We start from the raw sequence: 47134 nt of genomic DNA, 5'->3' as shown, positions 1-47134 counted from the left end.
CGCGTTCCTCGGTGCGCTTGGCCTGGGTGATGCGAAGCCGGGACAACTCCGCCGACTTCACGTACGGCAGCCCCGCCGCGTGCGCCTCCTTCCGGTCGCGCAAGCAGTCGTTCCACACCACGCGGGCACACCCGAACGCCTGCGCCAGCGCACGGCGCTGGGAGGCATCAGGGTAGGCCCGGTAGTTGTAGCGGAGCTGCACGGCCCAAGACCCTACGACGACTGGTCTTGTGGATCAGGGAAACCGCGAAGAGATCACACGCAAGGTGCGCGAGAACTTCGAGGCGAGCTGAAGGAGTTCAACGGCGAGCGTGATCACGTCCACCTCCTGGTGCACTACCCACCCAAGGTCGCCGTCTCCAAGCTGGTCAACAGCCTCAAGGGCGTCTCCGCCCGGCGGATACGGCAGGAGTTCACCGGCAGAATCAACCGCGCCATCATGCACGGGCACCTGTGGTCGCCCTCGTATTGAACGCCGGGGCTTTCTGCAAGGAACCCGGTAACATCACGGGCTCCGGCAGCACCGAGGATGCTGCATGATCGAGTGATGTTGATCGAACTGGTGAAGGTCGCAGCGCTCCCCGGAACTCCCTGGCTGGCCGATGTCCAGACCTCATTCGGTCACGCTACGGTCCGCTGGTGCGGAGACCGGGCCGCGGAGCCCGGCGAGTACCACGTCGAGTGGACGATCGACGTTGACATCACCTGGAGGCAGAACGCCAAGCCGACTACTGAGGTCGGTCCTGGACTCCGAACCGGCGGGCACTGCGTAGTCCTGCGGGGACATCTGAGCCTGACTGAGGACGGTGCCGCCCTGCTGGATCTTGACGGCACGAATATCCTGCTGGACCTCGCTGATCCGCTGCCCGATGATGCTGCCGATACGTGGGTCGAACTCTCTGTAGACCGCGAGAAGGTCAGTCTCTACCCCTATGTACTCTGATCAACGCAAAACCAGGTCGCCACCACGAGAAGCAACGAGAACAACAAGAACGGGATGCGTCGGGCAGGTGGCAGCAGCAACTCTCGTGAGCCAACAAGTGCCGGCCCCAGATGAATGGGCCCTTGCTTGCGCACCCCTGCCCATCCTGCCGCCCGTCGGGGCGCCAGGATGGGCAGATGGCGATGAGTGACACGGAACTGCTGGCCCTCCTGCGCGAACTCGACGACCCCGAACGGCTGGAACAGCCGCTGTACTACGACCCTGCCGCGACCGGCGTCGCGTTCAGCGGGCTGGTCCGCCAACTCGAAACGGACTTCGGGGCCCCGTGCGAGTCCGAGCGGGACACCCAGGACTCCAGCGAGTACGGGCGCATCCGCGTGCCTGCGGACGCGACGATCTGCGGGACACGGATCGTGGTCTGCGTGAGCAAGTTCGGCTGCCTAGCCGAGGTCTGCGCCGACAATCCGGGAGCCTTCCTCGGCACGAACGAAGCCTGTGACGGAGGCGCGCTGGATCCCGCCGACCTCAGCACAGTGGAGCATGCCCTGACCGAACTCGGCTACGTGAGCGTCCCCGAAGAACTGCTGGAGAGTGACTACGAGGGCCCCAGCGAACTGGAGCACTTCACAGCGCGGCCCACGTGGTGGGCGCGGTTCTTCGGCTTCTGGTGATCCACCCACCCAGAGACACCCACCGCCGGATCCTGCGCGCCGACCGGGGCCCAGGACTAGACCTCGGCAAGATCCGAAAGAGACGGCATGGACCGCGGGCCGGGTTGGGGACTCATTGAACGATGCGGAGGCCTGGCAGCGGAGACGTCTCTTCACCTTCCGCTATGAGGATCTCTCGCGCCAACTGTCAGGCGCGTCCCCACCCGGCATCGGTGGCCATTGCTTCCCTTGTCCACCGCTCCACGTCGGTGTCGTGGGACATCTCGCTGAATACTTCATCGATCATCTGCAGTAAGGGCAACACATCACGACTGAGCTGACTTTCATCGACCAGTTGCCGAACAAGGTGGAAGGCGTCATCGAAGCCCAAGGCGATCTCGTCCGGCGGCACGTCGTATCTGTCCAGCCAGGCCACCTGAACCCAAGCAGGCGCCGCGACCATGACGACCGCCTCGATCAGCACACGACGACGCGTTGACAGACCAGGACTCTCCACAAGGCCATCGTGGCACGACTCCGCTCGAGCCGGCGAACAGCCCATCATCTCGCTGAGCACGTTCATCCATACTTCGCGAAGCACATTCTCGAGTACGCCGACACGGGGTACTTTCGCCGATCCCTAGCCTGACTGCCCGCTATAGCCGCCGCTCATGTGGCGCGCGGCGGGTTCTGGAGGCGCCTCTCGATCTTTTGGCCGGCCGCGACGCTGCAACCCTGGCTGGCTGCGTGAACTTCCCGGCTCCGAGAACATCTGCCGTGACTGGGGCGGTTCTTACGCCGACGGCACCCGTAAACTGGGCATCGCGGTCTGCGTGCTGGCCGCCCTCCAGCCGTCCGTAGGCTGAAGTCCTCCTCCGCAGAAGCTCGGCAACGGTATCGGTATTGGCCTTGTGCCCGGCTCGGGTCAGCTCCCGGACCAGAACACGGGTCGGCTTCACCGTTCACCGCAGCGACGACATCGGACGCCCTCTCAGTCGGCTCGGCCAACGCCAGCAGCGCGGGCCGCGGCCCGCTTGCGGCCCTCCGCCCGGCCGTCGTACCCGCCCCAACGGATCCTGTCCGGTCCAGCTCGAACACGCCCTTGCGGACCGTGTTTTCCCTCGCCGCAGCCGTCTACGCACTTGTCCGGGCGATCATTCCGCATTGCCATCGCGCGAGTTGTCCTGGGTGCCCACAACTCCCGCCTCCCGAAGCCGAATCCTGATGGACTCCCGTACCTCCCCCCGAAGCCGCTCCCTCTCCGCTGCCTTCTCGGCCTCCCGGTCCCGCACGATCAACGGCCCCAGCTCACGCTGCAACCGCTGGACCATGGCGTCCACCCGGCGCCCGCTCTCCTCTCCCGGCTCCCGAATCCACTCGGCGAACACCCCTACGGCTTCGGCGAGAAGCGCTCGGTCACCGGGAGTGACACCCCGCAGGATGTGCGAGATATCAACGGTCGGCGCTTCCTCACCAGGCAGATCCGCCCACTCGTGAACAGCGGCGACCGCTTCCTCCCGTACCCGCTGGGCATCACTGCCCAGCGCCGAGGCCGCGATTGCGAGCGCCTGCAACGACGCCAGGAACCGGGAAGTCCCCGCATCCTCATCACCTACGTGATCGGGGGCCATATCAGGCACCTGTCCCTTCGGGCGGTTCTTCGCTGTCCAGGCGGGTCTTGACCTCATCGATGATCGTCCAGCACTCCAACCCGTACGGCCATAGCCTGGGCAGGTGGGCGGGGGCCTCGGACGGGTCGAGGAAGACGAAGGCGACATTGTCGATCGGCTGCTCCGGGCCAAGCACTTGGTCTCGGCGTGCCGCACACGCGTCGCGCATTTCCCGCGCCGAGACAGTCCGACCGATCACGACCATTTCGAGCACTCGCCGCGCCGAATTGTAGAACCCTCGGATATCGTCCTGGTAGACATAGTCCGGCTGAAGATACCCACCCTCGTCCGTGATACCCATACGCTGATGAGCGACTTTCGCCTGAGCGTACGCGAGTTCTTCCTCGAGTTCGAGGTCGTGGAACTGCACGAATGAGGTGTCGTTCGCTCCACGGTACAGGCGCCAGGGGCCGTGATCCAACCAGCGGCGGGAAGCCAGGCGGGCATGCCCGTCCCCTCGGAATGCGCAGGCCCAGCCATGCTTGAAGTGGGATCCACCGAAACCCGGAATATGCCTGTACTTGCTGTACCAGGAGGCATACCGCGTCTTGAATGATGCAACCTCGAAAGGCAGACCGCTCAACATCTCGATCAACTCCGAGAGATCGCCTGAAAAATGGAAGGAAGCTTGAGCTGATTTCGCTGCGGGATCCATGATGAGATAGTTCTCGTAGCTCTCATCAAAGTATGCGGAAACGACCTTTCCGGCATCCGAGTACTGCTCGATCCAATGTTCCGACGGCTTCGCGGGAAGGTAGTCCACCTCGACCTCCTCCGGCACCGCCTCAGGCCCCCAGAGACAGCGTTCTCGCACGGACTTTGCCAGACCGACGGCATCTTTCCCCTCGAGTGTCATCGCGATCATCCCTTGCATGGACTCGCCCTTCTTCTCGCGTGTTTCCATCGGTCGACCGACTGCCTGTGGGCCACTCTAGCCACTCAAGAATTTCAAAAGTTCCTGAGCATCTTCGTTCAACTTCCCGTTCTTTCCCTTGAACTGAAGCATGGACGGCGTGATCGGCTTGTCATCCGGCCACTTCACCCCCTTTTCGTTGTAGACGCCGACCTCAAGCTTTCCCTCTTTGTACGTTAGCAATCCTCGTAACCAGGAAGCGTTTTCGACCAACCCCTTCGGATTGAGGAAGACCACCTGTAATCGTTCGGGTCTCCCCAGGTTGGGAACATCCGTATCGATAAGCCGGAGATAGTCCTCCAACTGCCCCCTGATCTCGGAGTCATACGCCTCAACGTTCTTGATCTCGTACAGCGTGCCGTCCTTGAAGTGGTCGATCCTTCGGGACGACGAGAGAGGTGGGTCGACAACATCTTTCGGTATTCGCACCTCGCTCAGGACTCCGTCTTGCCCTTCGAAGCCCTCCTTCTTCGCGAACCATCGTTCGCCGAGGTTTCCCTTGTCCTTGACGCCTAGTAATTGACTGATCTTCAAGAATGTCTTGTGATTGTTGATTTTAGCGAGCATCGCCTCCTTGTAGGGCTCCTTCAAGCCATGCCGCACGTCGTCGTGGGTCATGCCGGACGGATCGTCCGGCATGTTGCGGTACATCTCACTGCGATCTGTGACGATACCCAGCTCCTCAAGGGCCTTGACGTACCCATCGAATCCTGGACTCTCCTCGACCAGTTTCTGGAAGGCGGCATCCTGGGTGGTGTCGGGGTCAAACCTCTTGGGCGGCGAGGTCTGTCCCTTGGGTATCTCGGCACCCGTCTCCGCGTTCCACTGATGGAGCACCTCCGTCGTCTCCTTGCCGTCCTGCCCGGTGACCTTCCCGCGGAACTCGAGCCGGGGCGGCTCCTCTTTGGACATGAAACGGTAGAATTGCCCATCACCCGGGTCAGGGAAGCCGCCCGGCCATTTAGCGCTATCGAATTCGGGAAGATTGCGCCAGTTCTTCCTGATATTGGATACTTCTGGGTTCTCGGCAGCGACGTACCCCCGCCCCGGGTCCAGGTTCCACTGCTTGAGGGTCTCAGCGTGGGTCTCGAATTGCTGGATGAGGGAATCGAGTTCGGATTCAAGTTCGGCACGTGCCGCCGGATCGGCCTCCGCATAGGTACGGGCGCGGTCGGCGATGATGTCGGGAAGTTTGCGGAGTTCAAGGCGGGCTTCCCAGGCACGGGAGCCGACCGGGGGCGAGCCATGGACGCCGACCCATTCGCCCACCTGCCGCAGGATTTGGCGTACGCGCCCGGACAGCCCGCCGTAGCGCATCATCGTGCGGGCGGTGGGGGCGTGGAGCTGGATGTCGGCGGGCGTGGCGGAGGGGCCGACGGCCATGCGGACGTTGCTGATCAGACCGTTGTCGTCGATGTCGTAGTGGACGCGTACGGTACGGCCGGGCAGGTCGGGCTCGATCCTGACGTCGACACGATCGCCCAACGGGCCCAGCGCGCCGCGGAGTTCGGCCTCGACCGCGTCCTGGTCGCGCGGGCGTACCGGGCCGTCCGCGCTGCCCTGACCGCCGGTGGGGTCGATATGGGAGCCGTCCCAGGACGTCGCGCCGTCGGGGCCACGGCCTGGTTGCGGCCTGCCGTCAGGGGTTCCGCCGGTGGCGCCGTCGGGGGACGGACCGGACGCGTCCGGGGTCTTGGGGGCGGACGGAGCTTCGGGGGACGGGACTTCGACCTTGGGAGCGCCGGGGACATCCGGGGCGTCCGGAGCCTTGGGGGCTTCGACCTCCCCCGAAGGCGACGGGACCTTGATGCCGATCTTGCCCAGGAGGTTCTCCGTGCCCGTCTGGACCCGGCCGGTCAACGCGTGGACGCGTGGGTGGGCCATCACCCCGGTGACCGCCACCGTCGTGGCCGCGGTCAGCAACGCCTGCTGCCAGCTGTAGCCCTGGCCGCTGATGGCGGCGTCCACAGCCTCCGTGCCGACCCCGACCGTCACCTCGACGGCCATCTCGACCGCGACCCGGGCACCCGTACTCAGTGCGGTCTTGGCGACGACGGCTGACGCGCCGCCACCGACCGCTCCACCGATGGCTCCGAAGAGGGCCGCCTTGCCGACCCCTTCCAGCACCGGTGCGCCGTTCATCACGTTGCTCACCACCGCGCCGACGGCGCCCGCCGCCGCGCCCACGATGGCGCCACCGACGATCGTTCCGATCGTGGCCGCGGCGGCGGCCCCGACACCGATGGCCGTGGCGCCTGCGGTCACGGCGCCTATGACCAAAGGGCCGAGTGCGATCGTCAGCGCGATGACGACGACGATGACGACGATGAAGGTGAGGACGGTGTGCCAGCGAGGCTTGACCTTGGCGCGCGCCTTGTCCGCTTCTTCGGTGATCTTGGGATGGATGTCCTTCTCGCCCGTCCCGGTGGCCGCCTTCTCCAAGGCCTCGGCGACGGCCTTGACCTGCCCGTCCGCCCCCTCCTTGAACTTGCCCGCTAGCTCCGTGTACGCCTTGTCCAGCCCTTCGAGGACCTGCTTGTTCGCATCCGCGTAGCCCTTCTGCATCGCCTTGGCGGTCTCGGCGAAGGACTGCTGGACCTGCCGCAGCCCGCTCACCGTCCGCGCAGCGGTACGGCTCAGTGCCTCGCCGGCGGACGTCGCGGTCCGCCCGGCCGACTCCGCGGCGGACCCGGCGGTCCTCGCCATCCCCTGCGCCGCGCCCTCCGCCGCCGCGGCCAGCGATTTCCCGGCCCCGGCCGCCTGCGCACGCAACTGCTCGGCCACGCCCTCCAGCCGCTCGTCGAACTGCGCGCCGGTGTCCCGTAACACCTCCTCCAACTGCTCGGGATCGGGCACCGCGTCCCGGCCGAGGATCCGCACGAACTCCCGCAGGCCGCGGTCCAGTCCGCCGCGCGCCGTCGCCACGCCCTTGCCGATCGCGGCGGTGGCCCCGGCCGCGTTCCGCTCGACGGCCTGCCGCTGCCGCGCCGCCTGGGCTCTCACCGCCGCGATCTGCGAACTCTGGAGCCGGGCCAGGCTCGCCTCGGCCGAACTCAGCGCCTGCCCGATACCCGCCAGCGCGCCCGCCTTGGCGCCGTCCGCGCCCTGCAACGCCTGCTTGTGCCCGTCGGCCAGGCCCTTCTGGCTCTGCTCGAGCACCGTCTCCAGGCTTTTGCGGACGTCGTCGGCGACCTTGCCGATCGCCTTCTCGGAGTCCGGCTTGCCCTTCTTCATGTCGTCGATGGGCTCGTCCGCCGCCTTGGGCAGTTCGTCCTTGTAGGCATCGCCGACCGCGGTGGCGGCATCCGCCTGAGCCTTGCACCGGTTGTCGGTGAGCGGGCCGTCCCAGAAGTTGTCGTCGCGGTGGATCATCTTGGAGCGGTACTGCGCGGCGCGCTTCTGGCCCTCGCCGACCGCCAGTTCCCCCGCGTGGCTCGCGGCGTCCCGTATCCGCTGTTCCGTGGTGCCGTACAGCTCGCCGAGCTTGGTGATCTGGTTGTCCTGCTTGCCGGTGACGGCCTCTCCCGCCGTACGGAATCCGCCGTCCATGGCCGTACGCACCCCCGAGGCGGCCGAACCCATCGCCGCGACCGCCGCCGAATGACCCGCCGTCACCTGCCCTTGGGCCGTCCGCGCCAGTGCCTGGACACGTGACCGGGCACCCTGCACCGCGGCCTGCACCTTCGCCACGCTCGAGGTCTCGGCGGATCCGATCTTCGCCAGCGCCGCCGCCTTGGCCGCCTGTACCTGCTGCGTCAACTGAGGCGCGAGGGCGGCCAACTGCGTCGATTTCGCCCGGCGGCTCTCGGTGAAGGCCGCCACCTTCTCCTTGGCGACGCCCCGGTCCTGGGCCAGCTCCTGTCTGTAGTCCTGAACCTCCGCCTCGTGCTGCTGCGGCGACTGCCCCCACAGCGGCGGCAGCAGCGACTCCAGGTCCAGGTCGACGAAGTCGATCTCCGACCCGTTGCCATCACCGTGACCGGCGCCGGCTGCGTCGGCTTGGGCGGCCCGGCCGGGGCCGTGGGGAGACGGGCCGCCACGTCGGTCATGGCCGTGGCCCCCCTGCTCTCCTCCTCCCTCTCCTCCTTTCCTTTGCTGGGCCTCGCGGTGCTTCTTCAGGAGCGATACGGCCGGACGTTCTCTCGTACGGGTCGCCTGTAACTCGCCCTTGCGTGCGTCCACAGTGGCGGCGGCAGCGGCGGCACCGCCCTCCGGAAGCCTCTCGGGCAGTGCGGACGCGCTCGCGGGTGGGCCGTCCCGCTGCGGTCGCCCCGGTTTCTCGCCATCCGCCGCTCTCCTGACGGAAGGGGGCTTCGCGGAACGGGAGTTGACGGCAGATTGGTTGGCCGAGGGTGGGTCGGCGGCACGAGGTACACCCGGACGAGGTAGGGCGAACTGCGGCGCGGCAGCCCCTGTCGACGCCGGTCCCGCGTACCCCGCCTGACCTGTCTGTCCCGCCTGTTCCACCTGACCGGCCGGTCCGGCCATGCCCGCCGGACCGGCAGAACCGGTCGGGCCCGCCGATGCACCCGGCGGCCCTTGCCGTGACGGTGATGAGGGCGGCCGATGCGCGGCGAGCAGCCGCGACACCGCGGCGTTTCCCGCGCCGCGCTGCAATCGCTGGACAGACCGGGCGTTGAGCATGCCGCCGCCGCGTCCCGCAGGCTGCTGAGTCCGCTGCCCTTCGCGCGGCTCCGATTGCGCCTTCGGGGCTTTCGACTCGTCTTTATCGGGCGCGCTTTCGTGAGCGTGCACGGCAGGTCGGTCCTGTCAGCGAAGGTGCGGAAGCGTCCAAGCCGAGCCTCTACGAACCGACGCGGGAGGATCAGGACCATTGAGGCAACATCAAGGGCGTTGCTCTCTGCCCTTCCGTGCACGCTGAGACGAGGCCGGGTACGCCGTCGTCCTGGAGCGCATCTCGCACGACCACGCCGCTGCCCGGCCCCGGCCAAGTCCCGTTCTGCTGCTGCCCCTCAACGCGCCGTTCCGTCACCGACAGAGCCGAGATCGGTCCCGTCCGGCAACAGGACACCAGGCCACGGCCTCCCGGCCATGCGAAGATCTGAAGCGCCGTCACATAGGTGGCGGGCGCTCTGACTTGGGCGTGACGGTAGCGTTGCCCCTTTGGGGGTGTTCGGAAGAGCACCGTGAGGCATCGTCGTGCCCTCAGTCATGGGGCATCGAGGGGTATTTGGATGAAGCTCTGCTTCCTCGTCGAGGAGCTGTACCGGCATGACAGCATGCCGCTTGACGTGGTCCGGCGGCTGCGGTCGTGGGGACACCAGGTGGATGTGGTGTGCCCCGGTGGCTCACTGCTGCGGATCTCGGAAGAGGTGCGGGCGGGGACCCATGACGCCTGGGTGCTCAAGACCGTGTCCGGCGGCCCCGGGCTCACCCTGCTGGAGGCCGCAGCGGCTGTGGGCCTGACCACGGTGAACGATGCGCGGTCGATCCGCGCGGTGCGTGACAAGGTCCTCACGTCGGTCATCGCGCGACAGCACGGGCTGCCGGTCCCGGTGACCTACTCGGCCCCCGGGGCCACCCTGTTCGCAGATGTTCCCGAGGACCTCTTCCCCCTGGTGGTCAAGCCCGCCGACGGAAGCTCGGGGCGCGGGGTGCGGCTCGTGTCGGACGCCGGGCGGCTGGCGGAGACCGAGCAGGCGGGCGAGGGCCAACTCATCGCGCAGCCCTACATATCCAACTCCGGCACCGACCTGAAGGTCTACTGCCTCGCGGGCGAATTCCACGCCACCCTGCGCCGCTCTCCGCTCCACCCCGACGGGCCGCTCAACGAGGGAACCGTCCCCCTGCCCGCCGAAGTCGCCGCAGTGGCGGCGAAGGTGGGCGCGGTCTTCGGCCTCGATCTGTACGGCATCGACGTGGTGCTCGGCCCCGACGGCCCCGTGATCATCGACATCAACGACTTCCCGAGCTTCCGCCAAGTACCTGACGCCGTAGGCCGGTTGGCCGGAGCCGTCCTTGACCTGGCCAGGTCGGGCGGTGCCGCCAGGACGGGCGTGCTCACCCCTGCTCCGCGCATTCCCGCGCAGCCGCAGATCCCCCACCGACTGCCCCACCCACACCCCGGCCCCGAGGCGGGCGTGCTGGCAGCCGTACCGGGAGCCGCGCAGCCATGAGAGTGTGCCTGCTGACCGACAAGCCGGATCATCCGCTGCTCGCCGCAACCTCCGCCGCACTCGTCGAGGCGGAGCACCGGGTGACGTTCCTGAACCCGGACACCGGAACCGGATCCCCGCCGGAACTGGTGACCCCGGACGATCTCGCCGACGTCTACCTCCTCAAGTCCCATACCCCCAGGGCACTTCTGCTGGCCCGGTTCCTCGAGGCACACGGCGCGCGGGTGGTGAACTCCGCCGCCGCGACGGAGCTGTGCCAGGACAGGAGCCGGACCGCCGCCGTGGCGGAAGGCGCAGGCCTGCCGATGCCCAGGACGAGGACCCTGGACGCACTGTCCGACGCCCTCCACACGGCGGAGCGGCCGGAGAACGGCTATCCGATCATGGTCAAGAGCCGCCACAACCGGCGCGCGGACCTGGTCGCCCGCGTGGACGGTCCGGCCGAACTCCGGGACCTTGCCGTCAAGTGGTCCGACGAGCCCGTCGTCCTCCAGGAGTTCGTCGCGAACAGCGGCTGGGACCACAAGCTGTGGGTGATCGCGGGTGAGGTGTTCACGGATGTGCGCCCCGCGCCCGTGGGCGCCCCACCGGACGGTGCGCAGTCGGCACCACTGGTTCATGATCTGCCACGGTCCTGGACCCGACTGGCCCTCCACACGGGAGAGGTCTTCGGTCTGGACGTCTACGGTGTCGACGTACTGGACCGCGAGGGGGCGCCCGTAGTCGTCGACATCAACGCCTTCCCGGGCATCCGCGGACCGAAGGGCGCACCGGCGGCGCTGGCAGCCCTGGCACTGCGGCGCTCGCTCGACCGGTGATCACCCCATCGGCAGCGTACGAGGCTGGGGCGGGCATTGCGTACCGCCCCAGCCGTGGCTTCCCAGCCCGCCCCAACTCCCGTTCCTCGTACTGGTGGTGGGGGGCTGTCTGGGCTGACTGTTGATCAACTACCTTGTGTCGTAGTTGAATCACTGACTTTGAGGGAGCCCCATGTCCACCGCGCAGCAGGTGCCCGACATCCTCTCGCCCGAGTTCGCCGCCGACCCCTACCCGGCGTACCGTCTGATGCGTGATTCTGCGCCCCTCATCTGGCACGAGGCCACACAGAGTTACATCATCTCGCGCTACGACGACATCGAGCGCGTCTTCAAGGACAAGAGCGGCGAGTTCACCACCGACAACTACGACTGGCAGATCGAGCCCGTACACGGCAAGACGATCCTCCAACTCAGCGGCCGTGAGCACGCCGTGCGTCGGGCCCTCGTCGCGCCCGCCTTCCGTGGCGCGGACCTCAACGAGAAGTTCCTCCCCGTCATCGAGCGCAACTCGCGCGAACTGATCGACGCCTTCCGGGACTCCGGCTCCGCCGACCTGGTCGACGACTTCGCCACCCGTCTCCCGATCAACGTGATCGCCGACATGCTTGGCCTCGACAAGGGGGACCACGCGCGCTTCCACCGGTGGTACACGTCCGTCATCGCCTTCCTCGGCAATCTCTCGGGTGACCCCGAGGTGGCCGCGGCGGGCGAGCGGACCCGTGTCGAGTTCGCCGAGTACATGCTGCCGATCATCCAGGAACGCCGCGAGAACCTGGGCGATGACCTGCTGTCCACGCTGTGCGCCGCCGAGGTCGACGGTGTCCGGATGAGCGACGAGGACATCAAGGCGTTCTGCAGCCTGCTGCTCGCCGCCGGTGGCGAGACCACCGACAAGGCGATCGCCAGTATCTTCGCGAATCTGCTGGTCCATCCCGACCAGCTCGCCGCCGTCCGCGCCGACCGGGACCTGATCCCGCGGGCCTTCGCCGAGACCCTGCGGTACACCCCGCCCGTCCACATGATCATGCGGCAGTCCGCGACCGAGGTGAAGCTCAGCGGCGGCACCATACCCGCCGGTGTCACCGTCACCTGCCTGATAGGTGCCGCGAACCGCGACGAGAGCCGCTACCGAGACCCCGACCGCTTCGACATCTTCCGCGACGATCTGACCACCACGACCGCCTTCTCCGCCGCGGCCGACCACCTGGCCTTCGCGCTCGGGCGGCACTTCTGCGTCGGCGCGCTGCTCGCCAAGGCGGAGGTCGAGGTCGGCGTCAACCATCTGCTGGACGCTATGCCCGACCTGCGGCTGGCCGACGGCTTCGACCCGGTCGAGGAAGGCGTCTTCACCCGCGGACCGCAGCGCCTGCCGGTGCGGTTCACGCCCGTGACGGCCGCCTGAACCACCTGACCGTCCTACCGGCGCGCCACCGCCGAGGTGTTGGGCCCCACCCAGGGGCCCATACGCCCGCGCCGCCTCACCCCTGGGTGGGCCGCCCTGCCACGCAACCGGGCGCCCACCCCACCGGGTCATCAGGCACCCGCCCTACTGCACCGTCGGCGTGAACCGCACCGGCAGTGCCGTCAGCCCCCGCATCCAGATCGAGGGACGCCAGGCCAGCGTCTCCGGTTCCGCCGACAGCACCAGGTCGGGCAGCCGCTCCAGCAGCGTCTCGACCGCCGTCCGCGCCATCACGTCCGCCAGCAGCGGTGCCGGATAGGGGCAGCGGTGCTCGCCGTTGCTGAACGACAGGTGCGCGGCGTTCTCCGCGCCCACATGCCCCTCCGGCCAGATCTGCGGATCGGTGTTGGCCGCGGCCAGCCCCAGCACCAGGCAGTCGCCCGCCCGGATCTGCCGCCCGCCCAGTTGGGTGTCCCGAACGGCCCAGCGCCCGATGAAATTCTGCGTAGGTGTGTCCAGCCACAGCGCCTCGTTGAGCGCCTCGCCGACACTGAGCCGACCGCCCGACACGTTCACCGCGAACCGTTCGTCCGTCAGCAGCAACCGCAGGGTGTTGCAGATCCAGTTCGCGGTCGGCTGCTGCGCCGCGGCGATCACCGAGATCAGGTCCTGGACGATCTCCTCGTCCGTCAGCCCCGCCGGATCCAGCAGCATGCGCGAGGTGACGTCCGGCCCGGGGCGTTCCCGCTTGTCCTTCACGAGCTGCCGCAGCCGCTCGCCCACGCGCCCGTACGCCGCCACCGGGTCGTCGCCCTCCGCCGCGTCCAGCGAGATCCGCAGGTCCTCGACGAGTTGCTGGGTGTCCTCACCCGAGGTCGGCATCCCGCACATCTGCACCACGGCCCGCATCGGCAGCGCGTGCACGTATCCGGTCATCAGCTCCGCCTGCCCGCTGCCCGCGAAGCCCGCGATCAGCCGGTCGGCGATGACCTGGCAGTTGCGCGCCAGCTCGAACTGGTCGACGCCCTCCAGTGCCTGAGTGATGACTCCGGCCCGCCGCCGGTGCTCGTCGCCCTCGGTGAACAGCACCGACGGCTGGTAGCCGACGTACGGCAGCAGCGGCCAGTCCGCCGGGATGTTCTCCCACTGGTTCCAGCGCCGGGAGTCCCGCGCGAACAGCTCGTCGTGGCCGGTCACATACGTGACCTCGGAATAGCCGAGTACCAGCCAGGCCGGGATGTCCCCGTCGAGCAACACGGGTGCGACCGCGCCGTGTTGGCGGCGCAGCGCGCGGTAGAGCTGCGACGGCGACTGCTGGTACTCGAGTCCTGCCAGGCGTACCGCGTCGGGGTGGGCGGGGCAGCCCGGCGGGGCCGGTCGCACCGCAGAGGGGTCGGTCATGGTGTCGCCTCCTGGGCCATCGCCAGTTCGTACAGGTGGTCCACGAGGGTGACCAGCACGTCCTTGCCGGACTGCCGGACCCGCGCGTCGCAGTCGAGCATCGGTACGTGCTCGGGCAGCGCGAGCGCCTGACGGATCTCCTCCAGGGAGTACCGGTGGGTGTCGTCGTCGAACCGGTTGACGGCCACCACGAACGGTGTCCCGTGGTGCTCAAGCCGGTCTATCGCGTACCAGGAGTCGTTCATCCGGCGCGTGTCCACGAGCACCACGGCACCCAGCGTTCCGGAGAACAGCCTGTCCCACAGGAACCAGAAGCGTTCCTGGCCCGGCGCGCCGAACAGGTACAGCACCATGCGTTCGTTGAGGGTGATCCGCCCGAAGTCGAACGCCACCGTCGTGGTCGTCTTCGTGGCGACGGCGCTGGTCTCGTCGACGCCGACGCCGGCCTGCGTCATCACTTCCTCGGTGTTCAGCGGCCGGATCTCGCTCACCGAGCGGACCAGGGTCGTCTTGCCGACACCGAAGCCGCCCACGACGACGATCTTCAGGCCGGTCTCCGCCGCGTCGTCCAGTGGCGTGCGGTGGGAGGGCAGCTCAGAGGTTACGGAGCCCATGGAGCACCTCCTTGAGAAGGGCGGAATCGGGGAGCGAGGCGACGGACTGCGCCGCGCGCGGGTGGCGGGCGGTGATGCGGCCCATGTCGAGCAGGTCGCCGAGCAGGATCCGTACCACCGTGATGGGCAGCTTCAGCTCCGCGGCGATCTCGACGACCGCCGTGGGGTGTTCGCACAGCTCCAGGATCCGGGCGTGCTCCGACTGCATTCCCGCCGTGGGCCGGCACTCACTGACGATCAGGGTGACCAGGTCGAAGGAGCCCTCGGCGTGGCTCCGGCCGGCCGTGACCGTATAGAGCCGGTCGGGGTCACCTGTGTCCACGGGCCTGCGCGTCACGACGCGGCACTCCCCGGAACGGGCTCTCGGGGCTCGGCGCGCAGGTGCTCGCCGATCTGCTCCACCAGCTCCGTCATCTGATGGCCCACCACGCCGGGGTCGGCGTCCTCCTCGGCGAGGACGGCCAGATGCGCTCCCTCACCGGCCTCCACGATGAACAGCAGGCCGCCGTGGAACTCGGTCATGGACTGCCGGACGCCGCCGCTGCCGTCGCCGAACTCCATGGACGCGCCTTGGGCGAGGGCCTGGATGCCGGAGCAGATCGCCGCGAGTTGGTCGGCCTGGTCAAACGTCAGATGTTCGGTCCAGCACAGCTTCAGGCCGTCCCGGGACAGGGCCAGGGCGTGCCGGGTGCCGGGGGTGCGCTCCAGGAGGTTCTGGAGAAGCCAGGTGAGGCTGTTGTCGGTGGTCTGCATGAGGGGTGATGGGACGGTGGTGCGCGGTTGACCGGTCACCGGCCCGTTCCTCCAATCTCAGGAACTCGAGCGGGTAGTGGACGCAGGCGCCCCGGGCGCCGTACGGGAATGAGGGCCGACGGTTACGGGGCGACCGGTGGCTCGGACTCGGGCCGGGCGTCCGGTTCGGCGGTGTCCCCCGCCTCGGTCGCCTTGGACCCGGCGTCCGGCTTGGCGGTGCCGCCCGCCGACCGGCGACCGCGATGGAAGGCGCCGAACCGGGCGCCCGCGTCGCGTGCCGGGCGCTGCTCCGACGCGCCGCTCTCCGAACGGCCTTCGTCCGCCGTCGTGGCCGCCGACCGGCGCTGCTCGCGCTCCCGCTCCGCCTCGGCCATGGTGCGACCGGGAGCGCGGACGGGCAGGCCGTTCAGTGTGGAGTCGGCGGCACGCCGGGGCTGTCGCTGTTCGGGCAGCTCCGGCCGGGCGGCGGGCCGCTCCGGCATGCTGGGGCGCGTAGTGGGCTCGGGCGCCGGGGCCGGAGCGGGAGTGGGGGCGGGGTGGTCGGCCGCTCCGCGCGACACCGAATCGCGCTGCTGGGCGAGCAGTTGCGGGGGCAGCAGGACGACGACGCCGGTGCCGCCGCGCGACGAGGGGCGGTAGTTGACGCTGATGCCGTACTTCGCCGCGAGCCGTCCGACCACCGCGAGGCCGAGCCGGGTGCCCTGGAGCGAGGCGAGGTCGGTCATGCGACCGGACACCGCCTCCTCGGCGTGACGCATGGCCGCGTCGGCCATCTTCAGGCCGCTGTCCTCGATGGTGACGACCATCCCGGCGCTGCGGTCCTCGACGTAGACGTGCACCTCGTCGATGGGCGGGGAGAAGTTCGCGGCGTTGTCCATCAGTTCGGCGAGCAGATGCATGACGCCCTCGGCGGCGAAGCCGGAGATCGCGGCGGTGGTGGAGCAGTGCAGGCGCACCCGCTGGTAGGCGGCGATGCGGCCGACGGCGCCACGCAGGATGCTCTCCATCACGATCGGCTTGTTCCAGGCTCGGCTGGACCGGCCGCCCATGAGCAACGCGAGCCGGTCGGTCATCAGGCCGAGCTGGGAGGTGCTGTGGTCCAGCCTCAGCAGGTCGCCGAAGACCTCCTCGCCGTGCCGTTCCTGCATGTCCCGCAGGTCGGCGAGCATGCTGACGGACTTGGCCTGGACGCGGCTGAGCGCCTTGGCGGAGGCGGCCTGTCCCGCGGCGGCGCGCCGCTCGCTGCGCGCGAGTTCGCGGATGAACGACTCGGCCGGGACGCGGACCATCGGCAGTCGCGGCAGGTCGAGTTCGGCGAGCACCGTGTCGGCGGACTGGCCCTCGCGCAGCCGGGCGACCGCGGCGAGCAGGGTCTCCTGCGTCAACTGGTCCAGTGCGGCGGCCACTTCGTTCACCTCGCTCTGGGCCTGCCGACGCTCGCCGTCCAGGGCGATCGCGTGTTGTACGTCCTCCTCGACGGCGGCGGCAAAGGTGTGCACGATCCGGCCCAGCAGCGGGTCGGACGGCAGGGGCACACTGCCCAGCACGTCGACCGCGCTCGTGCCGTCCCGTAGCTGCTTGGCCACGGTGGGCAGCGTCACGTTGGCCAGGCCCGTGATCTGCGCCAGCATCTGCGCCGACTGCGCCTTGAGTTGGCCGGTCTCGGAGGTCTGCTCGGCGGCCGTGCGCCGGGCCCGCTGGACGAGCTGGTGACTGACGACGACGGTGGCGGCCACGCACACCCAGGCGACCGCCGCCACGGCCAGCGCCCAGGTCCGGGCACCGGACGGCGCCAGGGCGACGGCCCCACCACCGGCCGCGGCGCTTACCACCAGCACGGCCAGGGGGGCGGTCGGCGAGGTGCGCGGCGCCTTCGCCGGCCGGTGCTGACTGGGCGGTGCAGGCACTGACATTCCGCGAGTCCCTCGGTCCATGAGATCAGAAGAAACGGGCCGGCCGGCACACGGCGGCCTCGGGTCGGAGCAGGGGTCGCCACGAGGACGACGATCTTCCGACCGGGTACCCGTTCATGCTAGCCACACTGCCGCACGCAAAGATCTGACTGACTGCATAGTCCGCCGACGACTTGAGTTCGTCGCGAACCAACCGGCTGAATGTTCGCCTGTGATAGGAGGAGTGACACCGCATCAGTAAGGTGACGTACGGGGACAGCTCACCGGATATTGACGGCGTGTGACACCTGACGAACGTCACCCCCACGTCAACTCCGTACACCGGTAACTATTTTCAGCCAAACATACGCAGGTCGAAGCGAAGCCTGCTCAACTTCCGGGGCATACAGGTGAGTTGCAGCGGCGGGCGCGACGTCGGCTGCGAGGTCTGGAGTGCTGGGCCGGTCGTGGGGAGTGGTTCTGCGCGCGGGAGTGGGCGCGGCTGCTCGGTGAGCAGGGTCGGCAGGCCGAGGCGCTGGCGGTGCTGGACCCGTAACGGCTGCCGTTGATGGCCGCCTGCGGTCGCGTTGACGAAGCGGTCGAGCGGGCCCGTGCCCACCCTGAGGGCTCCACCTCGTACGCGGCGCCGCACATCGCCGAGCTGCTCGCCGCCGCCGGACGGACCGAGGAGGCCGTCGCCGTCCTCGAACCGCACTCCCCGGCCAACCGCCACGACCTCGCCGACCATCTGATCAGTCTCGGCCGCGTCGAAGCCGCCCTGGCCGTCCTCCGGCGACCCGGTCTCCGTCCGCCCGCCGCCTGGCCCGACGAACCCCCGTTCTGAGGTTCTGCCCGGCACAGCCCTTGGGCGCGTGCCGGGCAGCCCGCCGCGCTTCCGGGAGCCGACCGGTTGCCGCTGCTCACACGTGTCGAGCGTCTCGCGGCCACACCGGTCGGCTGCGGTGCTCGTCGCTGTCGGCGCGCGTCAGACGGTCGGCTTCTGTACGGAGGCCGGGTCGGCGGCGAGCAGCGCGGTGATCTCTTCGGCGAGGCGCGGGCCGAGCCGGCCCCAGCCGTCCTTGTAGCCGTAGACGCCGGCCAGGGTGCGTGCTTCGTAGTCGCCGTTCATGATTTCGATGTCGTCGGCGGTGATGAGTGCCGGGTGGGCGACACCGACGGCCGCCGAGACCTTCAGCAGCTCCTTGCGCAGGGTGCGCAGGTAGACAGCGGCCCGGGTGGCCTTCGAGGCCGGGTCGAGGCCGCGGGCCAGCCACGCGTTCTGGGTGGCGATGCCCGTGGGGCACGTGTCGGTGTGGCACTTCTGCGACTGGATGCAGCCGATCGACAGCATCGCCTCACGGGCCACGTTGATCATGTCGGCGCCCAGCGCGAAGGCGACCGCGGCGTTCTCGGGCAGGCCCAGCTTGCCGGAGGCGATGAAGGTCAGGTCGTCGGTCAGCCCCAGCTCGGCGAAGGTGCCGTAGACCCGGGAGAAGCCCATCCGGAAGGGCAGCGACACCGAGTCGCTGAAGATCAGCGGTGCCGCCCCGGTGCCGCCCTCACCGCCGTCGACGGTCACGAAGTCGACACCGCGGTCACCGCGTGCCATCAGCGTGGCCAGCTCCTGCCAGAAGCTCATCTCCCCCACCGCGCTCTTGATCCCGACCGGCAGACCGGTCTCGGTGGCGAGCAGTTCGACGAAGTCGAGCATCGAGTCGACGTCGCTGAACGCGGTGTGCCGTGACGGGGAGGCGCAGTCCTCACCGACCGGGATGCCGCGGATCTCGGCGATCTCCGGGGTCACCTTCGCGCCCGGCAGCATCCCGCCCAGGCCGGGCTTGGCGCCCTGCGAGAGCTTGATCTCTATTGCCTTGACCGGGGCGCCGGCGACCACGTCCTTGAGCTTGTCGAGGTTGAAGGTGCCGTCCTCGTTGCGGCAGCCGAAGTACGACGTACCGATCTGGAGAATGAGGTCACCACCGTTGCGGTGGTACGGCGAGAGGCCGCCCTCGCCCGTGTTGTGCATCGTGCCGGCCAGCGCCGCGCCCTTGTTGAGCGCCGTGATCGCCGCGCCGGAGAGCGATCCGAAGCTCATCGCCGAGATGTTCACCACACTCGCCGGACGGAAGGCCTTGGCGCGCCCGCGCGGCCCGCCCAGCACCTTCGCCGAGGGCAGTGGGGCCTGCGGGTCGTGCACGTCAGGCAGGGCGCCGGTGGCGAACGTGCGCTGCTTCAGGTAGGCGTGCCCCTGCATGTGCTCGACGTCGTTGTCGGTGCCGAAGCCGAAGTAGTTGTTCTCCCCCTTCGCCGACGCGTAGATCCAGGTTCGCTGGTCACGGCTGAACGGACGTTCCTCGTCGTTGGAGGTCACGATGTACTGCCGCAGCTCCGGGCCGACCATCTCCAGCAGGTACCGAGCGTGCCCGATCACCGGGAAGTTCCGGAGCAATGCGTGCTTCTTCTGGACAAGGTCACGGGCGGCCACCAGCGCCAATGCTGTTGCGGTGGCCGTGGCGATGCTCCGGGCGCGCATGAACGGTCCTCTCCTCGATGCTCGACTCCATCGCCAGGCGGTGGACGTCGTCGTGTCGTGTCGGGCGTTGGATGTTGGACGGCGGACATGACCGCGGGTGTCATCGTCCGTCGGAGAACGCGCAATGATATTAGAGGCCCGCGGGGAGGGGTGGCGGGGCAGGGCGGTCGGCCCCGCGGCGGACCGGGCATGGGTGGACGCGCACGACATCGACGCGTTCCTGACCACCATGCCGGGAATCCTGGTTGCCCGGGGTGCGATGCGGAGTGATGATCCCTCTCATGTTGGATGCTGCGTCTACGGGTTCCGGGCTGCGGCCGTATCCCAAGGTCTCCGCGAGAGGGGGGCTTGGTGTGTCCGGGGTCCGGGAGTGGGTCGCGGTGGAGAAGGTGCACGGTGCGCACTTCGCGGTGGTGTGTGACGGCACGGAGGTGCGTCCGGCGAAGCGGCGTGAGCTGTTGGACGACGACGCGCTGGACGGCTTCTTCGGCGTGAGCAGGATCTGGCCGGTGCTGTCGGTGGCGGCGGCCCGTTTCGCCTCCGCGCTGCGCGGTGCGTGGGGTGACGCCGCGGTGGTGACGATCTACGGTGAGTTGGCCGGTGGGCGTTACCCGCACCCGGATGTTCCCGCTGTTGCCGGGGCCGAGCCGGTGCAGACGGGCGTCTGGTACGTGCCGGGCCTGCACTGGCTTCCGTTCGACGCGTCGGTCGAGAAGGCCGAGGGACGCCGCTGGATCTCCGACCGTGCTCTGCGCGAAGCCGCGGCGACCGCAGGGCTCATCTGCCCTCCCGCGCTCGGGTACGGCGCGCTGAACAAGCTCCAGGAGCTGCCTTGCGCTTTCCCCACCAGGGTTCCGGCACTCTTCGGGCTGCCCGAACTGGTGGACAATCTCGCCGAAGGCTACGTCCTCAAACCGGCCGGTGAGTGGCTGGAGGCGGATTCCGCGGACACAGGCACGCGCCCGGTGGCCAAGGTGAAGCAGAGGGCTTTCGCGGAGGACGAGCGGTTCGACGGCGCACGTCCCTACTTACCACCGCCGCAGGGAGCCGCCGGAGTTCCCTCCTGGCTCCTGGCCCATGCCTCGGCACTCCTCACGCCCGCTCGCGCCGCCGCCGTAGTCAGCAAGCTGGGCCCCCGCGCTCCGGTGGATGCCGTGGCCGAGGAGATCACCCGGGATGTTTCGGAAGACCTCGCCGAAGCGCTGGGAGGCCTGGAGGATGCGCTCTTGCGCTCTCTCGAGCAGGCGCTTCTCCAGGGAGCACGGTCCCTGGCGCAGTTCGACGCCGAGGACCGCCTTCCCTCCAGGAGAGGCAAGGAAGGTACGCGGTGACGACAGCGGGCAGTCGCCTCGGGGAATGACGCAGCGAGCACACCGTGTCCGGTCTGCCGCCGCAGCGCCTCCACCACCGGGAGCCCCGGGTTCTCGGGGCTCCCGTGCGCGCGGCTGTACGTGGCTGTGCGTGGCGTCAGCGTGCGAACTTCTCGATGGCCGCCGGGGTGACGGGGGTGAAGAAGTTGACGAGGTTGCCGTCAGGGTCGCGGAACAGCAGCGACCGGTTGCCCCAGGGCATCGTGGTGGGCCCGTTGACGAAGTCGGTGACGAAGCCGGTCAGGTTCTGGTGGACGCGGTCCACGTCGTCGACGAGGAACTCGGTGATCACGCTGTGGTTGTCCGCCGGGCGGGCAGAGCCCGGGGCGAACAGCGGGACGGTGCGGGTGCCCGCGATCGCGAGGGTGGCGCCCGCGGTCTTGAGTTCGGCGAAGTCCTCGGTGGCCCACGTCGCCCGCGCCCCCGTGGCTCGCTCGTAGAAGTCGACGAGGCGCGCCACGTCGCTGGTGATGATGCGGATCGAGACGAAGTCCATGGGAATCTCCTTGGCCGTGCTGAAGGCGTGCACGTCGCAGACTAGGAGGAATAGTGGACAGAATCGGTCCTGTATTCGCGTTAGGCTGCGGACATGCCTCGACCCACCGGCCGCGTGCTGACACTCCTGGAACTGCTGCAGTCGGGCGGCACCCGGACCGTGGCGGAACTCGCCGACCGGCTCGGCGTCGAAGGGCGCACCGTGCGGCGGTATGTGGACCATCTGATCGACCTGGACGTGCCCGTCGAGTCGGTGCGTGGCCGCTACGGCGGGTACCGGCTGGCTCCCGGGTACCGCTTGCCTCCGCTCATGCTCAGCGACGACGAGGCGCTGGCCGTGCTCCTCGGCCTGGTCGCCGGCCGCCGAGCGGGGCTGACGACGACGGAGCGCACGGCGAGCGAGACGGCATCGGCGAAGATCCGGCGGGTGTTGCCCCAGCACCTCGCCCGTCGGCTCGACGCACTCCTGGAAGCTCTCGCCTTCACGGATCAGCCCGGCGAGTTCGACGCCCCGGACGCCGGGGTCCTGCTCCCGATCGCCGACGCGGTGCGCCACCGCCGACCGGTCTCGATCCGCTACACCGACCGTGCCGGACGGCGCAGCGACCGCACCCTGCACGCGTACGGGATCGTCGCCCATGCGGGCCGGTGGTACGTCACGGGCGAGGACGCCCAGGTCGGTGAGGACCGGACCTTCCGGCTCGATCGCATCGCGGACGCGCGGACCCTGCCCGGCTCGTTCGAAGCGCCCGAGGGTCCCGCTCCGGCACAGCGCGTGTTGTCAGGATTCGCCACGGCCGAGTACCGGCATGAGGTGACGCTACGGATCCACGGGACAGTCGAGCAGATCCGCGCCCACCTCCCGGCCAGCGTCGCGAGCCTGGAGGAGCACGGGTCCGCGGCCGAGGAGGACCGGGCGACCGAGCGATGGCTGCGCGTCGAGCTGCGGGCCGAGCGGCTCGACTGGTTGCCTCCGGTACTCGCCGCACTCGACCGGCCGTTCGTCATCGAGCGCCCCGATGAACTCCGCGACCTCGTCATCGCCCTCGCCGATCGCCTCACGTCCTGTGCCCGCCGAGCCTGACAGCGAGGAGCCCATGTCAGCAACGGACGCACGGTGTTGTAGCGCAGGGCCTCCTCCACTGTCGCCCGCAGCACAGCGGCGGCGCAAGCGTGGCAGCGCGAACTCCTCGTCCACAGCGAAGACATGGGCGCGTCGGTTGTCGGAGGCGGGGGCTGAGATCGGCGGCGTACGACCATCAGCAGCAGGAGACCTCATGCCGTCAGGGCACACACCGCAGGACATCGCACTCGCCCGGTCGACCGGGCCGCGACCGCTGGCGCCGATCCCCTTCGAAGTCGAGGCGGTCTTCCCGGAGTTGACGGGTACGGCCCGCGAGGTCACACTCCTCTACCCCCGGGCCGGGCAGCCGGGCCCGGGTGACAGCTCCATCGGCGGACCACTGCTGTGGCCGACTGACGAGCCCTGGCCGATGTGCGCCGAACCGGACCACTACAAGCCGCTCAGCGCGCCCGTCGGGCCCGAGCCGGTCGCGATGGTCCCCGTCGTCCAGCTCTACGCGCGGGATGTGCCCGGCCTCGAATTTCCCGCCGGTACCGACCTGTTGCAGATCCTGTGGTGCCCGCTCGTTCATATGGACGATCAGTACGCGGCCAACCCCCGGCTCCACTGGCGCAGTTCGGACCTGGCGGCCGCCGACGCCGCTGCCGAACAACCGCCCCGCCCGCACACCGCGGAGGAGGACTTCCTGCCCCGCCCGTGCACCGTGTCCCCCACACCGGCCGTGGAATACCCCAACGGGGACCTGCCGGAGGGACTCGGCGAACTGCTCGACGAACGGTTCGAGGCTCTGAAGGAAGAACGGGGCTACGACTACTTCGAGGTGGCCACCACGCGGCAGAGCAAGGTCGGTGGCTACCCGGGGTGGACCCAGCCGCCCGACTGGCCCGACTGCGCGGGCTGCGGCACCCGCATGGAACACCTGCTCAGCGTCACCGCCACAGAACCAGGCATGGGCCGCTGGCTCCCTCTGGACGACCGGGACCCACGCCAGGACGAGGCCGCAGTCCCGTCCTGGCAGGCCGAGGCGGACCCCGCCGTCCTCGACTTCCTTGGCAAGTCGGCGTGTTGAAAGCGCCACCGTCGCCTGCTGGCTGCGATGACTGGTGTGGTCTGGCGACCCGCCTGGCAGGGGGTGGGCGTGGTGCCCAGTACGCAGAAGGTCGGCAACGTCAGCGTGATCCGCGACCAGCTGCGGCGCCGCATCCGGCGAAGCATGGGGACGTCCCCGCACCTGGTGGCCGTGGTGATCGACTCGCAGTCCGTCAAGGTCGCCGCCACCGTCCCGCGCTCCACGTCCGGGTATGACGCGGGGAAGAAGATCCCGGGCAGGAAGCGACATATTGTCGTGGACACCAAGGGCCTGCTGCTGTTCGTGATGGTCACCCCGGCCGACGTGCACGACAGTGTCGCGGCCCGCGAAGTCCTCTTCCGCCTGCGGCTGATGCACCCCGAAATCACCATCGTCTGGGCCGACCTGGCCTACGCTGGCACGCTCGTCGACTGGGCCAAGTCCTTTCTCCATCTGACGATCAAGACGGTGAGCAGGCCCAAGGACGCGAAGGGATTCGTAGTCCTGCCGAGGCGTTGGGTAGTGGAGGGGTCGCTGGCGTGGTTGTTGCACACACGTCGGAACGTTCGGGACTACGAGACACGGCCCGAGCACTCCGAAGCGATGCTCACCCTTGCCGCGATCATGCTTATGACTCGTCGCCGCACCCGGCAGGCAGTCCATCCCAACGCCTCGCTTCCCCGCCCGCAGGCTGCCCTGCAGGCCGCATGACGGACAGGACAACTCACCAGCCCGCAGATGGCGTTCCACCCGCATCGGATTGGAGTCGTCGTTCAGCACGAGGCTGCCGCAGTCGCAGCGCCGGGACATGTAGAGGTCGAGGGCCCCCATCCAGCAACTCGCCCTCGAAAACGACGCCTTGCGCCAAGGCGCCACCCTCGTTGCCCTGCCCATCTGCAGTCGAATCCCCACGCCACCACAGCCCTGACCTGGGCCCACTCGCTCCGATCACCGCGCGAGGGCGGCCAACACCACATTGAAGTGACGGTGTGGCCCGGACTCCTCCGATCGAGTCGATGTTCGCCGAGACACGGTGAGTGGTGCCCCCGGGTGAGGAACTGCCAGGGGAATAGATCACGCGGCAGACTGCGGATGGGCTTCGCGTCATCCGCTTCGCACGTTTCGGGCTCGTCATGGTCCGGTGCCGCCAGGGCGCGGACCTGGCCGGCGTTCCTTCTCGACTCTGTTGTTCTTGGAGCAGATCAGGTGCGAGAAGAGGACTGGCGGGCGTCGATGCTGCGTGCTGGGGAAGGGGTGTCATTCGGCGGTGGGACTGCTGGGGGTGACCAGGCCCGTCTCGTAAGCGAGGACGACGGCCTGGGCGCGGTCACGGAGGGCGAGCTTGGCGAAGATTCTGGCCACGTGGGTCTTCACGGTGGCTTCGCTGAGGGTAAGGGCTTCGGCGAGTTCGGTGTTCGACAGGCCCCGGCCCATCAGGGCCAGCACCTCACGTTCACGAGGGGTCAGCGCGGCCAGGTCGCGGTGGATCGAGGCAGTTCGGGCCGCGGTCGGCGCAGTGGCGGGGTGGCGCGCTGGGCCAGCCTGGTCGGCCTCGTGGGTGGTCGCGTAGCGCTCGACCAGACGGCGGGTGATCGAGGGGGCGAGCAGCGCGTCGCCCGTGTTCACCAGCCGCACTGCCGCAGCGAGATGGGCGGCGGTGACGTCCTTGAGCAGGAAGCCGCTCGCCCCGGCGGCGAGCGCCGCGTAGACGTAGCGGTCGAGGTCGAACGTGGTAAGCATCAGGACCCGGCAGTGCGGGAGCAGCCGCAGGACGCGCTTGGCGGCTTGCAGCCCGTCCAGGTGGGGCATCCGGATGTCCATCAGGAGGACGTCCGGGTGTAGTCGTTCGGCTTCTGCGATGGCCTGTACGCCGTCTGCGGCCTCGCCGATGACCTCGATGCCGCGCGAGGTAAGGATGAGGCGGAAGCCGGTTCGGATGAGTTCCTCGTCGTCGGCGATGAGGACTCGCGGGGCGACGGATTCCTTGCTCGGGTTCGGTCCTGGCTCCTGGGTGTTCGGGATCCGGTTCGGGGCGTGGGGGATGCGGCGGTCGGCGGCGGGCTGGGTCACGGGCGCTCCAGGGGGATGCGTGCGCGGACACGGTACCCGCCTCCCACGCGGCGTCGGGCGTCGAAGTGGCCTCCGTAGACGGCGACGCGCTCGCGTAGACCGATCAGGCCGTGTCCCGCTCCGTCGTTCCGGCGCTGGTGGCCACCGGATCGGGCTCCCGTGCTCGCGGGGCCGGCGGACAGCACGCTCGGCCCACTGTTGAGCACCTCGACCCGCAGACCGTGGTCCGCATAGCGCACCATCACGGTCGCCGTGCCGCCGTCGCCGTACTTGAGCGCGTTGGTCAGCGCCTCCTGCACGATCCGGTAGGCGGTGACGTCGATGCCGGGCGGCAACGGGCGCGGTTCCCCGGAGATGCGCACCTCGACCGGGAGGCCGGCGAAGGCGATCCGGTCGACCAGGACGCCCAGCTGACTCAGGCTCGGCTGGGGGGCGAGTGCGGAGGGGTCGCCCTCGCCGTCGCGCTCGGTCCGGTCGTCGTCGCCGTCCGGCGACGGTGCCAACAGACCCAGCAGGTGCCGCAGTTCGGTCATCGCATCGCGTCCGGCACCCTCCACGGCCTGCAACGCAGTCTCAGCCGCGTCCGGCAGGGCGGCGAGCACCTCGCGGGCCGCGGTCGCCTGTACGACCATCAGGCTGACCTTGTGGCTGACGATGTCGTGCAACTCCCGGGCGATGCGGGCACGTTCGGCGGACACCGCCGTGCGGGCAGCGGCCTCCCTCTCGCGTTCCAGCAGCCAGCGCCGGTCCTCCAGGACCTTGCGGTAGCGGCGGCGAGCGCGCGCCAGCAGCAGGGCGGTGGCCCCAGTCATCGCCAGGCTCACGGTCGCCAGGGCGATGAGTAGCCAGCCCGTCTCCGATCTCCACACGTCGCCCATCGTGCCAGTCCGCCGAGGAGCGGGCGTCCCTCTCCGGGGCCACCCCGTACATCGCCAGGATGACCGCCGCCGCGGGATACCTCCGGGGGCTGACGCTCGGGGCTGCCCACGCCGCCTACCGTCCCAGCCATGACCACCGAAGACATCAGCGGCACGACTGCGGACGCCGGTCCGGCGGCAGTGCGCAAGCAGAACATCGTCCGGGTGAGCGACCTACGCAAGGAGTACGGCGACACCGTCGCCCTGAACGGGGTGTCGCTGGAGATCGGCGCCGGGGAGGCGGTGGCGGTGATGGGGCCGTCGGGCTGCGGCAAGTCCACGCTGCTCAATATGATCGCCGGCCTTGACCGGCCGAGTGCTGGTTCGGTGCACGTGCACGGCGAGGACCTGGGCGCGATGAACGAGACCGGGCTGGCGCTCTTCCGGCGCCGCCGGATCGGCATGATCTTCCAGTTCTTCAACCTCATCGACGACCTGCCCACGATCGACAACGTCGCCCTGGCCGCACAGCTCACCGGAACGCCCACCCGGCAGGCCCGGCGCCGGGCGCTGGAACTGCTGGACGAACTCGGCATCGCCGACCGCAGGAACGTCTACCCCGCCGCGCTCAGTGGCGGCGAGCGCCAGCGCGCGGCGGTGGCCCGCGCGCTGATGAACCGCCCCGCGCTGCTGCTGGCGGACGAGCCGACCGGCGCGCTGGACAGCCACGCGGGCGAGCAGGTGATGGATCTTCTCATCGACCTCAACGAACTCGGCCAGACCCTGCTGCTGGTGACGCACGACCAGACGCTGGCCACCCGCTGCGCCAGCCGCCTGGTGATGATGGCGGACGGCCGGATCACCAGCGAGCGGACCCTGGAGCGGTCGGCATGAGCGCGGTGTGGAGGGCCTCCCGCGCGGCCGTGCGCCGCCGCAGGCTCCAGACCTCCGTGATCGCCGTGGTGGTCCTCGTTTCCAGTACGGCCCTGGTGGTCGCCCTCGGCCTGCTCGATGTCGCGTCCGGTCCCTTCGACCGGCTCTTCGGCCAGGCGCACGGCGCGCACGTCGTTGCCACGTTCGACGCGGCGAAGGTCTCCGGCGCGGAACTGGAGCGGTCTGCGGAACGTCCGGGTGTACGGGATTCGGCCGGGCCGTTTTCGCAAGCCGTGATCGACATGCCGCAAAGCGCGGCGTCCCAGATGCCCGGAATGGCGCCCGGCCCCCTGACAGTCGTCGGGCGGGCGGACCCCGGTGGCGACGTCGACCGACTGGACCTGTTCGCCGGGCACTGGGCCACCGGCCCGGGCCAGATCGTGCTGGCGTTGCCAGACGCGCCCGGGATGGGCACCGGGCCGCACTCGCCGATCGGAAAGAGGATCCGGCTGCCCGGGCAGCGGCCCCTGACCGTGGTGGGCCTCGCCTCCAGCGTGAGCGGCACCGCGCAGGCATGGGTCTCCCCGCTGCAGATCACGGCCCTGCACCCCACGAGATATCAGATGCTCTACCGGTTCGACCGGGCCGCGACAGTCCGTCAGATCAGTGAGGACACTTCGGCGGTGAGCGCCGGCCTGCCGCCCGGAACGCTGGTCGCCCACCAGTCGTATCTGACGTTGAAGGCGCAGGTCGCGGCCAATCCCAACGCGTACGTGCCGTTCCTCATGGCCTTCGGAATCCTCGGCCTGCTGGTGGCCGTCCTGATCGTGGGCAACGTGGTCAGCGGCGCCGTCGTCTCCGGCTTCCGGCACATCGGTGTCCTCAAGTCCCTGGGCTTCACGCCCAACCAGGTCGTCGCGGTCTACCTGGTGATGGTCTGCGTCCCCGCCACGGCGGGTGCGTGGGTCGGCACGGCCCTGGGCGGGGCGGTCGCACCGCCGCTGCTGCACCAGGTCTTCCAGGGCGCACAACTCGGCACCGCGACCGTGCACCCGACGATTAACTCCTGGGCGTACGCGACCGCCGCACTCGGCATGCCCCTGACGGTACTGCTGGCAGCGCTGATCCCGGCCCAGCGCGCACACCAGCTCTCTGCGGCACGCGCCATCAGCGCGGGCAGCGCACCGCACGGTGGACGGCGACCGGCCGTACAGCGGTGGCTGAGCGGGGTCCGGCTGCCGCGCTCGGTGACCCTCGGCCTGGGCCTGCCCTTCGCCCGACCCGGACGGGCGCTGCTCACCGTCGCCTCGGTCCTGCTCGGCGTGGCCACGGTGACCTTCGCCACCGGTCTGTCGGCCACCATGGTCTCCTACGGCCACGCGGAACAGGACTACGGCAAGGCACAGTCGACCGTCTGGCGAGGACAGCCCAGGTTCGATCAGACCGCCCCGCATCACAACGACGCCGCGACACAGACTCTCCTGCACGGTCTGCCGCATGTCGCGGACGTGGCCGCAGTGGGCTTCATCAACGTACGGATCCTCGGCAGGAGCGAAGGAGTGGCGATCGAGGGCGTGCGCGGGGGACGGTCTACTCCCCCGGACAGCCTGGCGCGGGGCCACTGGATGAGCAGACCCGGCGAAGTGGTGGCCTCCGGCAGATTCCTCGCCAAACAGGGGCTGCGGCTCGGCGACTCCTTCACCCTGACCGCGGCGGACGGCCGCCAGGAGCGCGTGACCCTGGTCGGGGAGATCCTGGCCGGACCGGAGGACTGGATGCGCGCGGACTGGTCGACGGTGACCGCTTTGGCACCGCACGCGCAGGCCAACCAGTACTGGGTGCGCCTCACCCGCGGCGCCGACTTCAACGACTACACGAAGGCAGTACAAGCCGCCGACCCGGGGCTCTACCCGACAAAAAACACCATGCTGAACGCGGACGCCGTGACCGTCATCAGCTCCGCCTCCGTGCTGACCCTGATGCTGACGCTGGTCGCAGCGATGGGCGTGTTCAACACCGTCGTACTCAACGCGCGGGAGCGCCGGCGCGACCTCGGGATGCTCAAGTCGATCGGCATGACGCCACGCCAGGTCACGGTGATGATGGTGGTGTCCATGGCCGGACTCGGGCTGGTCGGCGGGATCCTGGGACTGCCGCTCGGAGTCGCGGCGTACCACGTGGTGATCCCGATCACTGAGCACGCGGCCCAACTCACCTTCCCTGCACGGATGCTGGACGTGTGGCACCCAGGGGTGATGACCTTGCTGGTGCTGTCCGGGGTGGTGATCGCCGCGCTGGGTGCGGTGCTGCCGGCTCGTGCGGCGGCACGGCAGACCATCGCCCGTGTCCTGCACACTGAGTGACGGCCGGTGGTCGTCCCTCCTGTGGCGTCGACGCGTCAGACGAGACCTCCGTTGGCCCCAGCCTCACTGCGTCGAGGCCGTCGTCCGCCTCATGATGGCAGCATGGCTTCACATGTCCCCGACCAACCGCAGAACGGCGCATTTCAGAGCGAAAGTTGAGGTTTCGCCGAAGCCGCGTCAACCCTGCCGATTCGGCCGGAGGGGGATGACGCTGGGCGTCGGCAGCTGCAGCTGCCGACGCAGTGCTTCGTTCTCGGCAGTGAGCTGGCTGAGTGCACGGACCAGCGCGGGGACATCCTCACGCAAGCGGGCAAGTTCCTCGTTCTTATTTGCGATGGTCTCTTTCAGCTTCACGATCGTTGAGCGCAGTCGGGCTTCAGCGTCGGGAACAGCCCCTCGCTCCCTGACGTGGGCGTAGAACTCGTTGCGGAGATCCGGATGCCGCTGGGTGAGAGCGTTGCGGGGGACCTGTGCCTCGATGGCGAGGGCGACGATGGTCAGGGCCCCGTTGGAGTGCTCGGGGGTGCCGGTGAGGATGCGCTGCATGGCCGCGCGAATGCGGTCTCGTTCATCTGGTGCCGGACTCATGAGCGTTGATCCTGACTGGTGATGCGGGTGCGGTCGTGAGTGTTGGCGAAGCCCCGTAGGCGGTCAGCCGCGGTGAGGAGGCGGCGGGCGATCGGATGAGGCTGATGAGACGCCTGACAGGCGAGGCTGTCGGCCCGAGCGCGGAGCTGCTGGGCGTGAAGATCGGTCCGCACCATGTTGCCGCAGCCGGCGATGCAGCGGTCCAGGGCTGGGGCGGTCTGGTCGGTGGTGCGCTCGCACAGCGCCAGGTCGCGTTTGTAGCGGCAGAGCAGCAGGGCGTGCGGGTTGTCGTAGAGGACGGTCCCGTCGCGCGAGAGGTACTTGCGGGCGAAGTCCGCCTTGACTGTGGTGCCCTCGAAGCGGTGTGTAGTGCTCGCCTGGTGGAGTGCCTGCCGGGCGGCGGGGCCGGAGACGCCTTCGCCGCGGCTGTAACGCTCGTGGAGGTCGGCTGCGGTGTGGGCAGTGTGGAGGGCGGTCTCGATGTCGATGAGGTCGTGGATGCCGCGGCGGGAGCGGGTGCCGTAGCCACCGGAGACGTCGGTGTCGAGGGCGGTGCGCAGGTGGCCGTACTGGATGGCGAGGGCGACCAGGCCGCCAGGCTGCCGTGCGATGTGCCAGGCCAGGGACCGCCGGAAACGCACCGGGGTGACCGGCCTGGCCGAATCCGGTGGGATGAGCTCGCTGGTGAGGCCGTGGCGGGCGGCTTCCTGGTTGGCCCAGGTGATGAAGTCGGTGATGCGTTCGCGGATCCCGTCGCCGCCCAGGGCCTTGCCGCGGTGGCGGGTGGCACCGCGGTGGCAGTCGCTGGCGAAGAGCAGCTCGCCGGGAGGCACGATGCGTTCCAGGACGCGGATCGCGGCGATGACGGGAGCGATGGCGACCCAGGGGACCTCCCGCACGACGCCGGAGGACAGGTGGTTGCCGTCCTCGTCGACGGCAGTCTTGAACTGGCGGGTGCGAATCAGATGCCAGGCAACCTTGCTGTCGTCGGCTTCCGGGTCGGGACAGCAGCCCGATCGCATGGCGAGCGCTTCCTCGGGCCGCATGCCGGTCAGGTAGGCGCAGACGATGAACGCGGCGGTTCCCAGGTGGCGAAGGAGCGCCGGGGTTTCGGCGAAGTCGAGATGCGTGCGCCACGGCCTGCCGGCGATGGTTCCGGTCACGGGGACGTCGAGGGGGCAGGGACCAGGCCGCTCGTTCACGGCCTGGCGCAGGCCGTGAACGAGCGAAAGCCGGCTGACCTGGTGAAGGGAGGCGCCGGTGCGGCCGGCCAGGTAGGTGCGGGCCACCTCCAACCTGCTGCCCTTGCGAACGGCGGGGATCGCGGCACCGGAGGTGAGAGCGGGCTGCAGAAGACGGTGAAGGGCGTCACGACCGTGGCGGTCGGCCGGGTTGGCCGCTGCGGCCTTGGTCAGCCGGGCCGTTTCGGCCCAAGCCGCGAGGATGTCCTCGGCGAGGTCGTCAACGAGACGGATCGCCCAGCTGAGGAGGGGCGCGATGGTGGCCGTGGCGAGCGGTTCGGTGGTGTTCTCACCGCGCTCGCTTCTGTCCTCGGGCAGATAGTCGGCGACCAGGTCGGGTTCATCCCACGGCGGGCGGGCCATGCCGACGGGCCGGGCACTGACCTGGTCGAAGGCCCAAAGCCGGCACAGGTCGCGCAGGATGTCCCGGGTCCGCCTGAACGTCGACGCGGTGCCGGTGTCCTTCAGATGGAGGCCGTAGGCGTGCAGGAGGAGCACGTTGCAGTCCGCCAGGGAGGACACGCCGCGCTCGTGCAGCCAGCGGGCCAGGTGCATCCATTGCCGCACGGTGTCCCCGGTCCCGCTGGCGCTTCGGCGGCTGCGCATCCGGATTCCGCGCTCGCGCAGGTAGGTGGCGGGGAGCTCCCCATTGATCATCGTCCAGGCGATCAGCCGCAGTTGCCCGAGGAATGGTGTGGGGCAGTTGCCCCAGTGGATGGAGAATCGGGTGCTGCTGGGGTTGGCGACCAGCAGTGCGAGGGACCAGACCGGGTCCGTGTAGCGGCTGTTGAGGTGGGCGTGCTGGGGCGCCTGAACGCGGTGCGGCAGAACCACGGGGCTGGTGGCCGCAGGGATCGGCAGCTCGGCGTCGAGATGCTGGGGGCTGGCTGTCACGGGTTGAGGGATCCGTTCAGAAGAAGCTCGATGAGGGCGCGGTCGGCGTCCGTGACCTGCGTCAGTGCAGTACGGCGCTGGCCGTCGCCGAGCCGTTGCCAAAGGTCGCGCAGCCGCTCGTGATGCTCGGCCCAGTCCCGGGCCCATACCGGTTGGGGCAAGGCGGTCCGCAGCTGGGAAAGGGCCTGCTCCAGATGGGCGAGCCGGGGGTGGTGACCGGTGTGGACGCGGGCGTTGGGCAGCCCAGGCACATCAGGAAGGACGCGCCGCAACCGCCGTCGTCGGGCCAGGGGCTGGCGTCGGCATCGTGGCAGTCGGCCGTAGCCGTCGGGGCGTCCGCCGGATCGGCTGCCTCAGCCAGCTGGGCAAGCAGCACCGCGGTGCGGGCCTGCTCGAGCGCGGCCTGCGCCCCGGCTGCAATCACCGGCCGGGCCTCGGTTTGGATGTGCTGGTCGGGTAGGACGTAGCGGCGGTCGTGGGTGGCTTGAGAGTGCTGCAGCGGCCTGCCGTGCACGCGCGAGACCACCGTGCGTCGGCCGCGCTGAAACGGTGAGCCGGGTAGCCCGTGCCGTCTGGCCCAGGCTTTGACGTCGTCATGGGCGATGCCGAAGACGAACGGGCCGACCGGCGGGCGGCGGTCTTGGTCACCGTGGACGATGGTGGGCTTCGCCGTGCGCGCGACGATCAGAACATCGGTGTCGGGATCCTGGGCGGCGACCGCCGCGCGGGCGAAATGCGTGGCCGCGAGCGCCTGGGTGATCAGCCGGCCAGCAGAGCCCGACCCGGTATCGGTGACGTTCTCGGTCTCGTACCAGCGTCCCGGCCCGCGGCGGCGCTTCTCGACGGGAAGACGGTAGGTCGGCCTTCCGTCCAGTCCGGGATCGGGGCTAGCCATCGGGACCTTGGCTCGGTCGATCACCGACAGGTTCCACCCGAATTCCGCGAGCAGGAGCACGGCCAGCGACACCGCTTCGGACCTGGAAAGGAACAGCCGCCCCCAGGTCTGTACCGTCGCGATCCCGCCCAGAGCCCGGCGCCACTTCGCCGGGATGTAGCGGCATCCCCGCGGGTCAACGGCCCGCGGAGCGTCTCCCGTGCGCGCTATGAAGTCCAGGGCCTCCCCGAGAGACCACTGGTCCTCGCAGGGGTCGACCGCGCCGTCCCGCCAGCGCTGCAGAAGGCGGCTGTTCTCTTCGATCCGCAGCAGCGCCGCTCGGAAATCCTGCCGGGCGGTACGGACGACGTGATCGAAGGCCGCGGTGTCGTAGGACTGAACGGTGCCTCGCGTGGCGGGCACCCGGCGAGCGAGGAGCTCTGCCACCGGCCCGGTTTGCAGGCGGCCGTCCCCGCGTAGCAGCTTGCTGACGGCGCGGACCTCTTGGCGGCCACCAGCGGAGGCCATCTTCGCCAGCCTCCAGCGGCGCACCAGGCCGGCCGTGACCTCATCGAGGTCGCCCGGGCAGTCCGGCTGCTCGGTCAGGAACGTCGTGAACCGTCCGACTTCTCGCCACAGGGCTCGGGACGTGGCGTGAGCCGACCAACAGCCAGCACGGCACTCACTGGCGAACAGCACTGCCAGGGAACGCTGCAAAGGCTCAGCTACCGACAGAGCGGAGAAGTCGTAGGAGGCGACGCGCCCCTCGTGGTTGCGGTGCTCCACCAGCAGCCCGTCGGGAACAGCAGGATCAGGAAAGACTGCGCCGTCAGGAGGAAGGGCCGCTCTGCGGCCTCGCCTGCTCATGCCCGCTCTCCCGTGGGTGTCAGTGCGGTCTCGGTGTCCTGGATACCTTTTGCCGCCTGTGCGACCTGCATGAACAGGTCGTCCATGTTCGTCGCAGGACTGTCCATGGGGGTCGGTGCCGCAGTCAGCAGCGACTCCAGCCGCAGACGGCGAACCGGCGCGAGGTAGTGCCGGATCGTGGTCTCCCGGGATGCGTGACCGAGGAGACCTTGCACCATGAACCATGGATCGCCATACAGCAGACGAAAGTCGCGCCGCTCCTCGGGACTGAGCCTGTACCGCTGGTCCATCACGTGGTTGAGGACCACGAGCATGAACAGGGCGAAGGAATGGCGCCCGGCGTGCGGCGTCGCGTACGGGGCGTACATCCGGTGAGGATCGCGCGTACGGTCAGGCGGCGTGAGAACCTCCCGGCAACGCCGGTTCGCGATACGGAAGACCCCGTTCCATGAGTGCGGGCAGAAGGGCAGCACCCGCTCGCTCAACCACAGCCACAACGGCTCTGGTCCTTCAGGTCCTTCAGGTCCTTCAGTGAACAGGGTGACGCGCTCCTGCCAGGTCAGCAGGTCGAGTGCCCGCTCCCCCTGGCCATTGGGACCTCGCCAACGGACCCGCGGCCTCAGCCCCTCCGTCACCTCGGTGATCAGCCTCATCGGGAACCGGTCGTACAGACCGCGCTTCTGAGCCTGGCGAACCGCCCACGCCCGAGAAGAAGTTACGTAGTCCTGAATCTGATCGACGATCCGAACCGAGGTGTAAAAGGTTCGCGACCGCTTGCCTCGAGAACTCTCCGAAGCCACCGTGTCGTGGCAGTACCGGCTCCCGGCCAGACGCCGCGTAGGTATCTCGATCGTCAGCAGTGCCGCCGCCTCCTGACGCCGGAGCCCGGAAGAGGTGAGAAGGTCGACGAACGATGTGTTCCTGTCCTCCAGGCGCCCCGCCCACCCGGGTACTGGAATCCCGTCCCGGCCGAACCCGCGTAGACCGACGTCCGGCCACAGTCGCCAGGTTCGCGGAGTCAGCCAGTGCACATTGCTTGGCCGGCTGTCCCTGGCGCGAGCGGCGGGAACGGTGACCGGCTCCCCGCGGTACCCGACGACCTGCCGTGTGGCGATCGGAGAGCTTGTGATCAGCTGTTCCCGCAGGGCCCACCGGTACAGGCCGGTGAACGCGGCCAGCTCGCGATTCCACTTCGACCCGCCGATCCGCTCTGGGTTCTCCGGTGCCCGGGTCCGCCAGTACTCGAAGTCCTCCACATCGCGCTCCACCGCCTCACGCCAGCCTTTCCCCCTCCTCCACAGGAAGGTCAGGAGGAGAGCGATATCCGTGGCGTAGTTGAGCCGGGTTGACGCCGCGTGCGAGCGGAAGGCCCGGGACTGGACGTACCGGGTCAGCAGCGGGTCCACTCGATAATCTGGGGCCAGGAAGATGGCATCGCCAGGACGGGTCCCCGACTCCGCCTCACGTTCTGCCAAGCGCTCGGACCAGGCCCGCAGCTCGTCTGACCCAGATCGCGGCCCGGCCGCCCGCACCCAGAAAACACGCCATGCCCTCACAGATCAGCCCTTCAGAAGCCGCTTCAACACGCGCATTCAATAGGGAATTCATCGTGTTCGGGCACGACATGTGCCTGGGTGACCTCGGCGGCGTGTACTTCTTCATCTGCCGCGTCTGCCCCGGCACCCCGTACACCCACCGCTTCGACTGCTGAGCCCGCCCCAGTCGGCTTGTGCGGCGAGCGATGCGTCCGGGGTGGCGTAGAGAGAGACCCCAGGCCATGACCGCCGTCAGCCGGCGGTACCGGTCGGAGCCGTCAGTTGTTCGTCCCGGGTGCGGCGTGCAGGAGGCCGTTCTCGTAGGCGACCACCACCGCGTGAGTGCGGTTGTTGGCGTGCAGCTTGGCGAGGATGTTGGTGACGTGGGTCTTGACGGTCTCGACGCTGACCGCGAGGCGTCGGGAGACCTGTTGGTTGGAGAGGCCCTCGGCCATGAGGCGGAGGGTGTCCTGCTCCCGTTCGGTGAGCGCGGCGCCCTTGGGCGTGCGGTTCCGGCGGGCGGGGGCGGCGAGGGGTGGGCGACGGGCCGCGAGGTGGCGGAGGGTCTCCGGGAAGATCAGCGCGTCGCCGGTGGCCACCGTACGGATGGTCTCCGCGATCTGCGTCGAGGGGGCGCGCTTGCGGATGAAGCCCGCGGCGCCGGCCAGCAGCGCGTCCCATACGTATTCGTCGTTCTCGAAGGTGGTGATGACGACGACCTTCGGCGGTTCGGGGATCTCGGCGCGCAGCCGCCGGGTCGCCTCGATGCCGTCCAGGCGCGGCATACGGACGTCCATCAGCACCACGTCGGGCCGTAGCCGCCTGGTCAGCGGCACGACGTCGACGCCGTCGGACGCCTCCCCCACCACCTCGATGCCGGGGCGGGCCGACAGCAGGGTGCGCAGTCCCGCGCGCGTCAACTCCTCGTCGTCCACGACGAGTACGGATACGGCTGCCATGCCGTCGGGCGCCGTCATGCCGAGCCCGCCGGGGGCAGCGGCAGGGCGACGGACAGGAGCCACTGCCCGTCCGGTGCCGGTCCGGCCGACAACTCCCCGCCCAGCAGCTCGACTCGCTCGCGGATACCGGTCAGCCCGTGCCCGGTGCGTTCCCTGCCGGACCGCGCGGCGGCGGTGGTGGCCTGTCCGGGCAGTGAGTTGGTCACCTTCAGGCGCAACCGACCCGCGGAGGCGGTCACGTTCAGGCGGACCGCTGAACTGCCGCCGTGCCGCAGCGCGTTGGTGAGAGCCTCCTGGAGGATCCGGTACGCCTCCCGTGAGGTGGTGGCGGGCAGCCGCGTCAGGTCACCCTCCACCTGAGTGGTCAGGTGCGCACCCCCGCGCTCGGCCTGTGCGGTCAGTGTGTCGAGGGCGGCCAGGGTGGGTTGCGGCCGGGTGGGGGGCCGCTCGTCGCGCAGGGCGCCGACGACGTGGTCGAGGTCGTCCATGGCGGAGCGGGACAGGACCTCGATGCTGCTGAGCGCGCGTTTGGCCGCCTCCGGGTCGCGGTCGACCAGTTCAAGGCCCGCGGCGGCCTGGATGGTGGAGGCCGTCAGGGTGTGCCCGATGGAGTCGTGCAGGTCCTGTGCGAGCCGGTTGCGGTGCTCCAGCCGTCGCGTACGTTCCTCCGCGGCGGCGAGCCGTTCCGCCGGGCTGTGGTCCAGGAGCGACGCGGCGAGACGGCGCAGTACGAGGGTGGCGCCCGCCGTCACATAGCCGACCGCCAGGAGGCAGCCCACGCTCAGTACCGGCGTCCACGCGCCCCGCCAGCCGTGCGGCGCGGCGGCGGTGAACCAGCCGAGGGCGATCTCGCCGCCCTCGGACAGCCAGAGCCCGGGGAAGACGAACGCCGCGAACAGGCCGAACCCGGTGGCGCACATCAGCGCGCCGCCGATGAGGGTGTGCGCCAGCAACCATGCCGCCGTACGCAGCCGGTCGCCCCAGGGCGTGCGCGGGCGGTCCACGGGTACGGGGAGCCGGGCGTCCAGCAGCGCGCGGGCCAGCGCCACACTGCCGCGCCGGACCCAACGGGGCAGCGCCATGAGGGCGATCGCCACCATGAACCCCAGCGGGAGAAGGCCCACGACGCCCGACGCCGGTGCCCCGGGGCCCAGTACGGCCGCGGTGGTGACCACCGCGAACGCGAGCGGTGGCAGGCTCACCGCGGCGCCCAGACAGGCGAGGGCCCACCCTCGGCACGAGGACCGGCTCACGGCCGGAGCGATCACGTTGCGCATGGGCGGCACTCTAGACACCGCGCCGTGCGCGCACCTCCCCCAAAAGTGCCGGCGGCGCCTCACCGCAACGAGCCACTCCTCACTCGCTCCGACCAGCGATGTGTTCTCGCGCCCCGGCCGCCACGGTGGTGCCACGCCTCCCGATCATCCAGGACCGCCGCGGCGGACGGCAGTCGGGAGACCGGTCCGTCGCACCACACGCACAGGAGGAACAGCACCATGACGAGCACCACTCGACCCCCCGCCCAGCAGGGCGGTCCGCCCGCCTCCGACGACCGGGCGACGCGACGCAAGGGCACGATCGTCTTCCTCGCGCTGTCCTTCGGCGGTACATGGCTGTGGCTGCTGTTCGCCTCCGCCGTCCTCGGACTCTCCGGACTGCACCCGCTGTTGCAACTCCCGGCGTTCTGCGCGCCGGGGATCGCCGCCTTCGTCGTACGGCGTTGGGTCACCAAGGAGGGCTTCGCCGACGCGGGCCTGCGGCTGCGCCTGCGGGCGGCCTGGCGCTACTACGTGGCCGCGTGGGTCGGCCCTCCCCTGCTCGCGTGGAGCACGCTGGCGCTGGCCGCCGCGCTGGGCGTGTGGCATCCGGACCTCTCCGGGCCCGGAGGGATCCTGCCCGGCGGCGACGAACTGCTGTCCCTGATCGCGATGATGCTGGTCGCGCTGGTGCTCACTCCGCTGTACCTGGGTGAGGAGTTCGGCTGGACCGGCTATCTGCGGTCCCGTCTGTTCGGCGGCGCGCTCGTGCCCTCCAGCATCGCGACGGGGCTGATCTGGGCGGTGTGGCACTTCCCGCTGGCCTTCACGGGGTACGTCGAGTTCTCCGACCTGGCGCTGGGGCTGCTGGTCTGGACGGTCTCCTTCCAGCTCCAGGAGATACTCCTGCTGTGGCTCTACAAGCGCAGCGGCAGCATCTGGGTGGCCGGTCTCGCGCACGCGGGCAACAACATGGTGCTCTTCCTCATCCTGGGAACGTACTTGGGCGACGAGGACGGCGGGGTCGGCACCATCTGGCCCATGGCGCTCCTGGCGGTGCCGATGACCCTGATCTGCCTCTGGCTCGTGGCGCGGCGCGCACTGAACGCCGACGCGGCGGGCGACCGCGTCTGAAGCGCCCCACACGCCACGGACCGGGTCCGTGGCGCATTCAGCCCCTCGTACCGGCCCGTGCTTCGGCCGCGTCCGCGTGCGTGCCGTAGCGTGATCGTCGGCCGTAGCCGTTCAGTTAAGTCCTGGGAATCCGGGGCGAGTTGATGCCTGAGGTCGGCCGTCCCGGAGACAACTTCGATGTGTGAAGGACTGATTGTGAGCGAGTACGCGGGCCCACGGCTCGATTCGGCAGGGGAACGGGGACGCGAGCCGTTCAAGGCGCCGGGGCGGGAGTCGGGCGGAGCCTCGCACGCGGTGCGGCTGAGCGGTGTGAGCAAGACGTACGGTGGCGGCCGGAACAGTGTGGTGGCTCTGGCGGAGGTCAGCGCGGAGTTGGCGTACGGCTCCTTCACGGCCGTGATGGGGCCCTCGGGTTCGGGCAAGAGCACGCTTCTGCACTGCGCTTCGGGTCTGGACCGTCCTGATCGGGGCACGGTCGAGATCGGCGGCCTGGAACTCCACGGGCTCAGCGAGACGGCGTTGACGAAGCTGCGGCGCGAGCGCGTCGGATTCGTCTTCCAGGGTTTCAACCTGCTGCCTGCGCTGACGGCCGAACAGAACATCACGTTGCCGGTGCGCTTGGCAGGACGGCACACGAAGCTGGACCGCTCCTGGCTCGAGGAGTTACTCGCGTACACGGGGTTAGGCGAGCGCCGTCGTCACCGCCCGGGTGAGCTGTCCGGCGGCCAACAGCAGCGCGTGGCCATAGCGCGTGCCCTGATCACCCGCCCCGACGTGGTGTTCGCCGATGAGCCCACAGGCGCCCTGGACACCTCTTCCGGCAAACGGATCCTGCGACTGTTGCGGGGACTGGTCGACGACACCGGGCAGACGGTGCTGATGGTGACACACGACCCGGTGGCCGCCTCGTACGCGGACGCGGTGCTGCTGCTGGCCGACGGGCGTCTCATCGACATCATGCGGCGACCGTCGGCGGAGGCGGTCGCCGAGCGGCTCACCGCCATGGGGGCGTGACCCGATGCTGATCGCCTTGGCCTGGTGGACCGTACGGACGCGCAAGGCGTCCTTCGGTGGATCGTTCGTGGCGATGGCCTGCTCTCAGGCGTTGGTGACGATGTGCGCGGTCCTGGTGGAGACGGGCACGAGCGCGACAGCCGCACAGGGTGGAGCGGAGATGGTCTCCTTCATCATGCCCTTCGGCTTCATCTGCCTGTTCGTCTCCACGTTCGTGATGGCCGGGACGTTCTCACTGTCCGTGCAGCAACGCACCCGGGAGATCGCCCTGTTGCGCGCCGTCGCCGCCACACCGCGGCAGATACGGCGGCTCATCGCGTACGAGGCGACCCTGGTCACCCTCATCGCCGCGGTGCCCGGAGCGGGCGTGGGTATCGGGCTGGCCGATGTGCTACGGGCGTGGCTCGTCGGCCGGGGCTGGGTGCCGGGCACCCTTCCCCTGGACTTCGGGCCGTGGAGCGTGCTGTCGGCGGTGGCGATCTGTTGGGTGACCGCCCAGCTCGCTGTCCTGAGCAGCGGTAGGAGGGCCGCGCGGGTGCGGGCGGTGCGGGCGTTGGGAGAGGCGGCCGTGCCGCGCCGGAGCGTGGGTGTGGTGCGTACGGCGTTGGGGCTGGCGGCGTTGGGCGGTGGTGTCTGGGCGTTGATGGCGGTCGGCGGCTCCATGGGCTCCGATGCCGCCAACACGGCGGTCGCGATGGTCATGGTCCTGATGGTCGCCGTGGCTCTGCTGGCTCCGTGGATCGGGAGGCTGACAGGCGCCGTGATGGGTGTGTCGTGTCTGGCCGTGTTGCCTGTGCTCGGTCCCGTGGTCCGGGCGAACCTCGCCGCCGGTCACCGCAGGCTGGGCGCCGCGGCCGTTCCGCTGGCTCTTACCGTGGCCTTCGCCGCGGTCGCCCTGCTCGTACCGCAGATGAAGTGGCGGGAACTGGACCGGCAGGACCACGGACGGCTGACGGCCGACTACCTGGTGGAGACCACCGGGAAGGGGCTGCCGGGAACGGCCCCTCGGAGCGTGGGAGAACTGCCCGGCGTCGCCGCGGCCGTCGGCGTTCTGAGCACCTACGCCGAGGTCGTCGTGGGCGATGATCCGGACGGCAACGGAACGGGTGACATCGCCGACGCGGTCACCGACGGCCCGCTGAACCAGGTCCTCGACCTCGACACGACGCAGGGCAGCGTCGCCGAACTCGGCCGCCATGAGATCGCGTTGAGCCGTTCCTTCGCCCATGAGGCACATGTACAGGCGGGCGACGACGTATTGCTGCGGCTGGACGACTACCGCACCGAACGGGTTCGAGTCGCCGCCGTCTACCGCCGTGATCTGGGCTTCGGCTCCATGGTCATCCCCTGGCGGATGGCCGATGCCCACCGGGGCGACGCGCCGTCGACCCTCGACACGGTGTATGTCCGCGCCGAGCCGGGGCAGCAGCGCGAGGTGGCGCACGCACTGGCCTCCCTGCACGGGAAGCACCCCTCCTGGCGGGTGATGGACCGCTCCGCGCACCGGGCCGAACTCCGCCGTCAGCAGGACGCGTCCATGACCGCCACCTATCTGCTGCTTGCCGTGGTGACCGTGTTCACCTCCATCTCGGTGGTGAACACCCTGGTGATGACCACGATGGAGCGGGTGGGTGAGTTCGCGTTGCTGCGCCTGGTCGGCGCCACCCGCGGACAGGTGGCCCGGATGATGCGCGCCGAGAACGCGGTGACCGTGCTGGCGGCTCTGTTGGTGGGTGCGGTGGTGGCGGGCATGGTCCTGACCTCGTTCAGCAAGGCACTCACGGGCTCCCCTCATCTCTACGTACCGGGAGACACGGTGGCTGTCATCCTCGGCGGCGCCGCGGCCCTGGCCCTCACCACGGGTGTTCTGACGACCCGTATCGCACTGCGCCAGCGACCGGAGGCGGCGCTGCGGGGCGCGGATCGCTAGATGTAGTACGGCGGACGAAGCCCGCTACGAGGTCCGGGCCCATACCGCTCTGTGGTCCTCGTACCCTGCGGCAGCGGCGGATACTGTCGCCGCTGCCGCTGGGTACCACCGAGGCCGATCACGCGGACAGGCACGCCCGGTAGCGCACCGGGAGTTCCTTCAGGCCTCGGGCGCGCAGGGAGCGACGCCAAGTCGGGGCGTCGCCTTCGGCCTCGAGGTGCGTGAAGCGCTCCAGTAGCGCGCGCAGCGCGATCTCGGTCTCGGTGCGGGCCAGCGGTGCGCCCAGGCAGTAGTGGATGCCGTGGCCGAGGGCGAGATGCCCGCCGGTGTCGCGTTCAATGTCCAGCCGGTCAGGGTCGGTGAACCGGCTCGGGTCGCGGTTGGCCGCGGACAGCGACAGCAGTACGGTCTCCCCGGCCGGCACCGTCACCCCACCGATCGTGACGTCCTCGACGGGGAAGCGGCGGATCGCCAGCAGTGCGGGTCCTTCGTAGCGGGACAGTTCCTCCACGGCCGCCGGGATCTTCGAGGGATCCTCACGCAGCGCGGCGAGTTGGTCGGGGTGCCGCAGCAGTGCCCACACCGCGTTGCCGATGAGCTGCACGGTGTTCTCGAACCCGGCGAACAGGACGAGGAAGACCAGGCTCATCAACTCGTCCTCGGACAGCCGGTCGTCCTCCGCGTCCCGCACCGCGATCAGGTCGGACAGCAGATCGTCCCCCGGGCTCCGCCGCTTGTGCGCGACGAGATGGCCGAAGAACCGCATCATGGCGACGACGGCTTCCTTGGCAGCCCCCGGCCGGTTTGGGTCCGGAGCGATCAACGCCTGCGTCCAGCCGCGGAAGTCACCGCGGTGCTCGCCGGGAACGCCCAGCAGCTCGCAGATGACCGTGATCGGCAGCGGCGCGGCGTAGGCGGCGATCAGATCGGCGCTGCCCTCCGTTCCCAGCGCGTCCAGGAGCCGGTCGGCGGTCGCCCGGATCGGTGCTCGGAGCCGCTCGATCCGGCCCGGCGTGAAGGCCTTGCCCACGAGTCGCCGAAGCCTCGTGTGGTCCGGCGGGTCCATGTTCAGCAGGTTGGCGTCGAGGGCCGGTGGCAACCGTAGACCTCGGTAATTGCCTTCCCGCGCATGCCTCTTGTCCAACGACAGCCGCGGATCGGCCAGCCCGGCCCGCACGTCCTCGTACCGGGTCACGATCCAGGCGGGCTGCCCGTCCGGCCCCTGGATCCGGTGCACCGGCGACGTGGTCCGTAACCTCTCGTAGCCGCCGTACGGGTCGGTGATCAAGTCATCGGCGAGATCCATGCCGTCACCCTACTTTCACGCGAAGACTCCGGGCTTTCGACGGCGGTGGCCGCGCAGCTCGCCCCGGCGGCTAGGTCGGAGGCCGCACCCACGGAGCGAAGCGCTGACCAGGGGCTGCGTCGTCCCGCCAGTACCGCAGAACGGTCTCGTGCACAACCTCGAACCGTTCTGCGGCGATGAGACAGGAGACAGGCTCCCGACCGCCCGCGTCCGCTTCGAAAGCGACGAGAACCGGCGGTTCCTCACCGAGTCGGCGAGCGATTCGCACCTGCTCCTCGCTTGTCGGCATGCGGAAGACCGGATCGTGGAACGCCGCCGGACAACTCACGAAGGCCGGATCGCCGAAGACCAGCTCCAGACCATGGTGGTACGTGAGGTCATGTCCAGCCGCCAGCCGGAACTGACCGACATCCCAGGTGATGACGTCCCAGTCCCACCAGGACCCCTCAGGCAGTCGGACACCGAGTGGTCGGCGCTCCCTGTCCACCCTCAGCACCTCAGATCACTTACGGGACACGTCCAGAACCATTGTGTCCGAGTTGCCGTTGCGCCCGACTCGGGTGAAGCCGAGGGCGGTGTAGAGGTGCACAGCGGGATTGCCGTCCTCGACGCTCAGGCTGAGTCGATCGATCGGGGCCGGTCTCCCGGCGGCGGTCTGGATCAGCGCCTCCATCAGGGCCCGGCCGTGACCGTGGCCGCGGTGTCCGGGCAGCAGGCCGAGGGTCAGCTCGGGAACGTCCGGAGCGACGACGACAGCGGGGCGGAGGAACATCAACGGCCTTCGGGGCGGGGGGCGGTACGGGCCGATCGACGATAGGCAGCCGCCTGCGGATCGGCAAGGAGTTTCACCGCAGGACGCCTGCCCCACCGGTCGCCCCCGGATCCCGCAACGCCCTTGCTCTCGTCGGAGCCGTACAGGCGCGCGCCCCGCACCGCGCTCATCAACCGGGCTCCAGCGGGCGGGAGTTGATCCCGGGACCCAGGTCCTTCGCCAGAGCCACCGCGAGCGCCCGGAAGATCCGTACCTCCGGGTTGTCGTCATCGGCCCGCACCGCGAGATAGCTGCTCTCCCACGGAGCGTCGAGGACGGGTACGAAGACGGCGCCCGGCCACGCGTAGTACCGCGCGAAGGAGCGCAGGCCGGAGCCCGCGGCCCGCCCGGTGACGACACCGGTCAGCACCTCCTGCGGGGTGACTGCGAATTCGGAGCTACGGCGCTGGGCCCGGTCGTCGAAGTACAGATACTCGGTGAACGTGTGAGGGGTGTGTCCCGGGACGCGGAACAGCGGCAGGTCGGCGAGGTCCGCGACACCGACCCCGGATGTCCGGGCGTCGGCCAGTGGCGAGCGTTCGTGCACGACGATGATCCGCTGCTCGGTGGTGAGGACGTCCGCTATGAGCCGCTCGTCGTGCGGGCTCGGCCGTACGAACGCCACGTCCACCCGGTCCTCCACCAGCGCGGTCACATGCTCCGTGAAGTCCAACTGCCGGATCTCCACCCGCACTTCGGGCCGGGCCCGCCGGTAGGCGTTGATGGCGGCGGGTGTCAGCTCCGCCGAACCGTGTCCCATGATCCCCACCCGTAGTGGCCGCCCGCTGTCCGTCTCCCGCGCGACATCCGCCAAGTCGTCGAGCGCGGCGTTCGCGGCGTCGAGGAGCAGGCGCGCGTGTCCGGCGAGCCGCACCCCGGCGGCCGTCGGTACGACGGGAGAGCCGGTCCGGTCGAGGAGCCGCGCGCCGACCTGGCTCTCCAGGCGGCGCACGTGCTGGGTGACGGCGGGCGGCGACAGGTACAGCCGCGCTGCGGCCCGTCCGAAGTGCCCCTCCTCGACGACCGCCAGGAACGACGACAGAAGCCGCAGGTCAAGCGCCATACGACCAGAGTAGACGGGGAGCCGGACCGGCGGCGCGGGGAATTCACGAATCGTGAACGTACGGCGCGGGCCGAACGGTCGGGCACGTACGAAGGAGGGCATGACCGCACCACCTGCCACCGCGCCCGCCACCGCCGTCCCCGCGACCACCGGTCCCCGGGGCGCCCGCGCCGCCTGGATCATGCTGGCCTCCGGCTGGAGCGCCAACCAGTTCTCGGCCCTGCTCGGCGCCTACCGCGGCCACCTCGGCCTCACCGAGTCGGCCACGACCGGCCTGTTCGCGGTGTACGTCGTCGGTCTGATCCCGGCGCTGCTGATCGCGGGCCCGCTCGCGGACCGCAGGGGACGGCGCCGGGTGGCGCTCTCGGCGCTCGCCCTCAACATCCTGTCCACCCTGCTCCTGATGGCCGGTGGCGCGTGGGGCCTCACCTGGCTGTTGCTGTCCGGGCGCTTCCTGACCGGTGTCAGCGCGGGCGCGCTGCTGGCCGCGGGCAGCGCCTGGATCAAGGAACTCTCGAACGCGCCGCGCCGCTCCGGCATCTTCGTCTCGGCGGGCTTCGCGACGGGCGGCCTCGCGGCGGCACTCATCGCGCAGTGGGCCCCTTGGCCGATGGTGACGGCGTACGTTCCGCACGTCGTTCTCGGGGCGGCGGCGGGCCTGCTCGCGTGGGCCGCGCCGGAGACGGCAGGGTCGGCCGCTGCCCACGGCTCCGAGGCCGCCCACGAACACAACGGCCGACGCTTCCGGCGTACGGTGCTGCCGCTGGCTCCCTGGGCCTTCGCCGCCCCGACCATCGGCTTCGTCACGTTGCCGAGCACCCTCCACACCAGCCTGATCCTCACAGGCGTCGCGACGGCCGTCGTCCCCGGTACCGGTCTGCTCACCGCGCGACGCGCCCGGTCCACGCCCACCTCGGGCCTCCTGGTCGTGGCGGCCGGAACGGCGACCGCCGCCGTCGCCGCCGCGACGGAGAGCGAGCCCCTGGCCCTCCTCGCCGCGATCATTCTCGGCGCGGGCTACGGACTGTCCCTCGCCCACGGCCTCACGCGGACAGCGGCCCTCGCCCCGCCTCACCGACTCGCCCGCTGGACGGCCCTGTTCTGGACGGTGGCGTACCTCGGCATGTTCACCCCGTACGTCCTCACACTCCTCGGCCACGTCACGACGACGCCGGTCCTGCTGACGGCCGTCACACTGCTCGCCCTCGCGCACGCCGGGTTCAGCGCGTATCAGGCCGTACGACCGACCGGGCACCGTACGCCGTGACGCGGTCCCGCGGTGACATTACCTGCGCATCCGAATCCGGCATATCCGAGTCCGGCGAGACGCTGCCCCAGGTCCCGAAGCGGGTCAGGCCGATCGATCCGGCCGCCGCCAACGAGGCATGGAACGCGCGGAGCCGAACGGCGTGTCATCACTCGTGTTCTTCGGGGCGCTCGCCACTCAGGGTGGGGCCGTGGGCGATCAGGATGCCCATTGCCGCGTAGTCCGATCCGGGGCGGCGGGTGGGGATGAACACCTCCAGCCGCTGCCCTTCGGTGCGGTAGCCCGCCTTCGTCGCGCGCGCCGGAAGGGACCGGCTGCCGACGTGCGCGGCCAGTCCCCGTATGTCGAGGCGGAGGCCGCGCTCCGGTCCCCCGGAGGCATAGGTGATCCGGGACCAGTCCAGCAGCCCGGGGAAGGGGTCGAGCGTCAGCCCTTCGCGCGTGAACGTCAAGGCACCCCAGCGCAGTTCGCCACCCGCGTCCAGCTCG

General features: G+C 69.6%; 40 protein-coding genes and 3 pseudogenes (1 of these 43 cut by a window edge). 18 read left to right on the top strand and 25 right to left on the bottom strand.

Annotated elements, in window-relative coordinates; genetic code table 11:
* Nucleotides 1-202 (bottom strand): helix-turn-helix domain-containing protein (locus ACZ60T_RS25145; RefSeq protein ID WP_469667953.1); only part of this gene is annotated, 202 nt, incomplete at its 3' end.
* Between the two features lie 87 nt (nucleotides 203-289).
* On the opposite strand from ACZ60T_RS25145, the pseudogene tnpA reads away from it, so the two are divergent.
* The 3 genes and pseudogenes from tnpA to ACZ60T_RS25130 form a co-directional block, all read left to right on the top strand.
* Nucleotides 290-469 (top strand): annotated as a pseudogene (gene tnpA / locus ACZ60T_RS25140) (IS200/IS605 family transposase); the annotation flags it as partial.
* A 78-nt stretch (nucleotides 470-547) separates the two neighbouring features.
* Nucleotides 548-943, top strand: a complete 396-nt coding sequence (locus ACZ60T_RS25135) for a hypothetical protein (RefSeq protein ID WP_469667952.1) — start codon at nucleotides 548-550, stop codon at nucleotides 941-943.
* 176 nt (nucleotides 944-1119) lie between these two features.
* The gene (locus ACZ60T_RS25130; RefSeq protein WP_469667951.1) at nucleotides 1120-1614 is read left to right on the top strand and encodes a hypothetical protein; all 495 of its coding nucleotides are present in this window, start codon (nucleotides 1120-1122) and stop codon (nucleotides 1612-1614) included.
* A 187-nt stretch (nucleotides 1615-1801) separates the two neighbouring features.
* Here the strand turns inward: ACZ60T_RS25130 and ACZ60T_RS25125 are convergent, their stop codons facing one another.
* The 5 genes and pseudogenes from ACZ60T_RS25125 to ACZ60T_RS25105 all read right to left on the bottom strand — a co-directional run bounded on the left by ACZ60T_RS25125 (nucleotide 1802) and on the right by ACZ60T_RS25105 (nucleotide 7548).
* On the bottom strand, nucleotides 1802-2077 hold the full coding sequence (locus ACZ60T_RS25125; protein WP_469667950.1) for a hypothetical protein: 276 nt from the start codon (nucleotides 2075-2077) through the stop codon (nucleotides 1802-1804).
* Between the two features lie 328 nt (nucleotides 2078-2405).
* A pseudogene (locus ACZ60T_RS25120) lies at nucleotides 2406-2724 on the bottom strand (ISAzo13-like element transposase-related protein); the annotation flags it as partial.
* A gap of 23 nt (nucleotides 2725-2747) precedes the next feature.
* Entirely contained in the window at nucleotides 2748-3224 is a 477-nt protein-coding gene (locus tag ACZ60T_RS25115) for a hypothetical protein (RefSeq protein WP_469667948.1), read from the bottom strand.
* 1 nt (nucleotide 3225) lies between these two features.
* Nucleotides 3226-4167, bottom strand: coding sequence for a hypothetical protein (locus ACZ60T_RS25110; protein WP_469667947.1), 942 nt, complete (start codon nucleotides 4165-4167; stop codon nucleotides 3226-3228).
* A 27-nt stretch (nucleotides 4168-4194) separates the two neighbouring features.
* Nucleotides 4195-7548, bottom strand: a complete 3354-nt coding sequence (locus tag ACZ60T_RS25105) for a hypothetical protein (protein ID WP_469667945.1) — start codon at nucleotides 7546-7548, stop codon at nucleotides 4195-4197.
* A 1823-nt stretch (nucleotides 7549-9371) separates the two neighbouring features.
* On the opposite strand from ACZ60T_RS25105, the gene ACZ60T_RS25100 reads away from it, so the two are divergent.
* The 3 genes from ACZ60T_RS25100 to ACZ60T_RS25090 all read left to right on the top strand — a co-directional run bounded on the left by ACZ60T_RS25100 (nucleotide 9372) and on the right by ACZ60T_RS25090 (nucleotide 12533).
* The gene (locus ACZ60T_RS25100; protein WP_469667944.1) at nucleotides 9372-10313 is read left to right on the top strand and encodes an ATP-grasp domain-containing protein; all 942 of its coding nucleotides are present in this window, start codon (nucleotides 9372-9374) and stop codon (nucleotides 10311-10313) included.
* Nucleotides 10310-11131 (top strand): ATP-grasp domain-containing protein, encoded by an 822-nt coding sequence (locus ACZ60T_RS25095; RefSeq protein WP_469667943.1) that lies wholly within the window; start codon nucleotides 10310-10312, stop codon nucleotides 11129-11131. The genes ACZ60T_RS25100 and ACZ60T_RS25095 overlap by 4 nt, the downstream gene beginning before the upstream one ends.
* 172 nt (nucleotides 11132-11303) lie before the next feature.
* Complete coding sequence (locus ACZ60T_RS25090; protein WP_469667942.1) at nucleotides 11304-12533, top strand: cytochrome P450; 1230 nt, start codon at nucleotides 11304-11306, stop codon at nucleotides 12531-12533.
* Nucleotides 12534-12677: 144 nt separating this feature from the next.
* Here the strand turns inward: ACZ60T_RS25090 and ACZ60T_RS25085 are convergent, their stop codons facing one another.
* The 5 genes from ACZ60T_RS25085 to ACZ60T_RS25065 all read right to left on the bottom strand — a co-directional run bounded on the left by ACZ60T_RS25085 (nucleotide 12678) and on the right by ACZ60T_RS25065 (nucleotide 17214).
* Complete coding sequence (locus tag ACZ60T_RS25085; RefSeq protein ID WP_469667940.1) at nucleotides 12678-13934, bottom strand: cytochrome P450; 1257 nt, start codon at nucleotides 13932-13934, stop codon at nucleotides 12678-12680.
* Nucleotides 13931-14548, bottom strand: a complete 618-nt coding sequence (locus tag ACZ60T_RS25080) for a GTP-binding protein (protein ID WP_252427689.1) — start codon at nucleotides 14546-14548, stop codon at nucleotides 13931-13933. Before ACZ60T_RS25080 ends, ACZ60T_RS25085 begins: the two co-directional genes overlap by 4 nt.
* Nucleotides 14529-14885, bottom strand: coding sequence for a DUF742 domain-containing protein (locus ACZ60T_RS25075; protein ID WP_252427690.1), 357 nt, complete (start codon nucleotides 14883-14885; stop codon nucleotides 14529-14531). The genes ACZ60T_RS25080 and ACZ60T_RS25075 overlap by 20 nt, the downstream gene beginning before the upstream one ends.
* Complete coding sequence (locus tag ACZ60T_RS25070) at nucleotides 14882-15301, bottom strand: roadblock/LC7 domain-containing protein (protein ID WP_365625810.1); 420 nt, start codon at nucleotides 15299-15301, stop codon at nucleotides 14882-14884. Before ACZ60T_RS25070 ends, ACZ60T_RS25075 begins: the two co-directional genes overlap by 4 nt.
* A gap of 122 nt (nucleotides 15302-15423) precedes the next feature.
* The gene (locus ACZ60T_RS25065; RefSeq protein WP_469667938.1) at nucleotides 15424-17214 is read right to left on the bottom strand and encodes a sensor histidine kinase; all 1791 of its coding nucleotides are present in this window, start codon (nucleotides 17212-17214) and stop codon (nucleotides 15424-15426) included.
* A gap of 394 nt (nucleotides 17215-17608) precedes the next feature.
* Between ACZ60T_RS25065 and ACZ60T_RS25060 the strand changes: the two genes are divergently transcribed.
* Entirely contained in the window at nucleotides 17609-17749 is a 141-nt protein-coding gene (locus tag ACZ60T_RS25060) for a hypothetical protein (RefSeq protein WP_469667937.1), read from the top strand.
* A 12-nt stretch (nucleotides 17750-17761) separates the two neighbouring features.
* Nucleotides 17762-18037 (top strand): hypothetical protein, encoded by a 276-nt coding sequence (locus ACZ60T_RS25055; RefSeq protein WP_469667935.1) that lies wholly within the window; start codon nucleotides 17762-17764, stop codon nucleotides 18035-18037.
* Nucleotides 18038-18178: 141 nt separating this feature from the next.
* Here ACZ60T_RS25055 and ACZ60T_RS25050 read toward each other — a convergent pair whose 3' ends face one another.
* Nucleotides 18179-19726 (bottom strand): FMN-binding glutamate synthase family protein, encoded by a 1548-nt coding sequence (locus tag ACZ60T_RS25050; RefSeq protein ID WP_469667934.1) that lies wholly within the window; start codon nucleotides 19724-19726, stop codon nucleotides 18179-18181.
* 353 nt (nucleotides 19727-20079) lie between these two features.
* Between ACZ60T_RS25050 and ACZ60T_RS25045 the strand changes: the two genes are divergently transcribed.
* On the top strand, nucleotides 20080-21057 hold the full coding sequence (locus tag ACZ60T_RS25045) for an RNA ligase family protein (protein ID WP_469667933.1): 978 nt from the start codon (nucleotides 20080-20082) through the stop codon (nucleotides 21055-21057).
* A gap of 136 nt (nucleotides 21058-21193) precedes the next feature.
* On the opposite strand, the gene ACZ60T_RS25040 is transcribed toward ACZ60T_RS25045, so the two are convergent.
* On the bottom strand, nucleotides 21194-21592 hold the full coding sequence (locus ACZ60T_RS25040) for a VOC family protein (protein WP_469667931.1): 399 nt from the start codon (nucleotides 21590-21592) through the stop codon (nucleotides 21194-21196).
* A gap of 93 nt (nucleotides 21593-21685) precedes the next feature.
* Between ACZ60T_RS25040 and ACZ60T_RS25035 the strand changes: the two genes are divergently transcribed.
* The 3 genes and pseudogenes from ACZ60T_RS25035 to ACZ60T_RS25025 form a co-directional block, all read left to right on the top strand.
* The gene (locus tag ACZ60T_RS25035) at nucleotides 21686-22675 is read left to right on the top strand and encodes a helix-turn-helix transcriptional regulator (protein ID WP_469667930.1); all 990 of its coding nucleotides are present in this window, start codon (nucleotides 21686-21688) and stop codon (nucleotides 22673-22675) included.
* 193 nt (nucleotides 22676-22868) lie between these two features.
* Nucleotides 22869-23744, top strand: coding sequence for a hypothetical protein (locus ACZ60T_RS25030; protein ID WP_469667929.1), 876 nt, complete (start codon nucleotides 22869-22871; stop codon nucleotides 23742-23744).
* A gap of 30 nt (nucleotides 23745-23774) precedes the next feature.
* Nucleotides 23775-24452 (top strand): annotated as a pseudogene (locus ACZ60T_RS25025) (transposase); the annotation flags it as partial.
* A gap of 549 nt (nucleotides 24453-25001) precedes the next feature.
* Here ACZ60T_RS25025 and ACZ60T_RS25020 read toward each other — a convergent pair.
* Both ACZ60T_RS25020 and ACZ60T_RS25015 read right to left on the bottom strand, forming a co-directional pair.
* The gene (locus ACZ60T_RS25020; RefSeq protein ID WP_469667961.1) at nucleotides 25002-25766 is read right to left on the bottom strand and encodes a response regulator; all 765 of its coding nucleotides are present in this window, start codon (nucleotides 25764-25766) and stop codon (nucleotides 25002-25004) included.
* A 44-nt stretch (nucleotides 25767-25810) separates the two neighbouring features.
* On the bottom strand, nucleotides 25811-26692 hold the full coding sequence (locus ACZ60T_RS25015; protein WP_469667928.1) for a sensor histidine kinase: 882 nt from the start codon (nucleotides 26690-26692) through the stop codon (nucleotides 25811-25813).
* A 129-nt stretch (nucleotides 26693-26821) separates the two neighbouring features.
* Here ACZ60T_RS25015 and ACZ60T_RS25010 point away from each other — a divergent pair, with 129 nt between their 5' ends.
* Nucleotides 26822-27565, top strand: a complete 744-nt coding sequence (locus tag ACZ60T_RS25010; protein ID WP_469667927.1) for an ABC transporter ATP-binding protein — start codon at nucleotides 26822-26824, stop codon at nucleotides 27563-27565.
* On the top strand, nucleotides 27562-29907 hold the full coding sequence (locus tag ACZ60T_RS25005) for an ABC transporter permease (RefSeq protein WP_469667926.1): 2346 nt from the start codon (nucleotides 27562-27564) through the stop codon (nucleotides 29905-29907). The genes ACZ60T_RS25010 and ACZ60T_RS25005 overlap by 4 nt, the downstream gene beginning before the upstream one ends.
* Before the next feature lie 177 nt (nucleotides 29908-30084).
* Here ACZ60T_RS25005 and ACZ60T_RS25000 read toward each other — a convergent pair whose 3' ends face one another.
* From ACZ60T_RS25000 to ACZ60T_RS24975, 6 genes are all read right to left on the bottom strand, one after another.
* A complete protein-coding gene (locus ACZ60T_RS25000) occupies nucleotides 30085-30495 on the bottom strand; it encodes a hypothetical protein (protein WP_469667925.1) in 411 nt (136 codons plus the stop codon).
* The gene (locus ACZ60T_RS24995) at nucleotides 30492-32630 is read right to left on the bottom strand and encodes an integrase (RefSeq protein WP_469667924.1); all 2139 of its coding nucleotides are present in this window, start codon (nucleotides 32628-32630) and stop codon (nucleotides 30492-30494) included. The genes ACZ60T_RS25000 and ACZ60T_RS24995 overlap by 4 nt, the downstream gene beginning before the upstream one ends.
* A 61-nt stretch (nucleotides 32631-32691) precedes the next feature.
* On the bottom strand, nucleotides 32692-34371 hold the full coding sequence (locus tag ACZ60T_RS24990; protein ID WP_469667923.1) for a hypothetical protein: 1680 nt from the start codon (nucleotides 34369-34371) through the stop codon (nucleotides 32692-32694).
* Nucleotides 34368-35777, bottom strand: coding sequence for a site-specific integrase (locus tag ACZ60T_RS24985; protein WP_469667922.1), 1410 nt, complete (start codon nucleotides 35775-35777; stop codon nucleotides 34368-34370). Before ACZ60T_RS24985 ends, ACZ60T_RS24990 begins: the two co-directional genes overlap by 4 nt.
* Before the next feature lie 407 nt (nucleotides 35778-36184).
* Nucleotides 36185-36865 carry a response regulator transcription factor gene (locus tag ACZ60T_RS24980; RefSeq protein ID WP_365625789.1) on the bottom strand — a complete coding sequence of 227 codons (681 nt, stop codon included), beginning with the start codon at nucleotides 36863-36865 and terminating at the stop codon, nucleotides 36185-36187.
* Between the two features lie 14 nt (nucleotides 36866-36879).
* Nucleotides 36880-38142: a sensor histidine kinase gene (locus tag ACZ60T_RS24975; protein ID WP_469667921.1), complete on the bottom strand. Its 1263-nt coding sequence runs from the start codon at nucleotides 38140-38142 to the stop codon at nucleotides 36880-36882.
* Nucleotides 38143-38361: 219 nt separating this feature from the next.
* Here ACZ60T_RS24975 and ACZ60T_RS24970 point away from each other — a divergent pair, with 219 nt between their 5' ends.
* The 3 genes from ACZ60T_RS24970 (at nucleotide 38362) to ACZ60T_RS24960 (ending at nucleotide 42199) form a co-directional block, all read left to right on the top strand.
* Nucleotides 38362-39255 carry a lysostaphin resistance A-like protein gene (locus tag ACZ60T_RS24970; protein WP_469667920.1) on the top strand — a complete coding sequence of 298 codons (894 nt, stop codon included), beginning with the start codon at nucleotides 38362-38364 and terminating at the stop codon, nucleotides 39253-39255.
* A 195-nt stretch (nucleotides 39256-39450) separates the two neighbouring features.
* Entirely contained in the window at nucleotides 39451-40269 is an 819-nt protein-coding gene (locus tag ACZ60T_RS24965; RefSeq protein WP_469667919.1) for an ABC transporter ATP-binding protein, read from the top strand.
* A 4-nt stretch (nucleotides 40270-40273) separates the two neighbouring features.
* Nucleotides 40274-42199 carry an FtsX-like permease family protein gene (locus ACZ60T_RS24960; protein ID WP_469667918.1) on the top strand — a complete coding sequence of 642 codons (1926 nt, stop codon included), beginning with the start codon at nucleotides 40274-40276 and terminating at the stop codon, nucleotides 42197-42199.
* 118 nt (nucleotides 42200-42317) lie between these two features.
* On the opposite strand, the gene ACZ60T_RS24955 is transcribed toward ACZ60T_RS24960, so the two are convergent.
* From ACZ60T_RS24955 to ACZ60T_RS24945, 3 genes are all read right to left on the bottom strand, one after another.
* Nucleotides 42318-43505 carry a cytochrome P450 family protein gene (locus ACZ60T_RS24955; protein ID WP_469667917.1) on the bottom strand — a complete coding sequence of 396 codons (1188 nt, stop codon included), beginning with the start codon at nucleotides 43503-43505 and terminating at the stop codon, nucleotides 42318-42320.
* Between the two features lie 502 nt (nucleotides 43506-44007).
* Entirely contained in the window at nucleotides 44008-44277 is a 270-nt protein-coding gene (locus ACZ60T_RS24950) for a GNAT family N-acetyltransferase (RefSeq protein ID WP_469667916.1), read from the bottom strand.
* Between the two features lie 169 nt (nucleotides 44278-44446).
* A complete protein-coding gene (locus tag ACZ60T_RS24945; RefSeq protein WP_469667915.1) occupies nucleotides 44447-45379 on the bottom strand; it encodes a LysR family transcriptional regulator in 933 nt (310 codons plus the stop codon).
* A 100-nt stretch (nucleotides 45380-45479) separates the two neighbouring features.
* Here ACZ60T_RS24945 and ACZ60T_RS24940 point away from each other — a divergent pair, with 100 nt between their 5' ends.
* Complete coding sequence (locus ACZ60T_RS24940) at nucleotides 45480-46646, top strand: MFS transporter (RefSeq protein ID WP_469667914.1); 1167 nt, start codon at nucleotides 45480-45482, stop codon at nucleotides 46644-46646.
* A gap of 148 nt (nucleotides 46647-46794) precedes the next feature.
* Here ACZ60T_RS24940 and ACZ60T_RS24935 read toward each other — a convergent pair whose 3' ends face one another.
* Nucleotides 46795-47134: the final stretch of a hypothetical protein gene (locus ACZ60T_RS24935; protein WP_469667912.1), read on the bottom strand. 569 nt of this gene lie beyond the right edge of the window; 340 of the gene's 909 nt are visible here — the last part of the coding sequence; its start codon lies off the right edge, out of view; the stop codon is at nucleotides 46795-46797.

This window comes from Streptomyces sp. NPDC104371 (assembly GCF_055583785.1).
Note: the sequence above shows the minus strand (reverse complement) of the source record. Positions and strands in the feature narration are given on the sequence as shown.

Coding starts and splice junctions, on each gene's coding strand:
- ACZ60T_RS25095 (WP_469667943.1), top strand. CDS start 10,310: ATGAGAGTGTGCCTGCTGACCGACAAGCCGGATCATCCGCTGCTCGCC.
- ACZ60T_RS24970 (WP_469667920.1), top strand. CDS start 38,362: ATGACGAGCACCACTCGACCCCCCGCCCAGCAGGGCGGTCCGCCCGCC.
- ACZ60T_RS24950 (WP_469667916.1), bottom strand. CDS start 44,277: ATGTTCCTCCGCCCCGCTGTCGTCGTCGCTCCGGACGTTCCCGAGCTG.
- ACZ60T_RS25000 (WP_469667925.1), bottom strand. CDS start 30,495: ATGAGTCCGGCACCAGATGAACGAGACCGCATTCGCGCGGCCATGCAG.
- ACZ60T_RS24960 (WP_469667918.1), top strand. CDS start 40,274: ATGCTGATCGCCTTGGCCTGGTGGACCGTACGGACGCGCAAGGCGTCC.
- ACZ60T_RS25040 (WP_469667931.1), bottom strand. CDS start 21,592: ATGGACTTCGTCTCGATCCGCATCATCACCAGCGACGTGGCGCGCCTC.
- ACZ60T_RS24945 (WP_469667915.1), bottom strand. CDS start 45,379: ATGGCGCTTGACCTGCGGCTTCTGTCGTCGTTCCTGGCGGTCGTCGAG.
- ACZ60T_RS25035 (WP_469667930.1), top strand. CDS start 21,686: ATGCCTCGACCCACCGGCCGCGTGCTGACACTCCTGGAACTGCTGCAG.
- ACZ60T_RS25005 (WP_469667926.1), top strand. CDS start 27,562: ATGAGCGCGGTGTGGAGGGCCTCCCGCGCGGCCGTGCGCCGCCGCAGG.
- ACZ60T_RS24990 (WP_469667923.1), bottom strand. CDS start 34,371: ATGAGCAGGCGAGGCCGCAGAGCGGCCCTTCCTCCTGACGGCGCAGTC.
- ACZ60T_RS25130 (WP_469667951.1), top strand. CDS start 1,120: ATGGCGATGAGTGACACGGAACTGCTGGCCCTCCTGCGCGAACTCGAC.
- ACZ60T_RS25135 (WP_469667952.1), top strand. CDS start 548: ATGTTGATCGAACTGGTGAAGGTCGCAGCGCTCCCCGGAACTCCCTGG.
- ACZ60T_RS25090 (WP_469667942.1), top strand. CDS start 11,304: ATGTCCACCGCGCAGCAGGTGCCCGACATCCTCTCGCCCGAGTTCGCC.
- ACZ60T_RS25100 (WP_469667944.1), top strand. CDS start 9,372: ATGAAGCTCTGCTTCCTCGTCGAGGAGCTGTACCGGCATGACAGCATG.
- ACZ60T_RS25030 (WP_469667929.1), top strand. CDS start 22,869: ATGCCGTCAGGGCACACACCGCAGGACATCGCACTCGCCCGGTCGACC.
- ACZ60T_RS25105 (WP_469667945.1), bottom strand. CDS start 7,548: ATGATCCACCGCGACGACAACTTCTGGGACGGCCCGCTCACCGACAAC.
- ACZ60T_RS25080 (WP_252427689.1), bottom strand. CDS start 14,548: ATGGGCTCCGTAACCTCTGAGCTGCCCTCCCACCGCACGCCACTGGAC.
- ACZ60T_RS25015 (WP_469667928.1), bottom strand. CDS start 26,692: ATGGGCGACGTGTGGAGATCGGAGACGGGCTGGCTACTCATCGCCCTG.
- ACZ60T_RS25010 (WP_469667927.1), top strand. CDS start 26,822: ATGACCACCGAAGACATCAGCGGCACGACTGCGGACGCCGGTCCGGCG.
- ACZ60T_RS25065 (WP_469667938.1), bottom strand. CDS start 17,214: ATGTCAGTGCCTGCACCGCCCAGTCAGCACCGGCCGGCGAAGGCGCCG.
- ACZ60T_RS25115 (WP_469667948.1), bottom strand. CDS start 3,224: ATGGCCCCCGATCACGTAGGTGATGAGGATGCGGGGACTTCCCGGTTC.
- ACZ60T_RS24955 (WP_469667917.1), bottom strand. CDS start 43,505: ATGGATCTCGCCGATGACTTGATCACCGACCCGTACGGCGGCTACGAG.
- ACZ60T_RS25070 (WP_365625810.1), bottom strand. CDS start 15,301: ATGCAGACCACCGACAACAGCCTCACCTGGCTTCTCCAGAACCTCCTG.
- ACZ60T_RS25110 (WP_469667947.1), bottom strand. CDS start 4,167: ATGGAAACACGCGAGAAGAAGGGCGAGTCCATGCAAGGGATGATCGCG.
- ACZ60T_RS24975 (WP_469667921.1), bottom strand. CDS start 38,142: ATGCGCAACGTGATCGCTCCGGCCGTGAGCCGGTCCTCGTGCCGAGGG.
- ACZ60T_RS25085 (WP_469667940.1), bottom strand. CDS start 13,934: ATGACCGACCCCTCTGCGGTGCGACCGGCCCCGCCGGGCTGCCCCGCC.
- ACZ60T_RS25055 (WP_469667935.1), top strand. CDS start 17,762: ATGGCCGCCTGCGGTCGCGTTGACGAAGCGGTCGAGCGGGCCCGTGCC.
- ACZ60T_RS24980 (WP_365625789.1), bottom strand. CDS start 36,865: ATGGCAGCCGTATCCGTACTCGTCGTGGACGACGAGGAGTTGACGCGC.
- ACZ60T_RS25050 (WP_469667934.1), bottom strand. CDS start 19,726: ATGCGCGCCCGGAGCATCGCCACGGCCACCGCAACAGCATTGGCGCTG.
- ACZ60T_RS24940 (WP_469667914.1), top strand. CDS start 45,480: ATGACCGCACCACCTGCCACCGCGCCCGCCACCGCCGTCCCCGCGACC.